Origin of the sequence: Micromonospora sp. RTP1Z1 (assembly GCF_033804685.1) — a bacterium.
Classification (GTDB): domain Bacteria; phylum Actinomycetota; class Actinomycetes; order Mycobacteriales; family Micromonosporaceae; genus Micromonospora.
Genome location: NZ_JAPFQV010000028.1, coordinates 1 through 57,671 on the forward strand (window position 1 = coordinate 1; position 57,671 = coordinate 57,671).

The 57,671-nt window shown below is 72.4% G+C and carries 42 protein-coding genes and 2 pseudogenes (1 of these 44 running past the window's edge); 25 read left to right on the forward strand and 19 right to left on the reverse strand.

The window, feature by feature from the left end:
• Positions 1-7 precede the first annotated feature (7 nt).
• The 3 genes from SLP03_RS15870 to SLP03_RS15880 all read left to right on the forward strand — a co-directional run bounded on the left by SLP03_RS15870 (position 8) and on the right by SLP03_RS15880 (position 1,257).
• The gene (locus SLP03_RS15870) at positions 8-166 is read left to right on the forward strand and encodes a transposase (protein ID WP_413644531.1); all 159 of its coding nucleotides are present in this window, start codon (positions 8-10) and stop codon (positions 164-166) included.
• 438 nt (positions 167-604) lie between these two features.
• On the forward strand, positions 605-1,039 hold the full coding sequence (locus SLP03_RS15875) for a hypothetical protein (protein WP_319461363.1): 435 nt from the start codon (positions 605-607) through the stop codon (positions 1,037-1,039).
• The gene (locus tag SLP03_RS15880; RefSeq protein ID WP_319461364.1) at positions 1,036-1,257 is read left to right on the forward strand and encodes a hypothetical protein; all 222 of its coding nucleotides are present in this window, start codon (positions 1,036-1,038) and stop codon (positions 1,255-1,257) included. Before SLP03_RS15875 ends, SLP03_RS15880 begins: the two co-directional genes overlap by 4 nt.
• Positions 1,258-1,481: 224 nt before the next feature.
• On the opposite strand, the gene SLP03_RS15885 is transcribed toward SLP03_RS15880, so the two are convergent.
• Positions 1,482-1,610, reverse strand: a complete 129-nt coding sequence (locus tag SLP03_RS15885; protein WP_319461365.1) for a hypothetical protein — start codon at positions 1,608-1,610, stop codon at positions 1,482-1,484.
• Between the two features lie 417 nt (positions 1,611-2,027).
• Between SLP03_RS15885 and SLP03_RS15890 the strand changes: the two genes are divergently transcribed.
• The 3 genes from SLP03_RS15890 to SLP03_RS15900 are packed head-to-tail and all read left to right on the forward strand — an operon-like array spanning position 2,028 to position 4,088.
• Positions 2,028-2,963: an ABC transporter ATP-binding protein gene (locus SLP03_RS15890; protein WP_319461366.1), complete on the forward strand. Its 936-nt coding sequence runs from the start codon at positions 2,028-2,030 to the stop codon at positions 2,961-2,963.
• Complete coding sequence (locus tag SLP03_RS15895) at positions 2,960-3,790, forward strand: ABC transporter permease (protein WP_319461367.1); 831 nt, start codon at positions 2,960-2,962, stop codon at positions 3,788-3,790. Before SLP03_RS15890 ends, SLP03_RS15895 begins: the two co-directional genes overlap by 4 nt.
• A 22-nt stretch (positions 3,791-3,812) precedes the next feature.
• Complete coding sequence (locus tag SLP03_RS15900) at positions 3,813-4,088, forward strand: tyrosine-type recombinase/integrase (protein WP_319461368.1); 276 nt, start codon at positions 3,813-3,815, stop codon at positions 4,086-4,088.
• A 176-nt stretch (positions 4,089-4,264) separates the two neighbouring features.
• On the opposite strand, the pseudogene SLP03_RS15905 reads toward SLP03_RS15900, so the two are convergent.
• Positions 4,265-4,480, reverse strand: a pseudogene (locus tag SLP03_RS15905) (transposase); the annotation flags it as partial.
• 258 nt (positions 4,481-4,738) lie between these two features.
• Between SLP03_RS15905 and SLP03_RS15910 the strand changes: the two are divergent.
• The 4 genes from SLP03_RS15910 to SLP03_RS15925 all read left to right on the forward strand — a co-directional run bounded on the left by SLP03_RS15910 (position 4,739) and on the right by SLP03_RS15925 (position 9,862).
• Entirely contained in the window at positions 4,739-5,692 is a 954-nt protein-coding gene (locus SLP03_RS15910; RefSeq protein ID WP_319461369.1) for a patatin-like phospholipase family protein, read from the forward strand.
• A gap of 92 nt (positions 5,693-5,784) precedes the next feature.
• The gene (locus tag SLP03_RS15915) at positions 5,785-6,969 is read left to right on the forward strand and encodes an AI-2E family transporter (RefSeq protein WP_319461370.1); all 1,185 of its coding nucleotides are present in this window, start codon (positions 5,785-5,787) and stop codon (positions 6,967-6,969) included.
• A 239-nt stretch (positions 6,970-7,208) separates the two neighbouring features.
• Positions 7,209-8,393 (forward strand): low temperature requirement protein A, encoded by a 1,185-nt coding sequence (locus SLP03_RS15920; RefSeq protein ID WP_319461371.1) that lies wholly within the window; start codon positions 7,209-7,211, stop codon positions 8,391-8,393.
• A 284-nt stretch (positions 8,394-8,677) separates the two neighbouring features.
• Positions 8,678-9,862: a low temperature requirement protein A gene (locus SLP03_RS15925; protein ID WP_319461372.1), complete on the forward strand. Its 1,185-nt coding sequence runs from the start codon at positions 8,678-8,680 to the stop codon at positions 9,860-9,862.
• Positions 9,863-9,905: 43 nt separating this feature from the next.
• On the opposite strand, the gene SLP03_RS15930 is transcribed toward SLP03_RS15925, so the two are convergent.
• A complete protein-coding gene (locus SLP03_RS15930) occupies positions 9,906-10,868 on the reverse strand; it encodes an IS30 family transposase (RefSeq protein ID WP_319461373.1) in 963 nt (320 codons plus the stop codon).
• Positions 10,869-11,144: 276 nt separating this feature from the next.
• Here SLP03_RS15930 and SLP03_RS15935 point away from each other — a divergent pair, with 276 nt between their 5' ends.
• Positions 11,145-12,308, forward strand: a complete 1,164-nt coding sequence (locus SLP03_RS15935) for an FUSC family protein (protein ID WP_319461374.1) — start codon at positions 11,145-11,147, stop codon at positions 12,306-12,308.
• A 39-nt stretch (positions 12,309-12,347) separates the two neighbouring features.
• Here SLP03_RS15935 and SLP03_RS15940 read toward each other — a convergent pair whose 3' ends face one another.
• Positions 12,348-12,995, reverse strand: coding sequence for a TetR/AcrR family transcriptional regulator (locus tag SLP03_RS15940; protein ID WP_319461375.1), 648 nt, complete (start codon positions 12,993-12,995; stop codon positions 12,348-12,350).
• A 142-nt stretch (positions 12,996-13,137) separates the two neighbouring features.
• Between SLP03_RS15940 and SLP03_RS15945 the strand changes: the two genes are divergently transcribed.
• The 6 genes from SLP03_RS15945 to SLP03_RS15970 all read left to right on the forward strand — a co-directional run bounded on the left by SLP03_RS15945 (position 13,138) and on the right by SLP03_RS15970 (position 19,922).
• Positions 13,138-14,271 carry a VOC family protein gene (locus SLP03_RS15945; protein WP_319461376.1) on the forward strand — a complete coding sequence of 378 codons (1,134 nt, stop codon included), beginning with the start codon at positions 13,138-13,140 and terminating at the stop codon, positions 14,269-14,271.
• Complete coding sequence (locus tag SLP03_RS15950; RefSeq protein WP_319461377.1) at positions 14,268-15,206, forward strand: fumarylacetoacetate hydrolase family protein; 939 nt, start codon at positions 14,268-14,270, stop codon at positions 15,204-15,206. The genes SLP03_RS15945 and SLP03_RS15950 overlap by 4 nt, the downstream gene beginning before the upstream one ends.
• The gene (locus SLP03_RS15955) at positions 15,203-17,086 is read left to right on the forward strand and encodes an acyl-CoA synthetase (RefSeq protein ID WP_319461378.1); all 1,884 of its coding nucleotides are present in this window, start codon (positions 15,203-15,205) and stop codon (positions 17,084-17,086) included. The genes SLP03_RS15950 and SLP03_RS15955 overlap by 4 nt, the downstream gene beginning before the upstream one ends.
• Positions 17,083-17,439 carry a DoxX family protein gene (locus tag SLP03_RS15960; RefSeq protein ID WP_319461379.1) on the forward strand — a complete coding sequence of 119 codons (357 nt, stop codon included), beginning with the start codon at positions 17,083-17,085 and terminating at the stop codon, positions 17,437-17,439. Before SLP03_RS15955 ends, SLP03_RS15960 begins: the two co-directional genes overlap by 4 nt.
• Complete coding sequence (locus SLP03_RS15965) at positions 17,436-18,917, forward strand: bifunctional 3-(3-hydroxy-phenyl)propionate/3-hydroxycinnamic acid hydroxylase (RefSeq protein WP_319461380.1); 1,482 nt, start codon at positions 17,436-17,438, stop codon at positions 18,915-18,917. Before SLP03_RS15960 ends, SLP03_RS15965 begins: the two co-directional genes overlap by 4 nt.
• 750 nt (positions 18,918-19,667) lie before the next feature.
• Complete coding sequence (locus tag SLP03_RS15970) at positions 19,668-19,922, forward strand: hypothetical protein (RefSeq protein ID WP_319461381.1); 255 nt, start codon at positions 19,668-19,670, stop codon at positions 19,920-19,922.
• Between the two features lie 125 nt (positions 19,923-20,047).
• Here the strand turns inward: SLP03_RS15970 and SLP03_RS15975 are convergent, their stop codons facing one another.
• From SLP03_RS15975 to SLP03_RS15995, 5 genes are all read right to left on the reverse strand, one after another.
• Positions 20,048-20,743, reverse strand: coding sequence for a hypothetical protein (locus SLP03_RS15975; protein WP_319461382.1), 696 nt, complete (start codon positions 20,741-20,743; stop codon positions 20,048-20,050).
• 115 nt (positions 20,744-20,858) lie between these two features.
• Entirely contained in the window at positions 20,859-22,679 is a 1,821-nt protein-coding gene (locus SLP03_RS15980; RefSeq protein ID WP_319461383.1) for a hypothetical protein, read from the reverse strand.
• The gene (locus SLP03_RS15985) at positions 22,676-28,819 is read right to left on the reverse strand and encodes a hypothetical protein (RefSeq protein WP_319461384.1); all 6,144 of its coding nucleotides are present in this window, start codon (positions 28,817-28,819) and stop codon (positions 22,676-22,678) included. Before SLP03_RS15985 ends, SLP03_RS15980 begins: the two co-directional genes overlap by 4 nt.
• Positions 28,819-31,968, reverse strand: coding sequence for a hypothetical protein (locus SLP03_RS15990; RefSeq protein WP_319461385.1), 3,150 nt, complete (start codon positions 31,966-31,968; stop codon positions 28,819-28,821). Before SLP03_RS15990 ends, SLP03_RS15985 begins: the two co-directional genes overlap by 1 nt.
• 29 nt (positions 31,969-31,997) lie before the next feature.
• Positions 31,998-40,688 carry a DUF6603 domain-containing protein gene (locus SLP03_RS15995; protein WP_319461386.1) on the reverse strand — a complete coding sequence of 2,897 codons (8,691 nt, stop codon included), beginning with the start codon at positions 40,686-40,688 and terminating at the stop codon, positions 31,998-32,000.
• A 191-nt stretch (positions 40,689-40,879) separates the two neighbouring features.
• Here SLP03_RS15995 and SLP03_RS16000 point away from each other — a divergent pair, with 191 nt between their 5' ends.
• The gene (locus tag SLP03_RS16000; protein ID WP_319461387.1) at positions 40,880-44,095 is read left to right on the forward strand and encodes a hypothetical protein; all 3,216 of its coding nucleotides are present in this window, start codon (positions 40,880-40,882) and stop codon (positions 44,093-44,095) included.
• Positions 44,092-46,215, forward strand: a complete 2,124-nt coding sequence (locus SLP03_RS16005) for a hypothetical protein (protein WP_319461388.1) — start codon at positions 44,092-44,094, stop codon at positions 46,213-46,215. The genes SLP03_RS16000 and SLP03_RS16005 overlap by 4 nt, the downstream gene beginning before the upstream one ends.
• 106 nt (positions 46,216-46,321) lie before the next feature.
• On the opposite strand, the pseudogene SLP03_RS31650 reads toward SLP03_RS16005, so the two are convergent.
• Positions 46,322-47,652, reverse strand: a pseudogene (locus tag SLP03_RS31650) (TOTE conflict system archaeo-eukaryotic primase domain-containing protein).
• Here SLP03_RS31650 and SLP03_RS16020 point away from each other — a divergent pair.
• The 3 genes from SLP03_RS16020 to SLP03_RS16030 are packed head-to-tail and all read left to right on the forward strand — an operon-like array spanning position 47,542 to position 50,310.
• The gene (locus SLP03_RS16020) at positions 47,542-47,853 is read left to right on the forward strand and encodes a hypothetical protein (protein ID WP_319461391.1); all 312 of its coding nucleotides are present in this window, start codon (positions 47,542-47,544) and stop codon (positions 47,851-47,853) included. The pseudogene SLP03_RS31650 and the gene SLP03_RS16020 sit on opposite strands and share 111 nt — an antisense overlap.
• Before the next feature lie 5 nt (positions 47,854-47,858).
• Positions 47,859-49,010, forward strand: coding sequence for a hypothetical protein (locus SLP03_RS16025; protein ID WP_319461392.1), 1,152 nt, complete (start codon positions 47,859-47,861; stop codon positions 49,008-49,010).
• Entirely contained in the window at positions 49,003-50,310 is a 1,308-nt protein-coding gene (locus tag SLP03_RS16030) for a hypothetical protein (RefSeq protein ID WP_319461393.1), read from the forward strand. Before SLP03_RS16025 ends, SLP03_RS16030 begins: the two co-directional genes overlap by 8 nt.
• Before the next feature lie 311 nt (positions 50,311-50,621).
• On the opposite strand, the gene SLP03_RS16035 is transcribed toward SLP03_RS16030, so the two are convergent.
• The 9 genes from SLP03_RS16035 to SLP03_RS16075 all read right to left on the reverse strand — a co-directional run bounded on the left by SLP03_RS16035 (position 50,622) and on the right by SLP03_RS16075 (position 54,897).
• Positions 50,622-51,176 (reverse strand): hypothetical protein, encoded by a 555-nt coding sequence (locus tag SLP03_RS16035; RefSeq protein ID WP_413644530.1) that lies wholly within the window; start codon positions 51,174-51,176, stop codon positions 50,622-50,624.
• The gene (locus SLP03_RS16040; RefSeq protein ID WP_319461395.1) at positions 51,169-51,522 is read right to left on the reverse strand and encodes a hypothetical protein; all 354 of its coding nucleotides are present in this window, start codon (positions 51,520-51,522) and stop codon (positions 51,169-51,171) included. The genes SLP03_RS16035 and SLP03_RS16040 overlap by 8 nt, the downstream gene beginning before the upstream one ends.
• A 148-nt stretch (positions 51,523-51,670) precedes the next feature.
• Positions 51,671-51,967, reverse strand: a complete 297-nt coding sequence (locus SLP03_RS16045) for a hypothetical protein (protein WP_319461396.1) — start codon at positions 51,965-51,967, stop codon at positions 51,671-51,673.
• Between the two features lie 91 nt (positions 51,968-52,058).
• A complete protein-coding gene (locus SLP03_RS16050) occupies positions 52,059-52,514 on the reverse strand; it encodes a hypothetical protein (RefSeq protein ID WP_319461397.1) in 456 nt (151 codons plus the stop codon).
• Positions 52,511-52,954, reverse strand: coding sequence for a hypothetical protein (locus SLP03_RS16055; protein ID WP_319461398.1), 444 nt, complete (start codon positions 52,952-52,954; stop codon positions 52,511-52,513). Before SLP03_RS16055 ends, SLP03_RS16050 begins: the two co-directional genes overlap by 4 nt.
• Positions 52,955-53,215: 261 nt before the next feature.
• A complete protein-coding gene (locus SLP03_RS16060) occupies positions 53,216-53,815 on the reverse strand; it encodes a hypothetical protein (protein WP_319461399.1) in 600 nt (199 codons plus the stop codon).
• A gap of 7 nt (positions 53,816-53,822) precedes the next feature.
• Complete coding sequence (locus tag SLP03_RS16065) at positions 53,823-54,053, reverse strand: hypothetical protein (RefSeq protein ID WP_319461400.1); 231 nt, start codon at positions 54,051-54,053, stop codon at positions 53,823-53,825.
• 55 nt (positions 54,054-54,108) lie between these two features.
• Positions 54,109-54,576: a hypothetical protein gene (locus SLP03_RS16070; protein WP_319461401.1), complete on the reverse strand. Its 468-nt coding sequence runs from the start codon at positions 54,574-54,576 to the stop codon at positions 54,109-54,111.
• 48 nt (positions 54,577-54,624) lie between these two features.
• Entirely contained in the window at positions 54,625-54,897 is a 273-nt protein-coding gene (locus tag SLP03_RS16075; RefSeq protein WP_319461402.1) for a hypothetical protein, read from the reverse strand.
• 248 nt (positions 54,898-55,145) lie between these two features.
• Here SLP03_RS16075 and SLP03_RS16080 point away from each other — a divergent pair, with 248 nt between their 5' ends.
• From SLP03_RS16080 to SLP03_RS16090, 3 genes are all read left to right on the forward strand, one after another.
• Positions 55,146-56,093 carry a hypothetical protein gene (locus SLP03_RS16080; protein WP_319461403.1) on the forward strand — a complete coding sequence of 316 codons (948 nt, stop codon included), beginning with the start codon at positions 55,146-55,148 and terminating at the stop codon, positions 56,091-56,093.
• Positions 56,094-56,255: 162 nt separating this feature from the next.
• Entirely contained in the window at positions 56,256-57,233 is a 978-nt protein-coding gene (locus SLP03_RS16085; protein WP_319461404.1) for a transcriptional regulator, read from the forward strand.
• 54 nt (positions 57,234-57,287) lie between these two features.
• Positions 57,288-57,671 carry the 5' portion of a transposase gene (locus SLP03_RS16090; protein WP_319461405.1) on the forward strand. It continues 156 nt past the right edge of the window, so the window shows 384 of its 540 coding nt (coding positions 1-384); its start codon is at positions 57,288-57,290; the stop codon falls past the right edge of the window.

The window sequence follows — 57,671 nt, forward strand, 5'->3', positions numbered from 1 at the left end:
GGCGTTCATCCGCACCGGAATCACCAACGCCGGATCCGAAGGCACCAACCGAGTCATCAAAACCGTCGCCCGCAACGCCTACGGCTTCCGCAACCCCATCAACCAACGCCTACGAACACGCTGCGCAACCACCCGGAAAAGCCGCGGACACCTCAACCCCCACTAACTTCGCTGAGCCCGATGAGTCCGACCGGGTGCCGCCCGGCAGAATGCACCCCGCAGAAGTTCAGGAACGCGTGCTTGAAGCGCCCGACCGTGGCGATTGTCGACAGCCCCAGCGAGGTGATGACACTGGCAGCAGGTCATGGAAGACGGTCGCTGTTGTTGTAGCATCCGCGATCATGACCGTGGAGCGACTCATACGCGACCTGGTGGTGCGTCTGGAACGGTGACCGCACCGACGAGCTGGGGCGGTCCTTCGCTGACAAGTTCGATCACGGCGGGCGGGCCGACCTGTCGCAGACCTGCAGGCATCGGATGACGCCAATGCGGCAACCTGGGCCGACAGCCATTGCCAGATCGTGTCGCTCGTCAGCGACGGCCGGCAGGTGGCGTTGCGCTGGCGGGCTACCGCACGGCAGGTCGGGCCGGATACGGCTTCGGCATGCATGGTCTCCTCGGCGATCTTGCAGCGCGAGAAGTCAACCAAACCAACTCCACCAAACCCAGGGCACATCACTTCCCGCAGGAATACGCCCTCGCCAACCAGGTCGCACATCCCAGCAACGTGTACCTGCGGGAGGACGCCCTCACCGACCCGCTCGACACCTGGCTGGCCTCCGCCTTCACACCCCACCGCATCGCACAGACCATCACCGCGATGGCCGATGCCCAGCCACTGGACCAACCGCCCGCGCTCGCCACGGCGGCTCAGGCGATCATCACCGAGTGCGACGCCGAGCTAGAGCGCTACCGCGCCGCCCTCGACGCCGGAGCGGACCCCGCGGTGGTGACCGACTGGATCTCTCAAACCCAGGCGAACGCGCTCGCGCTGAAGCCGATCTCCACGCGCAGTCGGGCAACAGCCCGCGCCGGATGAGCCGATCCGAGATCAATGACCTGGTACAGGCGCTCGGTGACATCGCTACCGTGCTCCGCGACGCCGACCCCGCCGACAAGGCCGAGGTCTACCGGCAACTCGGCCTCCGGCTCACCTACCAGCCGGAAACGCAAACGGTGCGCGCTGAAGTGGATCTCAGCGCGCACCGTGGGGTAATGGTTCGTGTCCGAGGGGCGACGTCGACCACAAATCCATGATCGTCGTTCATGACGAACTACAACTGGCACCCGGATAACGGCTGCAGTCGACTCCTGATGCCGCCGTCGCCGTCTACCGACTGTGGCGCGACGGCGGCTTCACCGTCGGACGGCCTGCGCTGGCTCCTCCATCGGCCGGGTGACTCGCAGGGTCACCCACCCTGCCGGCATGCCAGCGTGGACCGCGGGGCAGGAGGCGAGAACCTCACGACCCGCAGTAGGTGTCAGGGCTTGAGGATCAGCCGAATCGGGCTGCCTTCCTTCTTCACAAGCCGTTCGACGCCCCGGGGCGCCTCGGACAGCGGCAGCACATCGCTGATCGACCCGGAGAGGTCGAGGCGGTGGTGGCCCACCAGGGAGACGAGCTGCTCGACGTGCTCGTTCTCCGAGCAGCCACTCGCGGTCTGCGTGGCCGGTCAGCCCCATGACGTTGTCGCAGGGCTCGTCACCGAGGATCCCCGGGTGGACCAGGGTTCCGTGGGCCGGGGGAACGCGCGGCGCCCACACCTGGCCGGGGGTCAGCTCCTCGTACTTCCGGGCGCAGCCGACGCACATCCGCGACGTGCCGCTGCTGCTGCCCATCTCGATGACCTGCCAGAACCCGTCGTCGCAGCAGCCGACCGCGCACAGGAAGCCGAGGCGGAAGATCTTGGCTAAGCAACCTCTCAGGTTGGGGACCGTAGAGTCCGGGGCGGATGCACCAGGCGGTGCGCCTTTCTGCAGGTCAGCGCCGTACGTCGCGCGACCCGAAAATCCGAGAGGATGCCCCTATGATCGAGGCTGTCGGCCTCACGAAGAGATACGGCGACCGGCTGGCGGTGGATCAGCTCTCGTTCACCGTGCGGCCCGGGCAGGTGACCGGGTTCCTCGGTCCCAACGGAGCCGGTAAGTCCACGACGATGCGGATGATCCTCGGTCTGGACGCCCCGAGCGCCGGCCGGGTGACCGTGAACGGGCAGCCGTTCGGCCGACTGGACAACCCGATGCGGGAGGTCGGCGCCCTGTTGGACGCCAAGGCCATCCACGGCGGGCGCAGCGCGTACAACCACCTGCTCTGCCTGGCGCAGAGCAACAACCTGCCGAAACGTCGCGTCGACGAGGTCCTGGAGCTGGTCGGCCTCACCGAGGTGGCCCGGAAGCGGGCCAGGGGGTTCTCGCTCGGGATGGGACAGCGGCTCGGCATCGCGAGCGCGCTGCTCGGTGACCCGAAGATCCTGATCTTCGACGAGCCGGTCAACGGGCTGGACCCCGAAGGCATCCTCTGGATCAGGAACCTGATGAAGATGCTGGCCGCCGAGGGCCGGACCGTCTTCGTCTCCAGCCACCTCATGTCGGAGATGGAAAGCACCGCCGACCACCTGCTGGTCATCGGTCGCGGTCGCATGATCGCGGACTGCACGGTCCAGGAGTTCATCGACCAGAACTCCGAGCTGGCGGTCCGGGTGCGGACCCCGGACGCCACGCGGCTGGCCGAACTGGTCGTGGGCGCAGGCGGGAAGCCCGCCACGGACGGCGAGGGACGCCTGCTGGTCACCGAACTGGCCCTGGACCGGATCGGCGACCTCGCCTTCGACAACGGCGTACGACTGCACGAACTGTCGCCACTGCAGGCGTCGCTGGAGCAGGCATTCATGGAACTCACCCGGGACAGCGTGGAGTACCACGCCGCCGTCCGGGGTGCCGACAAGGAGGAGAACCGAGCATGACCGCGCTGACGCTGCCCGTGGCACTGCCGCCCGCGACCCGCAAGGCCGGGCTCGGCGGGGCGTTGCGCTCCGAGTGGACCAAGATCCGCACCGTCCGCTCCACGATCTGGTCGCTGGTGGCCATGGCCGGGATCTCCATCGGCCTGATGTCGCTGATCGCCTGGGCGACCATGCACCGGTGGGGACGGTTTGAGCCCCGCGAGCAGGCCGACCTGCTCCGCCACCCGCTGGAGATCATCCTGGCCCGGCCGGTGTTCGTCAGTCAGCTGGTGGTCGCCGTGCTCGGGGTCATGGTGATCTCCGCCGAATACACCACGGGCATGATCCGGTCCACCCTGCAGGCACAGCCGCGACGGCTGACGGTGCTGACCGCGAAGATCGCGGTGTTCGCGATCCTCATGCTCGTCGTCGGCGAACTGCTCAGCTTCGCCGCTTTCTTCATCGGCCGTCAGCTCATCGCCGCGCACATCCCGGTCCACCTCGGCGACCCGGGCGTCACCCGGTCGGTGATCGGCGCCGGACTCTACCTCGCCGTGCTCGGCCTGTTCTCCCTGGCCTTCGGCGCGATCCTGCGGCACACCGCGGGCGCCATCACCGCGGTGCTCGGGCTGGTCCTGATCGTGTCGAACCTGACCGGGCTGCTGCCGGACAGCTGGGGTCATCACATCAACGCGTGGATGCCGACCAACGCGGGTCAGCTCATCCTGCAGGCGCAGCGGGCCCCGGACGACCTGCTGGGCCCGTGGCAGGGCCTTGGCGTTTTCGCTGGCTGGACAGCGCTGCTGCTCATCGTGGCGGCCGTCCTGTTCCGCACGCGTGACGCATAGCTGAGCGTGGCCCGGCTGGCGGGTGGCCTACTGGCCGCTCCGCCAGCCGGCGCCGAGGAAGTCCACGCACGGCGGGATGGCCAGATCGGGCCTTGACCCGTGCGAGTGGACCCCACGCGAGCTGCGGCACAGCTTTGTGTCCCTGCTGTCGGACAGCGGCGTGAGCATCGAGCAGATTGCCGACCTCTGCGGCCACTCCGGCACGACCGTCACCGAGAGCGTCTACCGGCACCAACTCCGGCCGGTGCTCCTCAGCGGCGCGGTCGCCATGGACCGGATCTTCGACGCTGAGGCGTAGTGGAGATCGCAGGTAGGGGCCGGTGCAGTTGAGTGCAGTTCAGCCCGGTTGGGCGCAGTTGCGGGCCATTGAGCGCATGCCACTTCTTCCATCCCGCTCCCCCGAGCCTGATCTACCTGCCGCTGCGATCCGCGCGGCCAGCCTCTTGGACCGGGGATGAGTGTCTGTTGGACCTGGTGCTTCTCATAACCCAGGTGCTCGGTCATCTCCTCTTTCAACGCGGTCTCCAGGACCGTCTTGGTCAACTGCCTGAGCAGCCCATCCGGCCCCGTCAAAGACAGGCCCTGTTCCTTGGCCAACCGGACCAGCTCGGCGGCGGCCTTCGCCTCCGCCGACTGATCGGCCTTGGCCTTGGTCTTCCTCGCGGTCACATCGTTCAGTGTCGCGGTCATCACGGCACCCTCCTCACCAGGCACAACGCCTGGCGGGTCAGGCCGGAAACACCGTTAGATCCACAGTCCCTGGGCTCACCTCGAGACTGATCTGTCGTGGAAGTCCCGAGGTCGGGTATCGGTCCTCCGTTTCGTGATTGAGTGTCAGCAGCGACGGGTGTGTCTTTGAGCCTGCCCGACCTGCCAAGCAGCTGCGGCTCGACCTCCTCGACATCGAAGCGTCGCCCAACCTGGGTCGGAGCAGTGGACGGTGGTGACGTGCGGATCGCGGTGGCACTCGGCGCAGGCGGGGCGCGCGGCTATGCGCACATCGGGGTGATCCAGGTCCTTGAGGAGCGTGGGTTCGACATCGTTGGGATCGCTGGCTCTTCCATGGGTGCCCTCGTCGGGGGGCTGTACGCAGCGGGCAAGCTCGACACCTACGCCGACTGGGTACGCACCATCGGCCAACGCGACGTGCTGCGCCTGCTCGATCCGAAGGTCGGCGCGCCCGGCGCGATCCGGGCCGAGAAGCTCATGGCCCGGGTCAGGGAGCTACTCGACGGCGTACGCATCGAACAGCTGCCAGTGCCCTTCACGGCGGTAGCGACCGACCTGTGGGCCGGCCGAGCCGTGTGGTTTCAGCACGGTCCGGTGGACATCGCGGCGCGCGCCTCCATCGCACTGCCACCCGCCATCACGCCGGTCATGATCAACGGCCGACTCCTCGCCGACGGTGGCCTGATGGAGCCGCTACCGATGGCGCCGACCACCTTCATGCCGGCCGACGCGGTCGTCGCCGTGTCCCTCAGGGCAGACCGCGCCGACTCCCACCCTGAGGCAGCTGTCCGGGAATCGGCCGACCCGCCAGGACAAGGGTGGCGGGACCACCCGCGGGGCCCCGCCGGATTCGTCGACCGGGTGATCTCCCGCGGCGGCGCATCTGGTGACGGCAGCCCAGCGGCGGACGCCTCCGCGGAAACCATCACCACCGACGACGGGCCACTTGGCCAACTCCCCGCCGACCTGCGCGTATCCGACGTCATGAGCCTGTCATTGGAGGCCGTACGGGATCTTCTAATCCGCTACCGGTTGGCCGGCTACCCGCCGGACCTGCTGATCGAGATACCGACGAACGCCGTCCGGACGTACGACTTCCACAGGGCGACCGACATGATCGAAGTCGGCCGACGGGCAGCGCTCGATGCCCTCGCGTCGAGCCCGTTCGCCTGACGGCGCCCCCAGACATCGAGACTACTTCCGCCGGGTTTCTCCTTTTTCCTAGCGGGTAGCCGCGCCCGGTGAGCGACGCCGACGATCGGTCTATGGCCCGCCGGACGCTGATCGTCATCGGTCTGGTCCTCGCCACCCTGGTCGGGCTGGCGTTGGTGTGGGAGACCCGGCGGGTGCTGATGTGGGTGGTGGTCGCCGCGTTCTTCGCGGTGGCCCTGAATCCGCTGGTGGATCGGGTGCAGCGACGGCTCGTTCGGCGTCGGGCGGCGGCCACGCTGGTCGTGTTCGTGGCCAGCTTCGTGGCGCTCGCCGCGCTCGGCGTGCTCATCGTGGTGCCCCTGCTGGACGAGCTGGCCCGGTTCATCGACCGGGCGCCGGACCTGTTGCGCGAGGCTCGGGCCGGGCGAGGACCGGTCGGCGAACTGCTGGAGCGGTTCCACCTGCGGCAGTACGCCGAGGCCCACGCCGACCAGTTCCAGCGCTTCGGCGGCAAGCTCGGCCGGTCGACGGTCGGGCTGGTCCGCGGGACGGTTCAGGGCGTCGCCGGAGTGCTGACGGTGGTGGTGCTGGCGTACCTGATGGTGGTGCAGGGGCCGCGGATCACCGCCGGGACGCTGGCCCTGGCCGGCGGCGCCCGGGCCGAGCGGCTGCGCCGCATCGGCCGGGAGTCGGCGCGCACCATCACCGGCTACCTGAGCGGAAACCTCCTGATCAGCCTCATCTGTGGCCTGGCGACCTTCGTGGTGCTCGCGGTCACCGGCGTGCCGTTCGCCGCCGTGATCGCCCTGTTGGTCGCCATCGCCGACCTGATCCCGCTGGTGGGGGCGACCCTCGGCGCCATCGTCGCGGGCGGCGCGGGCTTCCTGCACTCGCCCACCGCCGGGGTCGTCGTGCTGGTCTTCTTCGTGGTCTACCAGCAGGTCGAGAACCACCTGCTGCAGCCGGTCATCATGTCCCACGCGGTCCAGCTCAACCCGCTGACAGTGCTGGTCAGCGTGCTGCTCGCCGCGGAGCTGGGCGGCCTCCTGGGAGCCCTGCTGGCCATCCCGGCCGCCGGCATCGCGCGAATTTTGCTGCGTGAGTTCGTGCCCGCCGACAGGCAGGCCGGCTCCGTGCCAGCCGAGGCCGGCCCCGCAGACCGCACGGGGGGACCTGCACCGTCTGAGCGGCCTCGGTCAGGGTGGCCCGGACCAGCCGGCGGGCGACCACCCGGAGGACGACGCGACGGCTGGCAGCCGGCACCTGGCGACCGGGACCGGCCACCGGCCGGCGAATAACGGGGCTGACCGGCGGCGTGCCGCCACCTCAAGCGCGCCCGCCCGGTCCAGGTGGAGCGCCCCGCTTGAGGTTTGACCCGGACCGAGCGGGCGCGGTCTGGTGGCCTCCGGGTGGGTGGGCAGGAAGGGGCGGCCCCGGGCAGTAGTCGTTGTGCGGCGGCCATGTCGGCAACGTTCGAGGCCAACGGCATGGTCCGACTACGGTTAAGACGGGCATAAACGGCAGAAGCGGGCGACCGATGACGGCGGGTAAGTTGGGGGTACTGCTGCGAAGACCTGAGCAGGGGCGGCCGGCATTCCTGGAACTGTTCTTCGACCTGGTGTTCGTCCTCGCATTCGTCCGGCTCTCGCAGGAGCTGCTGGAGCATCTGAGCTGGACTGGCGCGTTCCAGACACTGGTGTTGCTGCTCCCTGTGTTGGCGGTTTGGGTCTCTACGGCGAGGTTGCTGGACGCGTTCGACCCGCAGCATCCGCTGGTACAGCTGCTGACCATGCCCATCATGTTCGGCACCCTCGTGATGGCGGCTGCGACGCCTGAGGCGTTCGGCCGCAAGGGCTTGGTCTTCGCAGGTGCGTACCTCACCGTCCGGCTTGGTGGCCTGGCTGTCGCCATCTTCTTTTTGCGTGGCCACGAGGCACAGCCCAGCGCGGTGCGGCTACTGTTCTGGGTCGGCATGGCTACGGTGCCATGGATCGCGGGTGGGCTCCTGGCCGGCTGGGTGCGTGGAGCGTTGTGGATAACGGCGGCGGTCATGGAGTACGCGGGGATCGCAATCGGCTTCCCCACGCCGCGACTGGGCCGCAGCGGCGAGCGTCGACTCGAGGTCGTGGTCTCCGAGGAGCACACGGCCGAGCGGTACCAGCAGTTCTTCATCATCGCGCTCGGCGAGCCGATCCTGGTGACCGGACTGACATTCGGAAGCGGCGAGTTCGGGGCTGACCGCAGCGCCGGGGCCCTACTGGCGTTCGCCACCACGGCACTGCTGTGGCGCATCTACATCCACCGCGCCGGAGAACTGCTGGCCGGCGCCATGACAATGGCCCCCAACCCACGCCGCCTTGCTGTCCTGACGATCTACTCCCACGTGATCATGATCGCCGGCATCGTCACCATCGCCGTCGGCGATGAACTCCTCATCACCCACCCGCTCGGACACCCGGACCCGGCCTGGATCGCCGTCATCCTCGCCGGACCCGCCCTGTTCCTCGCCGGACGAGCCACCTTCGAGTACGCGGTGTTCGGCCGCGTGTCCGCCCCCCGCGTGATCGGCGCACTCGCCCTGGTCGCCCTCACCCCAGCAATGAAGCCGGCACCGCCGCTCGCGGTAGCCACCACCGCCGCCCTCATCCTGGCCGGCGTCGCCGTAGCCGACATGCTCCGCACTCGAAGACTTCCATCCGAGCGGCCGTCACCACCCGGCTAGTGCTTTGACCAGAAATGCCGCGCCGACGCAGCGTCGCGTGCGCGGCCCTGCCGTACGTCTGCCCGGACCGGTCGTGGAGGTCGATGATCTCCGACAGCAGCCCGCGGTCTTCGACCTCCTACGGCCCCGGGGTCGGCCTCTCGATACAGCCGCACCGCACGCCGGCGCAACTTAGGGCCACACAGCAGTCGTTGCGGGCAGCGCCTACGTCAGCAACGTTCAAGGCCCTACGGCATGGTACGACTACGGTTAAGACGGGCAGAAACGGCAGAAACGGGCGGCCGATGACGACGGGCGGGGCGAGCAAGCTGCTACGAAGGCCCGGGCAGGGGCGGGCGGGATTCCTGGAACTGTTCTTGGACCTGGTGTTCGTCCTGGCGTTCTTCCGGCTCTCGCAGGAGCTGCTTAAGCATCCGAGCTGGACTGGCGCGTTCCAGACACTGGTGTTGCTGTTCGCCGTGTTGTTTGTCTGGATCGCTGCCACGAGGTTTACGGACACGTTCGACCCGCGACATCCGCTGATCCAGCTGGTGGTCATGTCGATCATGTTCGGCACGCTCGTGCTGGCGGCTGCGGCGCCCGAGGCGTTCGGCCGGCGGGGCCTGGTCTTCGCAGGTGTGTACGTCGTCGTCCGGCTTGGTATCTTCGCTGTCGCGATCCTTCTGTTGCGGGGCCACGAGGGGCAGCGCAACGCGGTGCGGCTACTGGTCTGGGTCGGCGTGTCTGCGGTGCTCTGGATCGCGGGGGCTTTCCTGTCCGGCTGGGTGCGGGGAGCGCTGTGGATGACGGCGGCGGCCGTGGAGTTCGTGGGGATCGCAATCGGCTTCCCCACGCCGCGGCTGGGCCGCAGCGGCGAGCGCCGACTCGAGGTCGTGGTCTCCGAAGAACACGTGGCCGAGCGGTTCCGGCAGTTCTTCATCATCGCGCTCGGCGAGCCGATCCTGGTGACCGGACTGGCATTCGCAAACGGCGCGTTCGGCGCTGCCCGCAGCGCAGCGACCCTCCTCGCGTTCGCCACCACGGCACTGCTGTGGCGCATCTACATCCACCGCGCCGGAGCACTGATAGCCGGCGCCATCACAGCGGCCCCCAAACGACTCCGCGTTGCTGTCCTGACGGTCTACTCCCACGTGATCATGATCGCCGGCATCGTCACCATCGCCGTCGGCGACGAACTCGTCATCACCCACCCGCTCGGACACCCGGACCCGGCCTGGATCGCCGTCATCCTCGCCGGACCCGCCCTGTTCCTCGCCGGACGAGCCACCTTCGAGTACGCGGTGTTCGGCCGCGTGTCCCCAACCCGCCTGATCGGCGCACTCGCCCTGGTCGCCCTCACCCCAGCAATGCGGCCGGCACCGCCGCTCGCGGTAGCCACCACCGCCGCCCTCATCCTGGCCGGCGTCGCCGTAGCCGACGCGGCCCGTACCCGACGATTCCCATCCGAGCAGCCGTCACCACCCGGTTGAACGATCGCGAGCGGGCAGAGATCCAGCGGTCAACTGGGCGAGTTCAGTCGGTGGAAGCATTTGCCTCGACGAGTTCGGTGAATATCTCGGAGGGCTTCTTCCAATCGTGGATCTTACGCGGTCGGTCGTTGATCTCGGAAGCCACCATCGCCAGATATTTGGGGTCGGAGGTGATCGGGACGCCCTTGGGGAAGTACTCCCGCAGGATCCGGTTGGCGTTCTCGTTGCTGCCGCGTTGCCAGGGTGAGTGCGGGCGGGCGAAGTACACCGGCAGTCCGGCGGCGGTGATCCTCGCGTGGCCGGCCATCTCGGACCCGCAGTCCCAGGTCAACGACCGGGCCAGCTGCGGCGGTAGCGTCCCGGCGGCGGCGATGATCGCGTCGCCGACGGTCAACGCGTCCCGGCCGGTCAGCGGGACCAGGACCACGAACCGCGAGGTGCGCTCGACCAGCGTCGCCACCGCCGTCTTCCCGCCCTTGCCGATGACCAGGTCGCCTTCCCAGTGCCCGGGGACCTGCCGGCCCTCGACCTCGGCGGGGCGTTCGTCCAGGTAGCGCGGCTCACGGATCCGCGGCGCCGGCGCCGGACGGGCACCGCCACGCCGGGCCGTGCGGCCGGTACGCAGCCGGATCAACTCCCGCGCCAGAGTGGACACCGGCTGGGCGTACACCCACTGGTAGATCGCCTCGTGAGACACCCGGTAAGCCTGATCGTCGGGGTAGTCGAACGCCAGCCGACCCGCGATCGACGCCGGTGACCAGCCCAGCCGCAGCCGCTCGCGTACCACCTCCCGCAGGCCCGGCGCCCGCTCGACCGCCCACGTCTTCGGCCTGCACCGGGCGACCGCCGCCGCCGCGTCGGCCGCCGCGGCCCGGTACCCGGCCCGGCCACCGTGCCGGGCGACCTCCCGCGACACCACCGACGGATCCCGGCTGATCAGCACCCCGATCTGCTTGTACTCCAGGCCTTCGGCCAAGCCACGGGATATCTCTTCACGGTCAGCCAAGGCCAATATTGCGCGCACGGCGGAACATCCTGTCCCACCGAACCATCAAGATCAAATGCTACGACCGGCTGAACCTGCCCTGTCCTGGTGCTGCCGCAACGGCTCGCGGCCGGCATCGTGGGTGGTCTGAGCGGGGTCGCAACGCCCGTAAGCTGCCCGGCTTCGCCGAGCGGGTAGCCATGGGAGCGGGGGCAACCGAATCGCCTCGACAGGAAGCTCGACAGGGAGGAGAACGGATCGCCGGGTTTGTGAGGGCCGGGCGGGGTAACCCCCGCCATGGCTGCTGAGCGGGGAGACCTGCTTCGCCCCAACGCCGCTGCCGGACACGCCAAGGACCTGGCGGCGAAGGCCCGGCGTCACGGTGGCGAAGCAGGCCGGCTGAGGCTGCGCCTGTTCACGATCATTCTGTTCGTAGCAGCTCAATGTGGGCTTGCCGCCACGTTGTCCTGGGGGCTGGCGCACGACGTCCTGGGTCGCCCCGCACCGATCTTCGCGCCCAGCGCGGCCGTCGGCACGATCGTCGCCGCCCTCGGGCAGCGCGCCTTACGTACCGTCGAGATGATGCTCGGCGTCGGGCTGGGCCTGCTCGTCAGTGATCTTCTCATCCGCTCCCTCGGGTTCGGGCCCTGGCAGATCGGCCTGGTGGTAATGCTGGCCATCGCCGTCGCCCTGTTGATGACCGGGCGCAGCGGTGCGCTGGTCGCTCAGGCGGGCAGTACCGCTGTGCTGATCGCCACGTTCTCCCACGTGCAGCAGGGCCTCGAATGGGCGCGGATCATCGACGCGGGAGTGGGCGGCGCCATCGGGCTGGCGGTAGTGGCGTTGCTGATACCGATCAACCCGATGCGCATTCTCGAGCGGGCTGTCGCACCGGTCGCCGCGACCCTCCACACGCAGCTTCGAGAGGTTGCACACGCACTCGCCCGGCGTGACCCGGACCGCGCGACACGGGCGCTGGACCAGTTGAGCGGAATGGAACCCGACCTCGCCCGGCTGCACGAGGCCCTGGCTGGCGCCGAGGAGGTAACGACGATCGCGCCGCTACGCTGGCAACGCCGAATCGATGTCAAGCACTACCGGCGCGGCATCCAGCACATCGATCGGGTGACCCTCGGGTGCCGGGCGCTGGCCCGCTGGGCCGCGACCACGTTGCAATACGACGAGCCGGTCCCGGAGGAACTCCCCGGCGCCGTGGATAGGCTCGCCGAGGCGATCCAGTTGCTGAGGCGGGAGGCGCGGGAGGGTGGGCCGTTCGACCAGACCCGCAACGCGGTGTTGGACGGGGCGCGCCTGGCCGGCCAGGCGTACCACAGGGGCCTCAAGCCCTTCTCGGACGCCGTGGTGATCCAGCTACGCACCATGGCGAGTGACCTGCTCCGGGCGACCGGGTATGAGCCGGAGACGGCCAACCGGATGGTGCGCGAGGCGGCCACTGCCTAGGATCGGCCGGCGGCCCGCTCGGGCGGATGGACAATGGTCTTACGGGCGGACACCGTCGAGCGCGGGTAAGGGCCGCAGGCAGATCTCGTGCGCATCGTCGGGCGGTAGACCGAGCGTGCGCAGCAGGTCCTCGGTGACCCGGTCGGTTGCAGCGGCGTCGTCGCGCTCGGGGTGGTCGTGCAGCAGTTGCCCGAGAACCAGCGCGGCGCCGGCAATAATCACCATCGCCAACTCGGGGTCGCGAACGCTGAACCGCCCGGCACGGACGCCGTCTTCGATGTCGCGCAGGGCTCGCGGCGCGAGTCCCTTGTCGGAACCGGCCAGGGCCAGGCCGTTGCTGAGCAGGACCTTGCTCAGCTCGGGACTCCGGCGATGGAGGCGTCCGGTCAGCCGGAAGCTCTGCGCGAAGACGTGGGCCGGGTCGTCCAGGCCCACGGTCAGCTCGTCGAGCAGGGCGCCGTAGCGCTCGAGGGCGTCCTCCACCGCGGCCTGGTAGAGCTGCTCCCTGCTGTCGAAGTGGTTGTAGAACGACCCCATCCCCACGTCCGCGGCCTGGGTGAGCTCGAGGATCGGGACGTTCTGCTTGCCAGCCGCGATGAAGGTCTGGGCCGCGCGAACGAGCGCCGATCGGGTGTGCGCCTTCCGCCGTTCCAGGCGGTTAGGGGCGTGCCGGGTCTGTTGCGCCATGCCTACTTGTTCACCTCTCCCAGGTCGGTCTGCGCCCACTTTAATCCTGGCGGGCTTCAGAGTTGACGGAATCGTCAGCCGGTCTTGACTGACGCTACTCTCGTAAGTGACGATTTCGTCATCACCTGGAAAGGAGCGTGACATGATCGACCGGCACGACCCACACACCGGCCTGCACAGCGAGCAGGGTGCGTTGCCGGGCGAGCACCCCGGGCGGGCGCGCAACCCGATCGTCAAGGTGCACGACCTGGCCTGGCTGGAGTTCCAGAAGCCGGATCTGGAGCGGGCCGAGGTCTTCGCCCGGGCCTTCGGCTTCACGACCTCGCTGCGTACGCAGGACGAGCTGCACCTGCGGGGCGCCGACCCCGGATCCCCCTGCGTGCTCATCCGCCGGGGCCCCCGGTCCCGGTTCATCGGCCCCGCGTTCATGGCCGCCGAGCCGAACGACGTGCTGCGGCTCGCGGACGCGACCGGACGGACCATGGCCAGCCTGCCGGAGAGCCTGGGCGGGGTGACGGTGGACCTGGTCGACCCGAGCGGGGCGCGGGTACGCGTGGTCGCGGACACGCACGAGCTCCCCGCGCTGCCCACGCAGCAGCCCCTGACGTTCAACGTCGGGCACGACGTGGCGCGGGTGAACGCCACCCAGCGGCCGCCGCGGGAGCCGGCCAAGGTGCAGCGGCTCGGCCACGTCGTGCTGCAGACGACGAGGTACCTGGAGACGCTCAACTGGTATCTCGAGCACCTGGGTCTGATCGTCAGCGACTTCCTCTACCACCAGGGGCAGCGCGAGCGCGGCCCGACCATGAGCTTCATTCGCTGCGACCGCGGCAGCACGGCCACCGACCACCACACGCTCGCCATGACGCTCGGCCCGGCCAACCGGTACGTGCACTCGGCCTACCAGGTCTCCGACCTCGACTCGCTCGCCGCCGGCGGGGAGTACCTGCTCGACGGGGGCTACCAGCGGTCCTGGGGGATCGGCCGGCACATCCAGGGCAGCCAGATCTTCGACTACTGGCGTGACCCGGACGACTTCCTGGTCGAGCACTTCACCGATGGCGACCTGTTCGACTGCACGCTCGAGCCGGGCTGGGCACCGATGAGCGCCTCGGGGCTCGCCCAGTGGGGTCCGCCCGCCACCAAGGATTTTCTCGGCATGAGACCCGGCCGGGAATCGCTTCGCGAGCTGCGCGCGGTCATCAGCGCGCTGCGCGAGGAAAACGAATTCGACCTCCACCGCCTCCGCGGCCTGATGAAAGCGTTCACTTCATGACCACCTCCGTCCTGCGCACCGCCGACGCCTGGTGGGTGCTCACCCCCACCGGCGCCGCCAAGGTGCACACCAGCGCCACCACCACCGCCGAGCTGCTGGCCGACCGGCCGGCGATCGTCGCGGCCGCGACGAGCAGCGACACCGTTCCGGTGGATGACCTTGCGCTGGTCTCCCCGGTGACGGCGCCCTGCCGCGTCGTCGCCCAGATGACGAACTTCGCCTCGCACGTCAAGGACAGCGGCGGAGATCCCGCAACCGTCCCCTTGACCTTCTTCCGCAAGACCTCGGGCTCGATCAGTGGGCCGTTCGCCGACGTGGTCCGCCCCGCCCACGTGCGGCTGCTCGACTACGAGGTGGAGATCGGCCTGGTCTTCGGCCGCGAGATGCCGGTCGGCACGACCGTCACCGACGACAACCTCGCCGACTACGTCGCGGGCCTGGTGGTCACCAACGACATCTCGGCACGCGACGTGCAGCTGCCCAAGACCCAGTTCTACGAGGGCAAGTCCTACCCGACCTTCACCCCGGTCGGCCCCGCGCTGGTGCTGCTCGACGCCGAAGAGCTCAAGCGGTTCATCGACCTCCGGCTGAAGCTGTGGGTCAACGGCGAGCTCCGGCAGGACATGACCGTCGCCGACATGATCTACCGCCCGGCCCAGGCGCTGCAGGCGCTGACCCGCTTCCAGCGGGTCGACCCCGGCGACCTGCTGCTGACGGGCACGCCCGTCGGGACGGCCCTGAGCGCGCCGCCGAAGCCGGTCGAGATCATCGCCTCGCTGCTGCCGCCCGCGGTGAAGTGGAAGATGTTCTTCAAGGGCCAGGCCCGGAACCCCAAGTACCTCAAGGACGGCGACGTCGTCGAGGCCACCATCGCCACCGACGACGGCGCGATCGACCTGGGCCGGCAGCGCACGGTCGTGAGGTACGCCCAATGACCGACGACCGGCTGTGGCCGGACTACGCCACGCCCACCGACCTCGCCGCGATCGAGGCCGTGCCGCTCGAGGCGCGGGGCCTGCCCGAATCGACCTACGCGCTGCTCGCGCGGGCGGCGACGCACTGGCCGGACCGCACGGCCATCACCGTCCTGCCCGACGCCGCTGGCTGGCGCGAGCCGCTGCGCCGCACCTTCGCCGAACTCCTGGCGGATGTCCACCGGTACGCGAACCTGCTCCACGACCTCGGCGTCCGGCGGGGTGACGCGGTCGCCCTGATGTCACCCAACTGCGCCGAGCTGATCACCGCGACGCTGGCCGCGCAGCTCGCCGGGATCGCGGCGCCCCTGGGCGGCGGACTGTCCCGGCCGCACCTCGCCGAGCTCCTCCGGCGCTCCGGTGCCCGCGTGCTGGTCACGGCCGGGCCCGAACTCGCGCCGGACACGTGGGACACCGCGCAGGCGCTCGCCCGGGGCGGCCTGCTCGACGCGATCCTCGTGCTCCGGCCCACCGGGGCGGCGGACGCGCCCCAGCCGCTGCCGGCCATCGACGGTGTACGCGTCGGCTACCTCGGCGAACTCGCGGCGCCCATGAATCCGGCCACCTTCGACGGTGCCCTACCCCGGCCCTCCGACCTGGCCGCGATGTTCCACACCGGCGGCACGACCGGCGCGCCGAAGCTGGCCGCGCACACGCACGCCAGCGAGGTCGCCGACGCGTGGATGCTGGCCGCCAGCTCCCTGTTCGACGAGGAGACCGTGGTCTTCGCGGCCCTCCCGCTGTTCCACGTCAACGCACTCGTGGTCACCCTGCTCGCGCCGCTGTTCAAGGGGCAGGCTGTGGTGTGGGCCGGTCCGCTCGGCTACCGCGACCCCGCGCTGTTCGGCGCGTTCTGGAAGATCGTCGAGCACTACCGGATCGCCGCCATGAGCGCGGTGCCCACCGTGTACGCCGTACTGGCGCAGGTCCCGATCGACGCCGACATCAGCAGCCTGCGGTTTCCGATGGTGGGGGCCTCGCCCCTGCCCGCCGCGGTCCGGGACAACTTCCAGGCCCACACCGGGATAACCCTGGTCGAGGGCTACGGGCTTACCGAGGCGACGTGCGCGAGCGCGCGTACCTTCCCCGACGCGTCGCGGCCGGGCTCGGTCGGGCAGCGCCTGCCCTACCAGCGGGTGCGGGTCGTCGCCACGGACGGCACGTGGGAAGACCGACCCGTCGGCGAGACGGGCGTGCTGGCCATCAGCGGCCCGACGGTCTTCCCCGGCTACGTCATCGACCGGGACGAGAACGGCCACGTCCTGGACGGCCTTGGCAAGGTGGTCGACGGCTGGCTGGACACCGGCGACCTCGCCCGCCTCGACGAGGACGGCTTCGTCTACCTCGCCGGCCGGGCCAAGGACCTCATCATCCGCGGCGGACACAACATCGACCCCGCGATCATCGAGGACACTCTGCTGGCCCACCCGCACGTCACCGCGGCCAGCGCGGTCGGGCGCCCCGACGTCCACGCCGGCGAGGTACCCGTCGCCTACGTCACCCTGGCGCCCGGCGCCACCGTGACGGAGGACGACCTGCGCGACTGGGCAAGCAACCGAGTGCCCGACCGCACCGCCGCGCCCAAGACCGTGACGATCCTCGACGAACTGCCCGTCACCGCCGTCGGCAAGCTCTACAAACTCGCCCTGCGCAAGGACGCCGCCCGCGCGGAACTCCGTGCCGCGCTCGACCAGATCCCCGGAGTACAGGACATCGAAGCCGCGATCGAGGGCAGCTCCATCGTGGCCACGGTAACGATTCATCCCTCTGCCCACGAGGAGGCCGTCAAGACGATCCTGGGCCGGTATGCCATCGAATGGCGATTGGTGGTCATGTCATGACGCTCGCTGCGTCCATCCTCGCGGTGCTGCTCGCGCTGGTCTTCCTCGCCCTGGGCACGGCCAAGATCCGAGCTTTGCAACCGATGCGGGAGCTGGCCGTGGAGGCCGGTTTCTCCGTCGCCGCCTATCGCCGGATCGGCCTGCTCGAGGTCGCCGCGGCGATCGGACTGTTCATCGGCCTGTTCCAGCCGCTGATCGGCGTTCTCGCCGGGGCTGGGCTGCTGCTCCTACTCGGCGGAGCCGTCGTCGCACACCTGCGTAAGGGAGACGGCCCGCGAAAGTATGCCCCGGCTGTCGTCTGCGGGCTCCTGGTCGCCACCTACCTCGTTCTTCAGCTGCTGGCGGCGCGATGACAGTGGTTCCGGTGGTGATCGTCGGCGCCGGCCCCACCGGGCTCACCGCCGCGACGCTGCTCGCCCAGTACGGCGTCGAGTGCCTGGTTCTCGAGCGGTGGGATTCGTTCTATCCCCAGCCCCGGGCCGTCGCCCTCGACGACGAGGTCCACCGCATCCTGGCGCGCCTCGGGCTGCGGGACGAGTTCGCCGCCATCTCCAGGCCCCACCGGGGTCTGCGTCTCCTCGACCGAAACATGCGGGTGCTCGCCGAGTTCCAACGCGACATGGCGGAGGGCCGGCACGGCTACCCCCCGGGGAGCATGTTCGACCAGCCGGAACTGGAGGCGATCCTCCGTCAGAATCTCAAGCAGTACGACACCGTCACCCTTCGCGGCAACACCGAGGTCACCGCGCTGACCCAGGACGCCGGCGGCGTACGGATCGACGTTACCGACACGGCCACGGGCGAGCACGATGTCGTCCGCGCGGCGTACGTCCTCGGTTGCGACGGCGCCAACAGCCTGACCAGGGCCTCGATCGGCGCCACCATGCACGACCTCGGGTTCACGCAACGCTGGCTCGTCATCGATGTGGTCACCGAGGTCGACCTCGGCCAGTGGGAAGGGGTGCACCAGCTCTCCGACCCGGCCCGCGCCGGCACGTACATGCGGATCGGGAAGACCCGCTACCGGTGGGAGTTCCAGCTGACGCCGGGTGAAACCGCGGACGACTTCCGCGACATGGCCCAGCTGCATCCGTTGATCGCGCGGTGGACCGGGAACATCCCCGTCGCGGAGCTGGAGATCATCCGTGCGGCGGAGTACACCTTCCGCGCGCAGGTCGCCGACCGCTGGCGCGACCGGCGGGTGTTCCTGCTCGGCGACGCCGCCCACCTCACCCCACCGTTCATCGGTCAGGGCATGTGTGCCGGGCTGCGCGACGGGATGAACCTCGCCTGGAAACTCGCCGGCGTGCTCGACGGGACCCTGCCCGAGACCGTGCTCGACACCTACGAGATCGAACGCAAGCACCACGCCCGCGCCATGATCAAGCTGGCGAAGATGATCGGCACCGCGATGACGGCCGGCGGCAGAGTCGGCGACGTCATCCGCCGCGCGGTGGCGCCGCGGCTGCACCTCGTACCCGGCCTCAAGGAACTGGCCACCGACAGCCAGACACCCCCGCTGCACCGGTCCGACCTGGTGAAACGGCCACGCCTGCGCCGCACCCTCGCGGGCCGACTGTGCCCGAACGCGACCGTCGACGGCGATCGCCGATTCGACGACGTGGCCGCCGGCCGATTCGCGATCGTCACATCTCACGAGCCGTCCCCCACCCAACGAGCCGACATCGAACGGCGTGGAGCAGTTCTCATCACTGCGAAACCCGGCAGCGAGCTACACCAATGGCTGAGGACAGGTGGGGCGCGCGTGGCGATCGTCCGTCCCGACGGCACCGTCCTCAGTGCCGGCCGCCAGCCGCCCGCCTGTCACTGACTCACACCGCCGTATCCGCCGCTCGCATTCCGTGATGGTCGGGTGGGCCATGGTGACGGCGAAGCGTTCCAGCCGGGTCCAGCCGCTTCGCTGTCCGCGGACGCGCGGGGCAGTTGATTGAGCGCGATAAGCGTGGTGGTGGCCGTTTCTACGGCGGTGCTCGGTTCGGCGCCGGCGGGTTGGGTGTCGGCGAGGGCGAGCGCGCGGAGCAGGGCCGCGCCGCGTCGGGTGGGCCGTTGGGTGCGTCCGTCGGGCGGCGAGGAACTCCACCACGCGGCTGACGATGCCCCGGCTGTCGGTCCGCCAGCATCACGGGCGGGATGACCGGAGCCACAGAACGCTCAGCCACGACAACCGCCCCGATCGAAACAGGTTCGGTCGAGGGTGTCGCTGAGCTGAGATTGGCGTGGTCAAGCGCGCTTGACCACCAGTACGTAAAAGACAGCATGAATGCTGCAATTTGGTGTCCGAGGGGCGAGGTGAACCCCAACTACATGATCAGATTAAATGCTGACCTCTCGTTGCCCTAGGGCACGCTGCCAAGGCGTCGCAGATCTCGTGTACGTCGGCGGCCGGCCCTCAGGGACCGCAAGGGCCACAGGGTCCGCAGGGCCCGTCCGGCGGCGACGGCGTGGTGCGGCCGGATGGTTCGACGCGGCCGGGCGCAGCACGCCCGACCCGTACATCTCGCTCAACCTGACCGCGACACCGCGCGCCGGTGCGCCCGGGGTATACGACCTGGCCTCGCCGATGATGCTGGCCGGGGCGCGCTACGTGGTCCGCGGCTCGGTGGTCTCCGCCGCCGGGGAGCCGCCGGCCTCGCTGGAGGTCCTGTACGCGCCGGACCAGTTGGCCGTGCGCACCGCGACCCTTGACGGTGTGCCCGTGGCCCGCTCGTTCATGGTGGTGGTCACGCAGATCCAGGTGCCGTCAGGACCCAAGGCGTTCCCGATCCCGAGCGACCCCGGGCTTCTGCCGCAGCAGCCGCCCATCGAGACCATGTGACCGGGCGACGGGCCGGTCGTCGGCGATAACCGCGCCGGACCCGGGTGGGACTTGGCGCGTGGCGACGGCGAAGAGGACTGGCGGGTTGGTGCCCGAGGCGGGAAGCCGTGCCGGGCACGACGTCGTCAAGCCTTTGGAAGGCTGGCATCGCGGCAGCGCCGGCAGGGCGCGCCGCCGGGACCGGCGTGCGCGGCGTCGAGGTCGACATGGGCGATGACGGGACCGGTGAGGCTCGCCCGGTGCGGCCGGTAGCCGCGGTCGTAGTATGGCAACAGCAGGTCCACGGCCGCGCGGAGCAGCCCGGCACGGACGAGATCCGCGACGCGGTCCGACTCGGCAGATCCCAGCCGGTCCCGGATCCGGTCCACCGCACGCAGCCAGAGGTCGGTGGGTGCGCGCCCGTACGCGGCCACCAGCGCCGCCGCCCGCGCGGCCACCGGGCGCACCACCTCGACCTGCGGGGCGGCGCGCTGCACCGCCAGCAGCAGCGGCGGCACGCTGAGCGATCCGATGTGGACACCCTTGTATTCGCTCCACACGGGACAGTCCGAGTCCAGGCGCACCAGGCGCTGGTGCACGGCGGCGCCGAACGCCCGGTTCGCCGGCTGGCCGCGGTGGGGTGGGATCAGGGTGCCGAATGCGGACCCGCGATGCCCGGCCAGGTCCTCCACGTCGAGCACCTGCTCGCCTGCGTCGGCCAGTCGGTGCAGCAGGTCGCTCTTGCCGCTGCCGGTCGTACCGACCAGCAGCACCATCCGGACCGGCCGCTCGCCGAGGTCCGGCGCTGGTGCCCCTCGCGCGGATCGGGAGAGGTAGGCCACGAATCCACGCGACGTTCCACGCCGTACCGCACGAGAGGACTCCCCCAGGGTCACCATCTCGGATTTCCACTCGGTTAAAGAGCGAGCCTGCGTACGCAGCAAAGGTGTCGACAGTCTACTCCGCAGCGCGCGGTTTGAGGAGGTCGAAGTAGAGGCCACTGTTGCCCTCGCCGCGCCCGCTGGCGCGGTCGCGGGCGTGCCACACCACGCTGCGGCCGTCCACCCAGCGGGCCCGGCGCAGCCGTCCGCGGACGACCCGCCCGGCGCGGGACACCTCCTCCTCGTTGACGTAGTACGCGGCGAGTTGCGTGTCGTCGTCGGTGATGTGTTCCCGCAGGATCGAGGTGATCGGCCGGACCCGGACCCGGTTCGGTGGCAGGTCAGGGGTGAAGCGCGGCATCGACGCGCGTTGCAGCACCACCGACCGGTTGCTGTGCGGGCCGTGCACGGGCAGGAACGGGATCCAGTTCTCCGGCACGGTGGTGCCCAGCCGGTAGCGCCACCGGGCGTCGGACGTCGACGTGTCCGGCCCGCCCGGTGCTTCGGAGGTGGCCGGGGCGAGCGCGGCGGTCATCTGCCGGGCGACGTTGGCGCCATCGCGGCCACCGCCGAGGCCGTCGGGGATGCGGGTTTCGACCGCCCACACCGCGTTGCTCGCCTCGTCGCGGACGAACACGACCTCCTCCAGCACCGGCCCGTCCAGCGGCCGCACCGACGACGGCGGCGCCCAAAGGTGCTGCTCCAGCGGGCCGGGGCCGCGTTCCCGGCCCGGGGAGACGCTGAACAGGTCCCAGCCGGCCCAGTCGGTGCCGCTACCGCCGGTGGCCGCCCGGACCAGGGTGCGGTGCCCGAACACGTCGGTGACGACGATGCCCTCGATCTCCACGAGGGTGCCGAGGTCCTGCACGTCCCCGATCAGCATCCAGTCGTTGCTGTAGAGCAGCGCGAACTCGGTGGCCACCAGCTTGGTCAGGTCGCCGGCGTCGGCGCGGAGCCGGTTGAGGCTGACCGCGGCGTCCTCCAGCTGCCACCAGCGGGGGCTGGGCATGCCGGCGAACTGCGCGGGTGCCGGCATGGTGACGGCGACCGTGCTGGTGCCGCCCGGCGTGCCCTGGGTGCGGGCGGCCAGGTCCAGGTCGTGCCAGGACACGCCGCCGGTCGCGCCGGTCGCGCCGCGCATGTGGACCTGCCCGCCGTCGGGGCGGCCTACGGTCGCGTCGAACCGGTAGCCGAGCGCGGCCCCGTCCCACGCGTCCGCGGCGGTGCCGGGGTCCAGGAAGAGTTCCCGCACCCAGGCGGCGTGGGCGTGGACGGTGGCCAGGGTCGCGGTCTGGCCGCCCGCCGGCACGGCGGCGCGCAGGCCGGCGGGCAGGTCGGTCCAGGCGGCGCTGGCGGGCATCGCCCGGGCCGCAGCAACGCCGTCGACGCCGCGCCCGGCCAGTGCCTGGGCCACCCGGCCGCCCACCCCGGCGCAGCGTTGCCGAGCCTGGGCCACCGCGTCGCCCGCGCCGCCGCCCGGGTCGAGCGGGTACGCGGCGGCCAGTGCCCGCCCCGCGGCGGCGACGTCGCCGGTGACGCCCGCCTGCTGCCAGCGGCGGGCCAGGTCGGCCAGCAGGCAGCTGCCGGCGCGGGCCCGCACCGCGCGGGGCAGCGCCAGCGCCAGCGCCTCGACCTGGGCGTCCAGCGGCAGGCCCGGCTCGTATGGGCGGGCCGTGCCGTCGACGGACAGCTCGGTGAGCGCGCCGACCGTGCGGGCCAGCGACGCGGACACCGCCGAGCCGGTGTCGTCGCCCTGGAACTCGCCGAACTGCCACTGCCGGGTGAGCATCCACAGCGGATCCGCGGTGCGCGCCTGCAGAACCCGGTCGAGTTCGACCTGCCGGGTGCGCAGCTCGAGGCGGCTCCACACCCGGACCGGTTCGCATCCAGCGATCATGGTTTCTCCGCAGGCTGCATCAGGGCGAAGTCGAGGACGACGCGGTGGTCGACCAGGCCCCCGCCGGGGCCGTAGGGGGCGATATCGCCGATCAGGGCTGGCAGCAGCTGGCCGTACACGTCATCGCGCAGGTGTTCCGGCTCGACCGCCCGGTTCTTGGCCAGCTCCAGCGTGTCGTGCAGGGTCTGCACCAGGTCCTCCAGCCGCCAGGCGCCGCGCCGGGCCGGCGGCACGGCCAGCAGCAGGCTCTGCGGCGCCCGCGCGTCCGGCTGGTCGTAGTGCAGGGCCACCGCCGTCGTGGTCGACCCGGCGGGGATCATCTCCAGCCACCCGTCGAGCAGGATCGCCAGGGCCGGGGTGCCGCCGGTGGGCCGGTCGGCGGGGCGCAGCAGGACCAGGCTGATCCGGTCGCCGTCCGGTGCCGGGCCGCCGCCCGCGTCGGCGGCCCAGGACGCCCCGGCCCACACCTCCCCGGCCCGGGCGGGCAGTTGCACGACCGCCGTGTCCAGGGGCTGCCCGGTGAACGGCTGCTCGGCGAACGCGTCGGCCAGCGCCAGCGTCGTGGACAGGGCCTGCGCACCGTCGCGGACGGTGGCGGCTCCGGCCAGCCACCGCTCGACGGCGAGCGGGTCGGCGCGGACGGGCGGGGCGGCCAGCCCGGCGGCGATCTCGTCCTCGTTCGAGATGGTCAGGTGCGGCATCGCCGGGAAGCCGGAGCCGAACACCACCTGCAGCACCTCGCCCCACGCGCGGGCGGCGGCCGTCGAGCCGGCCGCGGTGGCCTGCGCGGCGGTCACCTTCGGCACCGCGGCCGCCAGCCGGCGGGCGACGTCCAGGTAGGCCGCCTCGACCGTGTCGAGCAGTTCCCGGCCGACCTGGTCGCGGGTGGTCCAGCGGGTCACCGGGGTGATCTTGACGCCGTAGCCGGCGGCGTCGAGCACTGCCCGGCGGGCGTCGTCGCGGCGGGCCCACCAGTCGCGCAGCCGGGCCATCGGCGGCGCCGGGCCGTCGGCGGGCGGTGCTGCGGTGGCGCCGCGGTAGGTGTCGCGGTGAGCGGCGAGGTAGGCGAGCGGGTCGCCGGCGAGCACGGCCGGGTCCGTGCCGTCGGCGCCGTCGCTGATCAGGGCGGCGAGCCGCAGCCCGAGCGCGATCAGCGAGTCGACGGCGTCGGTGGCGCGCAGCGCGAGTTCGTCGGCGTCCACGCCCCCGGCGCCGGCGGCGGCCGCGGCGGTCTCGGCGAGCAGGTAGTCGCTGGGCTCCGCGGCCCGCCAGCCGGTGGCGAGCGTGGTCACCGCCTCCAGCAGGGCGGCGGTCTCCGGCAGGCTGCGCACGTCGGCGGGCCAGTCCGGGCGGCGGTCCAGGCTGATCGACAGGGCGGGCGCCGGTTCGCCGTCGCGGACGTCGATCGGGCGCAGCGTGTCGACCAGCCGCGCCGACAGCTCGGTCAGGGCAGCCTCGAAGCCCTCGTGCATCGCGGCGAGCAGGTCCAGCGGCTGCACCTGGAGGGAGCGCAGGCTCACGTCGGCGACGTGGTCGCCGGCCTCGTCCACGACCGCGACGCGGGTCATCCCGGCCGGGCCGAGCAGCTCGCCGAGCCACCGGTTGAGGGTCGGTTCGGCGGCCGCCCGCGCCGTCATCGCGGCATCGGTCCAGCCGGCGGGCAGGGCGGCCCTGCGGGCGGCGTCGCGGGCCCCCGCGTCCGGGACGGTCTGCGGCGACAGGCCCCGCGCGTCGACGCGGGCCAGGTGCAGCAGCAGCCGGTGGGTCACCCGCAGCCCTTCGGCCGGGGTGTCGACCACCTCCGGGCGGGCCGGGGCGCGGGCCTGCCCGAACGCGGACAGCGCGGCCGCCGCGCGGGGGTGGTTGCCCTGCACGATCTGGTGCACGCCCTCGACGGTGACCAGGTCACCGACGGCGTCGATGGTGTCGGCGAGCCGGTCGATGGCCTCCAGCACCGGGTCCAGGCGGGTGGGGTCGGTGCGTGGCGGCAGCAGCACGGTGCCGTCCGCGGCGACGACCCCGAACGGGTACAGGGCGTATCCGCCGCCGCGCAGGGCGTCCAGCAGCCGTCCGGTGGTGGCGCCGCCGTGCAGGCGTACCCAGTCGCGGACGGCGGTGAGCAGGCGCAGCCCGTCGACGACCAGCCGCTCGGCGGTCGGCACGGCGGCGGCGGCCGGGTCGACGGGCACGACGGACGGGAACGCCGAGCGCAGCGGCGCGATCAGCGCGTCGAGCTCGACCCCGTCGAACTCGCCGGCCTCGTGCAGGTCCCGTTCCAGCTGGTAGCCGAGCAGGCTGCCCACGTCGTTGCCGGCGGTGATGCCGTCCAGCACGGCCAGCGCGGTGCGGACCCGCCGCGACGACAGGTTCACCGACATGCGGGCGCGGGCCTCGCCGGCCGGGTCCTCGCCCTGCGCGACGTAGCCGGCGCGGAGCACGGCGGCGGTCACGGCGTGGGTGACCGACGGGGCGTGCACGAAGCCTTCGTTGCCGGCCTGCAGGTAGGCCGGGCCGCCGCCGGCCAGCGCGGCGGGCACGCCGGTCGCCCGCTGCCGCGGCTTCGGGGCCAGGGCCTCCACCCATCCGAACGCGCCCAGGTGCACCCCGGTCGGGTGGGCGACGCGCATCGCCGCGAGCCGCTCGTCGGCCAGGCCGAGGATCCACGCGTCCAGGCGGTGGGAGCACACGTCGAGGTGTTCACGGGTCAGCTGGTCCAGCCGGTCCGTGGGAAGCTCGCCGAGGCGTTGCACGGCGGCGGCGTGGTCGCGGGCGGCCGCCATCAGATCCGTGTGGCGGGCCGAGCCGGCGAATCCGGTGAACAGCGGGTTGTCGCCGCGGTGGGCCACGTACTCGTGCAGGCGGTGTTCGGGGCCGCCCCGGGTCAGGTACGCGTACAGGGAGCCGGGCGCGGCGGGGAACCGCAGCCCCAGCAGCCCGTTGAGCCGGGACAGGCGGGCGAGCAGGTAGCTCCACCGCGACACCCGGATATCACCGGCCAGGGTGGTGATCCGGAACAGGTCGCCGGATCCGATCCGAGCCCGCAGCTCGGCGGTGGCCATGCCTTCCCGGGCGGCGATGCGCAGGGCGGTGTCGCGGGCCTGCACGAGCAGGGCGTGGCGCAGCAGCAGGATCAGCAGCGGCGCCGGTGTGCCGTCGACGGCCTGCCGGGCGAGGTCTTCCGGGGTGGCGGCGAGCATCCCCGCGATCGCGGGGATGCCGGCGTCGGGGGCGACCGGGCCGTGCAGGGGGACGTCGGTGTCCAGGTAGCGCACCTCGTAGCCGCGGGAGGAGCTGATCCGCTCGTACGTGTCCACGAACGCCGCCGCTACGGCGCCCTTGTCGAGCAGCGGCCCGCCGCCCAGGCCGAACGCGTCGCGCAGCACCGGCGCGAACCGTTCCATCAGGGCGTACGCCCCGGCGGCGTCCTGCGGGTCGGGGGTCTTGCCGGGCAGGCCGACGTGCAGGGTGGACCAGCCGAACCCGCCGCCCTTGCGGCCGGCGTTGACGGAGAACCGCTGGGCGTACCCGACGGCGGTGCTGTCCAGCCCGAGCAGCTCGATCACCTGCTGCTGCGGGTTGGCGGCCGGGGTGCCGTCGGCATGGTGGACGTGGGCCTGCCGGTGCCGCGTCCAGTCCGCGTTCATGATCGCCAGGGTGTCGCGCAGCAGCACCCGGAACCGTTGCTGGGCCTGCTCGTCGGTGAGGCCGGGCCCGGCGGGCAGGGTGTCACCGCCGTCCGGGGTCCACCGGCTGAACGCGCTGGTCGCCAGCACCCCGTAGGGCTGGTGGCTGACGCGCAGGCTGGGCAGGGTGCCGCGGGCCAGCACGTGGGCGGTGCCGAACGCGCGCAGCAGGTCCTGCCCGTCGAGCCCGATCAGCTCGCCGAGCAGTTCCTCGGCGGCATAGCCGAGGGTGGCCGGCCACAGCGCGGTGGTGGCGGTCAGCGCGTCGGCGATGTCGGTGCCGTCGGCGTGCTCGACGTGCGCGAACACGTCGGCCGGGAGGCCGAGGGCGCGGGCGAGCAGCCACCCGTCCGGTGCCGGCTCGCTGGCGGGCGTCGGGTCGGCGATCAGGGGTGGGCCCTGCTCGATGGCGAAGGTGGCGTCCGGGTCGGTGCTGCTGGAGAACACCGACTCGGCCGCGTCGGTGCTGTTGGTGGGGGATCCGACGGGCAGCAGGGACAGCCCGGCGCCGGTGTAGTGGTGGTCCTCGACGGCGTCGGCGAGCCGGCCGGCGTTCGCGGTGGGGTCAGGGGTGGCCAGGCCAAGCGCGTACACGCGGTCGAAGCCGGTAGCCGCCTCGTGCGCGGTGATCGGCACCGTGATGGCCATGCCGTTGGCCTCGGCGTCGGCGTAGTCGACCAGCCAGCGCATCGTCCGGTCGGGGTGCGCGTCGCCGGGGTCTAGGCCCAGCGCCAGGTCGCCGGGGACGGGGTTGCCGCAGACGGCGTGGGAGACCCGGTCGCCGGTGACGGTGACGACCAGGAACCGGGTGGGCATCAGCCCCGCCCTGGGTGGCTGCGTCCAGGTCCCGGACTTGGCCGGCGGCGGCTGCCCCGCGGGCGCCGTCACCGCCGCCGGGGTCGGGGCGGGGTCGGGCGGCAGGGCGGCGGTGTGTGCGGCGAGAGCGTCCACGGTGGCGGGCAGGTCGGTGAAGTGGTCGGGCTGGCCGAGCCCGGCCAGCCGCAGCGACGCCGAGGCGGCGGCGTCCCGGATGCGGGCGGCCACCGCGGGCGGCAGCGCCGTGAGGGCCCGTACGGCGGTGGCCGCGTCGGCGACCGCGCGGGCGAGGCTGTCGGGGCGGCGGCCCTCCCGGGAGGCGACCTCCTCGATGCGCCGGTCGAGGACCCGCAGCGCGCGCAGCGCCTCGCTCACCTCGGGCGGTGGCGGGGTGTGGTCGTCGGGCCGGGTCTGCCGGGCCACCCACGCGGCCCGGCGGGGCCCGTGCTTGGCCACCAGCGCCCGCCACGCGGCCCGGTACGCGGTGTCGTCGCCGCCACCCGCGGTCCCGGCGGCCCAGTAGGCGGCGCCGGCGGCGCGTTCCGCGGCGGTCAGGTCCCGCTCGTGGGTCAGGACGGACACGTCGTCGGGGAAGATCCGTACTCGCAGCACGTCGACGGTGCGGGTCGCGGCGGCCGGTGCGGCGAGGGTGGCGGGTCCGGTGCCGGCGCCGGTGGGGAGCCGGTCGAGGGTGTCGGCCAGCCGCGCGGCCTCGTCGTGCAGCATCTGGGCCCGTTCGGTGACCGGCCGCACCTGCGGGCCGGTCTGGTCGAGCAGGGCCCGCACCGGGCCGGTGGCGGTGTCCACCGCCGCCCGCAGCCGCTGGGCGCGCCCGCGCAGGTCGGCAGCCTCGTCCGGGGGAACACCGGGCAGGTCGGCGGCGAGGAGGGCGGCGTCGCGCACGGCGGCCAGCAGGGGGTCGGCGGCGGCGAGGAGGGCCTCGTACCGCTGGAGGTGGTCCTGCCCGGGCAGGTCGAGGGCGGTGGCGGCCCGGGTGGCGTCCTCCAGGGTGTCGCGGAGCCGGTCGGGGCCGGGCGGCCGCTGCACCCCGCCGGCGGCGGCGAGGACGGGTTTGGCGGCGGCGGCGAGCCGGTCGAGGCGGGCGGTGAGCCGGTCGCGGTGGTACGCGGAGCGTACGCCGGCCAGGGCGGTGCGGGCCTTGCCGAGCAGGTCGGTGATGCGGCCTGCGGCGACCCGGATGCGTTCCCGCTGGGCGGCGTCCGGGGGTGCGGGGGGCAGGTCTCTGATCGCCGCGGCGGCGGTGGCCCGGGCCGCGTCGGCCCGGTCCAGCAGCTTGTCGACGCCGGTGATCAGCGGGTCCTCGGTGTCGCGTTTGTACTGGGTGCGGGCGGGCCCGCCGGTGGGCAGCCGGGTGGCCAGGTTGCTGGCGGCCAGGGCGGCCAGCGCGTCGGCCACGGCGGTGAGGGCGACGGTGAACTGCTCGGCCGGGGTGAGGCCGGCGGAGCTGGGCACCCGGATCTGGTCGAAGCGGGTCTCCAGCCGGACCGGCACGAGCAGGACGGGTACGGCGTCGTCGAGGCGGGCGGCGGTGGCCGCGACGGCGGCGACCCGGGCCGGGTTGTCGGCCGGGAAGCCGGGTCCGAGGGTGTCGCCGGTCAGGGCGGGGATGTCGACGGCCATCACGACCCCGCCGGGAGCAGGTCGTCGGCGTGCCGGGCGTACATGACTGGGCTGCGCATGAGGATCGCGGCCATGTCGGCGCTGGTGGTGCCCCACAGCGCCGGGTCGGGCTGCTGCGGGGCCAGGCCGCTGTTGGCGGCGATGTCGAGGTAGGTGTCGGCGCCGGTCAGGTCCGGCCAGGACAGGTCGTCCCAGGTGCGCAGCCCGGCCGGGTGTCGGTCGGTGTCCAGCCCGAAGCGGGGCTGCCCGGGTCGTTCCTGCAGTACGAAGAACCAGCCGGGGTCGGCTGGCAGCGGGTCGCTGGTACCGGTTGGGATGTGGCCGCGGGCCTGCTGCTGGGTGAGGTCGAAGCCGTACAGGGCGACGTCGGGGTCGAGGGTGGCGTGGAACACCGGCCGGCGGGCCGCCGCGGCGGCGTCCGGCAGCCGCCGCCCGTCGGCGGGCGCGCCGTTCCACACCGCGGGCAGCGCGTAGACCAGGGTGTTCGGGTAGAGCCGCAGCAGGGCGCTGCGGACGACAAGCACGACCGGGGTGCCGCTGCTGATGCCGTTGCCGCCGAGCGCCGCGGTCCAGTCGGTGATCTGCTGGATGTCGGGGGCGCCGGGGTCGGCGGCGTCGGCCCGGTCCCAGAACACCCGGGCGCAGCTGCCGCGCTGGTCGGTCGGGTATTCCCGCCAGAGCAGTTCGCGGCCCAGTTCGGTGTTCAGCCCGGCGAGGAAGGATTCGATGAACCGCTGGTTGGGTTCCATCACGGTCAGTGTCTCCGCGGGCAGGTCGCCCAGGTTGGGCAGCACGTGGTCGGCGGCGAGCGCGGCGAGCGCGTCGACCATCGGGTCGGGGAAGGTGGGGTAGGCCTGCACCGGGCGCAGCCGGCGGACGCGGGTGGCGGCCTGGGCGGTCAGCCGCGCGGCCAGGCCGGGTAGCTGGTCGCCGACGCGGACCGACACCGCGGCGGCGGGGTCCAGCGCGGCGAGGACGGCGCCGGCCAGGGCCTGCGGGCCGCCCAGCGGCGGTGGTGGGGCGGGTGCGGCGGACAGCCGCTCGGCGAGGTCCTTGCCGAGCTGCCCGACGTCGTCCTCGGTGGCCTGCGCATCGTCGGTGTCGGTCATCCGGGCCGCGGTGCCGCCGGCCGGGACGACGTCGGGAACGGCGGTGACGGCCCGGTAGGACTTGCCGGCGAGGCCGGCGCCGAACGCGGCGGTGAACGCGGCGGCGGTGATGGTCACCTTCGCGCCCGGACCGTCGGCCTCGACCTTCTGGGTCTGCCCGATGAGGGTGGTGACCGCCGTGGTGGTGGCGGTCGCGGCGGGGTGCTGCGCCGACCAAGCGGTGAGCGCGGTGCGCAGCGCCGCCTGGAAGTCCGCCTGCGGCGGCACGGTCAGCACGCCGCCGCTGGTGAGGCGGGCGGCGAGGTCGGCGGCGGCCAGGGTGAGATAGACCCGTTTGGGGTCGGTGGCGTGCTGTTTCAGGCCGGCGGCGGCGGTGGCGGCCAGGGCGGTGACGGCGGCCAGCGGCACCGCTGCGGCCGGCGCGGGCAGCGGGCGGGCGGCGGAGACGGCGTGGGCCGGGTCGGCGTCCATGCCGGCGATCAGCCCGGTGCGCAGCGATCCCACCTGGCGGGTGCCGGTGGCGGCGCGCACGAACGGGCGGCCGGGGCGGGTCACCCGGCGGAACGCGAGATCCTGCACGGCCGAGGGGACCCGGCTGCCGACGACCGCCGCGTGCACGGTCCCGGCCGCGTCGGCGTCGGCCGCGACGGTGGTCGTGGTGCCGGGGAGTCCGCGGTGGGCGGCGGCGGTGAACAGCAGCGCCCCGTCGGCGTCCAGACCCGCCAGGTGCTTGGCGTACACGGACTGGCCGGCGGCGGTGGCCAGTTCGGCCTCGCGCAGCCGCTGGTTCGCGTCGCGCAGCGCACCGACCTGCTGCCAGGCCCGGGCGACCAGCTCCTCCTGCCGGTCCCGGACCACCTGGGCGCCCAGCCCGGCGGCGGCCCGGTTGCGCAGGTCCAGGTTGAGTTCGCGCACCCATCCGGCCTCGTCGCCGTCCGCGACGTCGGCGACCCGCACGACCCCGGCGTGCAGTCGACCGTAGGCGGGCGGGGCGACGATCGGGTCCAGCGGCACCTCGGTGGCCGGGTCGAGCAGGTCGCTGCCCAGGTCGACAAGATGCTCCAGCGCGTCGACCAGGTCGGTGCCAGGGCCGTCAGGGTAGGCGGCGCGGGTGAAATTCGGGGGCCGCAGCGCCCCTTCCAGCTCCGGCGGCGAGGCGATCGGCACCTCGTCCAGGCCGTAGCCGGGCAGGTGCACATCGACGGCCCGCTTGCCGAGGTGCTCGGCGGCGGGCCGGCCGGTCAGCCCGCGGGCGAGGGTTTCGAAGCTGACGTCGGCGCCGACGGTGAACCGCCACGAGTAATACACCGGCAGCCGCCGGTCGGCCTGCCCTGCACCCCAGGACGCCTGCTGGGTGGGCACCCCGGCGGGGTCCAGGCCCAGCCCGGCCAGCCGCCCGGTCTCGAACGCCGGCACCAGGAAGCCGCTGTAGGTCACCCCGGCGACCAGCCGGCGCGGGCTCAGCAGCCGGGACAGGGCGGTGTCCGGGTCGGTGTCGGCACGCGGCCCGACCTTCCCGGCGTCGGGTTCGGCGCCGGCGACCTGGGCGTGTGCCCACGCCCAGCCGTCGAGCACCGGCGGCAGCGGCATACCGTCGGCGACGGTCAGCACCGGCAGCCGCCCGGCCGGCGCGGTGAGGCGGAACTCGCCGTCGGCCACCACGAGCAGCGCCAGCCACGGCCGCAGCCGGGTCACCGCCACCCCGCCGACGGTGGCCTGCGCGGCCTTCGCCGGGGTGACCCGCCAGGGCAGGTCCTCGTCGTAGAACTCGACGAACGCGAGCTCACCCGGCGCGGCGCCGGTGGCCCCGTCCGGTGGGTGGACCCGCAGCACGCTTTCCCGGCGCAGCCCGGCGACGTCGCCCGGCCCGACCAGTTCGACGCTGCGGGTCACCGCCGGCAGCACCCGCGCCGTCCCGCCGCCGACCGGCACGTACGACAGGGCCAGCGCGACCGGCAGCACGGCCCGGCCGGTGGCGGTGGCGGTCGGGTCGTCGTCGGTGGTGATGTCGGTCGCGGCGCCGCGACGGAACCACGGCACGAACGTGTACGCGCCGGCCGGCCTGGACGTCAGGCGCTCACCTCCTGCACTGCGGGCAGCTGCGCCGCGGGCACGATCTGCGTCTGACCGCCGAGGGCGGCGCGGCGGGCCTGCGCGTCGGACAACGCCAGCAGGGTGCCGTCGGGGTAGACCGGCAGCCCGTGCGGGTCGCTGCCGGTAGGGGCCACGGGCTGCCCGGCGGCGTCCAGCGGCCGCAGGTCGGTGCCGGCGGTGACGGCGTACCGGTCCCGCGGCGCGGCGACGTCCAGCACGCTGCCCGCCTGCCGTTCCTGCCGGAGCCGGGCCGCGGCGGGGCTACGGCCGGCGGCGCCATGGCGGGCCTGCCGGACCAGCTCCGCCGCGTCGAGGGTGCGCGACACGAGCACCGGCGCCCCGCCCGCGCCGGCCCCGCCGCCCGCCGCGGTGGGTGCGGGCACCTCGTCGACGACGATGACGTCGAAGCGGGCCGGGCGGACGACCGCGTAGGTGGTGCTCAGCCCGGTGCCGGAGGTGACCTGCACCCCGGCGGCCCGCTGCTCGAACGCGGGCGAGCGCAGCTTGTCCTCATCGGACAGTGCCGTGAACGCGGCGGGGCTGAACGGCTCGGTCACCGTACGGGTGTCCGCCGTGCCGGTGCCGGTGCCGATGCGCAGCGGGCCGATGTCCACCCGGCTCAGGTCGCTGGGGTGGCTGGTGCCGAACATCGTGATCGTCGTGTTCAGCGGCAGCACCCGCTGGCTGACCGTCAGCGACCCGCCCGCGTCGATCACCGTCGCCGGGATCGGCAGCAGCGTCACCGCGGAGGTGGCGGTGACGGCCAGCCGACCCTCCCAGTTCTCCGTGCGGGCGAACTCGGCCAGGATCTTCGGCAGCAGCGCGATGTCGTGGGCCGCGTCTTCGAGGGCCTCCCCGAAGTGGGCCTCGAACTCCACGCTGACGGAGAAGAACAGGATGGAGAACGACGCGGTGCCGTGCGCGGTCCACGGCGCCGGCCCGCGCAAGGTGAAGTCCAGGGTCAGGCAGAGCAGCACCGACCCGGCGGCCTTGACCGCCAGGTGCGCCCAGGCGTGCGCGTCGAACCGGAACGGGGAGAACTGGAACAGCACGTCGAAGCCGAAGTCGCCCTCGATGGAGAAGCCGGACACCGCGAACGCGAAGTCCAGCCGGGCGCCCATCTGCACCGTGTTGGCGGTGACCGCGAGGTAGGTGCCCAAGGTGAGCCGCGGGTTGTCCTTCATCAGGCTGATGCTGATCCGGCGCATCACCGGCAGCTTCAGGTACGGGGCGGGGGTGTAGCTGGGGTGGAAGCCGCCCACGGACAGAACGAAGTCGGGCTGCTTCGACCACGACAGGCGTACCGCGATGTCGCCCTCGAACGTGAATTTGTAGTCCCCGGCGCCCAGGAACGAGTCGTAGATGGCGACGTCGAAGGTGAGTAGCTGCGCGGCGACGTCGACGGTGCCCAGGAACGCGGCCTTGAGGTCCAGCACCGGCTCGTCGGCGGTGGGCAGCGCCGCCCGGACGGCGCCCAGGATCGCGACCTTGACCTGGGCACCGAGCTCCAGGATGATGCCCAGCTTGATCGTGATCAGCGGTGGGGTGCTCCAGGTGATCATCGCCATCGGGCCGATGAGGAACTGGCCGGGGGCGACCGGGAACACGGTCTCCAGGTCGTGCACGATGGCGGTGGCCCGGTGCACCACGTCGGTGGGGAACAGGATGCTGTCCGCGGTGCCGGCGCGCAGCCCGAGGCGCAGCCGGTCCAGGTCGACGCTGCGGTTGAGGCCGAGCAGCCCGCCCGCCCCGGCGAAGAAGAACCCGTAGCCCAGGGTGATCGGGACGGGGAACACGATCGAGATGATGAACAGCAGCGAGAAGCCGGGCGTGCCGTCCGGGTTGCGGGTGGTGATCAGCCCGACCGCGGACAGTTCGAACTTCTGCAGCACGGCGATCTCGATGGCGCCGATGTAGCGGCCGTGTTCGGCGTCGACCAGCAGGAACCCGCCCAGCCGCAGCGTCGGTGTGTCGATGGACAGACCGACCATGTCCGGGGGCCGGAACCGCAGCTGGGCGCCGGTGGAGCCGAACGTCGCGGCGATGCCGACCCGCTGCACCACGCCGTGCACCGGGCCGAGGTCGGCGCCGCCGCTGAGAGCCAGCTCGATGCTGGGCGGGCCGCCGCCGGTCTGCAGGGCGAGCATCAGCTCGGTGATCCGGATGACCGCGAGGTCCAGGTCGAGCGGGATGGTCAGCTCGATGCGGCCGGGTTCGGGCCCGATCGACCCTTCGATGCGCAGGGTGCCGTCCCGGTAGATGACCGCCAGGTCGAACGGTGCGGCCAGTTCCGGCGGCAGGATCTTCGCCACGAAGCTGTCGCCGTCCTGCCCGGCGACGTTCACGCTGGCCTGCTCGATCTGCAGGGCGGCGCCCAGTCCGGCCACGGCCAGTTTCGCCGCGCCCGCCTCGACGAACGTGGCGTCGAGGAACATCAGGCCGCCGGCCGAGCCGATGACGACGACGCCGTCGACCAGCGGCGTGTCGTCGGTGCGGGCCAGGCCGATGCCGACCCCGACCATGCGCAGGGCGACGGCCAGGCGCAGCGGGAGCGGCCCGGCCGGGTCGGGTTCCACCAGCCAGGCGGTCACGCCCCGGTTCGGGTCGGTGGCCAGCCAGTCGGCGTCGCCGAATCGCAGCCGCACGGTCAGGTCGCCGGCCTCGATGTCGGCGTGCCCGCGCAGCCGCACCCCGGTGCGGGACCCGCCGGTGACCGGCTCGGACATCAGCATCAGGTGCAGGTCGGGGGTGATGGTGATGGGGATGCCGGTGGCGGCCGCCTGCAGGGCCTTGAGGACGGCGCCGCCGATGTCGGGCAGGGTGCGGGTGATGCGTAGTGACCCGGACGCGGTCTCGACCAGCCCGGAGGCGGTGAGGATGGTCTCGGTGGTCGGCCCGTCGGTCCACAGCGGACGCTTGAGCAGCGGGGTCGTCGACGCCCCGGGCGCCTGCCCGTCGATGGCCCGCAGCAGCACCTCACCGGCGATCGGTATCCCCCACTGTTCGACCAGCATCAGCGGCGCCTCGTCGCTGGCGGTGGCCTTCAGCGCCGGCGCGAACGCGATCGCGAGGTCGTCGCCGGTGCCCACGCCGAGCGGCAGCAGGCGCACGGCGAAGGTGACCGTGCCGTGGGCGGTGTCGATGTCCACGTCGACGTCCAGTGCGGGCTGGACCACCGCGAGCACCCCGTCGACGGCGAGGTGCACCAGAACCCGGCAGTTCAGCCGTGGAGACAGCCCCAGCATCGCGCTGTCCAGCGTCACCGGTCCGAGCCGCAGCCCGGACGCGCCCAGGGCCAGGACCGGCTCGCCGGTGGTGCCCCAGCCCAGCTGTACCGACAACGGGCCCGCCCCGGTCGGGGTGATCGACCAGACGACGGTGCCGCCGTCGGCGACGGCCGTGCCGATCGGGAACGGCAGCAGCGGCGGCGCCCCGAACAGGTTCACCAGCCGGGCGACGAGGGTGGCCAGGTACGCCGGGTCGGTGGCCTGCTGCTGCCACCAGCCGGGGGTGAGCATCGCGGACAGGCGGGCGGCGCGCTGCGGCTCCTCGAAGCCTTGCGCGTCGTCGCCGTAGATGTCCAGGGCGGTGGCCACGTCCAGGACGGCCGCCAGCAGCCCGGTCGGGGCGCCGCCACCGGCCGGGCGCAGCTCGTCGACCAGTTGCTGCAGCAGGTGCGGCAGCAGCCGGGTCGCCGCCTGCGCCAGCGCGCCCAGGCCACTGAACTGGGGAAGCAGGTCGATGCGGGTGCCCGGGTCGGCGCCGGCGTGCGGGGTCACGGACAGCGCGAGCCCGGCCGCGTCGGCGCCCGCGGCCAGGGTGATCGCGCCCCAGTCGCCGGGCAGCGTGACCTCGACGGTGACGCTGCCCTCCGGGGCGACCCGGATGGGCTGCCCGGCGGGTGCCCGCAGGGCCAGGCCGAGGGTCACCTGCAGGCTGGTGCCGTCGAGTGGGACGGTGCCGGTCAGCCGCAGCACCGTCGTGCCGGTCGGGTCGTTCTGCCCGGGCCGGGCGCGCAGGGTCAGCCCGCCGGGCAGGGTGAGGCCGTTGCCGGCGCCGTCGGCGCCGCCGGTGGCGCCGAGCAGGGCGCTGACCACGCCGAGCAGGCCGTCTAGGGCGGCCGCGTCGAAGCCGGCCCCGTCGGTGCGGCCCAACGCGCCGCGCAGCCACGGGCCGGGCGCGGCGAGCAGCCGGGACAGCGGCACCGCCCGGGCGGCCGGCCCGAGCGACGGCTGCACCGCGATCGCCAGCGCGGCCGAGGCGAGCGCGCCGGGCAGGGCGGCGACGACGGCGGCGGCCAGGTCGGCGGGCGGCGGGGCGGGCAGCTCGGTCAGGTCGGGCAGCCACGGCGGCATCGCCACCACCAGCGACGGCGGTGCGCCGCCGCCGGACCAGGTGACGCGCAGCGGCCCGAACGCCGCGCCGACCCGGACAGTCGCGTCGAAGCCGGGCAGACCCAGGGCGGCGTCGACGTCCAGGCGCGGCTGCCAGTCCTCGCCGGCGCCGGCCGGGGCGGGCGCGGTACGCAGGTGCAGCCGCCACGGCGCCGGGGTGAGCAGCACCTGCAGCGTCTCGCCCAGCACCGGCAGTTGCCAGCCGCCGGGCACCTCGGCGACCCGAGTGGCGCCGATCGCCGGCAGCACCAGCTGCAGCAGGTCGGGCAGCCGCTGGGCGAGGGCGGGGCCGGGCGCCTGGTCGAGGGCGAGCAGCAGGTCGAGCAGGTTGTCGATCGGGCGGCGTCCGGCGCCCAGGGTGCCCGCCTGCAGGTCCCGCACGGTGGTGGCGAACCGGGCCAGCGGCACGGTCGCCTCGCTGGCTCCGGGCGGCCCGGCCTCGTATCCGGCCGCCGACACGGTGACGTCCACCCCGCCGGTCGCGGCGCGGTCGACCACGACGTCCACCTCGGCGGCGCGGATCCGCAGTACCGCCCGCGGCCCAGCGCCGGTGTCGCGGGCGCCGGGGTCGCCGGCCAGCCAGGCGCCGTCGCGGCCGATCCAGGCCCCGACCCGCAGCCGTTGCGCCGGGCGTGCGGGTTCCGGGCCGGGCGCGATGCGGATCCGGGTCGCGTCCAGCCGGACCTGCCCGTCGAGGGTGAGGTCCCCGCCGCCGGTGCGGGTGCAGGCGGCCACCCGCACGCCCAGGCCGATGTGGGTGGCCGGCGGCGCCGTCGTTCCGGCCGCGGTGGTGGTGGGGACGGTGTCGGCGGCGGCCGCGGCGAGCCGTGTGATGAGCCCGGCGCTTAGCCGGGCGCCGATCGCGAGGCCGGGGACCGGCTCGGCCCCGGCGGCGGGCGGCCCGGTGAACGCGTCGGGGTGGTAGGCGCCGGCGGGGGGTAGCACACCGCGGCGGGCGGGGCCGCCGTCGAGCCGGGCGACGATCATGTCCAGGGCGGCCGTGTCCGGCCCGGCCGGGTCGGTCAGCAGCCGGGCGAGGCGGGCGGCGTCGGCGACGTCGGTGTCGGTCAGCGGGAGCAGGGTGCTGCCGCCGTGCGGGGCGCCGAGGCTGACCACTCCGCGCACCGTCGCCGGGGTGCGGGCGGCCACCACGCGGGCGAGGACACCGCCGGGGCCGTGCCCGACCAGGCACACCGACGCCGCGCCGGTGGCAGCGCGCACCCGGGTGATCGCGGCCTGCACCTGCCCGGCCAGCGCGTCGAGGTCCCGCAGGCTCCCGTCGGTGTCGGTGTCGTCCAGGGTGAGCCGGTAGGCGGCCGCGGCGATGCCCAGGTCGAGGTCGGCGTCGGGGTGGTGGCCGGGGTCGACGCTGGCGAGCAGCGCCGACCAGTCGGCGGTGCTGGTCACGGTGGACAGCAGCAGGACGGGGCAGCCGGGGCCGGCACCCCACCCGGTCAGCCGCGCGGCGACCTGGGCGATCGTGGCCGGGTCGGCGGGCAGCGCGTCGTGCGGGCAGGTCGCCGGCGTGCCCACGGTCCAGGAGGCGGGCACCGCGGTGGCGGCGGCGTACGGCACAAGCCCGTCCCCGTCGGCGAGCCAGCCCGCCAGCCGGTCCAGGGCGGGCCCGGCCGTCGCGGTGTCCCGGCCGCGCAGCGCCGCCGCGGCCGGGGTGTCGCCCGTGCCCGTGGCCGCGGCGAGCCGGGCCAGCAGGGTCTGCCCGTCGCCGGCGGCGCGCAGCGACCCGGCGCCCGTGCCGCCGGGCGGGGGCGGGTCGAGCCAGAGCAGCAGCTCGGCGTCCGGGGGCCCGTCGAGGGTCTCGCCGGTGCCGAACAGGGGCATCGCCCACGGGTCGTCGTCAGTGCCCGCGCCGGTCACCGTCAATGCGGGGGCGGGCTCGGCGTCCGGGGTGGTGGGTGCGGCGTCGGCCAGCAGCACACCGATCCAGCGCAGCGCGGCCGGCGCGTACGGGCCGTCGGCGCCGCCGCCGGTGAGCAGCCGCCGCAGGTGCGCGGTGAGGCCGGGCAGCGGATCGCGGAGCAGGGCCGCCAGGTCGGCGGTGGTGGCCGGGATGAGCCGCGGCCAGTCGGCGGGCAGCCCGGCCAGGTCGGCGTGCAGGCCCAGCACGCCGCCGATGACATGCGCGGTGGAGTCCGGGCCCCACAGCCGCAGCGCGTGCCCGAGGAGCAGGCTCAGCAGGTCGGGCAGCACCTCCTCGTCCAGGCCGAACCCGGTGGAGGCGCCCAGGTCGGGTGCGGTCAGGTCGAGTCCGGGCGGGGGCAGGCGCAGGGTCAGCGGGCCGACCTGCCGCGGCGCCGGCCCGTCGTCGACGAGGACCAGGTCGCGCAGCTCGATCCCGGCCGACAGGGGGCTGCCGGGCAGCCAGTCCAGGCGGGCGGCAATGCCCTGTGCGGCGAGGCTGAGCCCGCCGTCGCCGCCGAGCTCCGGCAGCGCGCCGAGCAGCACCTCGACGTGCTGCGCGCCGACGAACCGCACGGCCGTCAGCGCGGCCGACGCCAAGTCGAATCCGACGACCTCGCACGCCCAGGACGCGGTCCACGCCCCGATGTCGGCGGCGGCGCGCAGCCCGATCCGCAGCCGGTGCGCGCCCGCCGGGGTGGTGTCGTCGGCCGCGTCCCAGGCCACCAGTTGCAGAGCCAGGCCGGGGGCGTCGTCGGTGGGCGGGACGTCCACAATGGTGGCCCGCCACGGGTCGGCCAGGGTGCCGTGGCCCCCGCCGGCGCCGGCGGGCACGGTCAGCCCGAGCAGGCCGGCCAGTTCGGCGAACAGCGGCCCCCACCCGGTGGCGGAGTCGTCGAGGGCGGCCAGGTGCCTGCGGCCGACCGCCGCGAGGGGTTCGCCGGAGAACAGGTCCGCGCCGAGCCGGTGCGTCCAGCCGGGCGCGGTGGCCGGGTCGGCCAGGCCCAGCAGCGCCAGCGCGTGCCGGCCGGTGCCGTTCAGCCCGACCGCCTGCTCTAGCGCGGTCACCACGGTGTCGGCGACGGCCTCCACCACCGCGTCGGCGCTGGACAGGTCGACGGTGCGGGTGGTGCCGGCGATGGTGACCGCGCGTAGCCCGAGGAGCGGGCTCAGCCGGGCACCGTCCCAGGTGGCGCCGCCCTCGACGTGTCCGTCGAGGACACCGACGGCGACCTTCAGCCGAGCGGCGGGCAGCACCGTGGTGGGTGCCGTCCCGGCCAGCGGGAACGCGGCGAGCATCGCTTGCGCGTCCAGCCGGGCGTCGCGGCCGGCCACGGCCAGCGGCACGCCGAGCTCGACGCCGACCTGCAGGGCGGGGGCGGCGCCGGCGGTGACGCCCAGCAGCAGGCCGATGTCGATGCCGTCGCCGAGGTCGACCAGGGTGGCCCGCAGCGGGTCGGTGTCTGTGCCGGCGCCGCTGACCTGCGGCGGGGCGGGGTGCCCGGCCGGGTCCACCAGCGGCAGCGCGCCGATGAGCCCGGCCGCGTGGGTGAACCAGGCGACGAGCGACGCGGGCCGGGTGGCGATTGAGGCCGCCCAGGTGCGGGCCTGCCCGGGGTCGCGGGCGAGGTCGGCCAGCGGCAGCGGGGTCAGCTGCGGGTCGCCCAGGCCGAACAGGCCCGGTAGGTGCTCCACGACCCGCCGTACCCGGGGGTCGGGGTCGAATTCGCGGTCCAGGAACGCCAGCAGGAGCGCCTGCACCGCCTGCACGGTCTGCGCGTCGGCGCGGGTCGGGTCGAGTTCGGTGACCCGCAGGGTGCCGTCCGGGTCGGCCTGCTCCAGCCGCACCCGCACCGCCGCGCCGGTGGCGTCGACGGTGACGGCCACCCCGACGGCCGACGGGATGCTGTCGGCGCCGAGGTCGACGCGCAGGGCGACCCGCAGCGGCCCGGCGGGTGACCCGGCCACCGCGGTCATCTGGCCGCCGACGACGTCGACCAGCGGCAGGGTGAGGGTGAGATCCACCCCCGGCGGTCCGGTCCACGGGCCGGCGGCGCGGGCGGCCACCCCGAACACCGTGTCGGTGACGGTCAGGTAGACGTTCCCGTAGGTGTTCGCGGGCAGCATCGGATGCCAGCGGCTGCCGTCGGCCTCCCACGGGCCCGGCGTGGGCGGCAGCGCGTCGTCGAGCAGTTGCACGACCGCGGCGCGCTGGGCCGGGTCGGACAGGGTCTTGCGCAGCGCGTCCAGCGGGTGGTCGAACCAGGTGGGGTCGACGCCGCCGTCCGGGCCGAGGATCCCGACGGCGCGTAGCGCCGAGACGAGCCGCTGGTCGACGCCGATCGCAAGCCCCACCGCGGCCTCCCGGCTGCCCGGCTGGAAGATTCCCCGATCCTGGCAAGGGCCCGGTGGGCAGGTCAACGACCGTTCGACCGATTTCGCGCATCATCGGTGTTGGATATCCGACCCCGATCGGATGCTTGTGGACGGACGCCGGCATCGCCCACGATGGAGCCACTATCGGCTCGGGGACCAGGAGAGACCTCGTGACCGCGCAACCTGGCCTGCTCGCCCAGCTCCTCGGTGCCCTCGGGGTTGTCGACGACACCCCGACGCCGCCGCGCGCCGAGCCCACCCAGCCGGTGCTGGATGTGCCGACGACGCTGGGCCTGCTCGAGGTGTGGCTGTCCCCGCTGGTGGCGGGCGCCCCGGAGCTGTCCGCGGCGCTGGACATCGTGCACGCGGAGCAGGCCGACCCGGCGCCCACCGACCCGGCGCCCGAGGTGTTCGAGATCGCCGCCCGGATGGCGCGGATCGACGCGGCGTTCGACGCGGTGGTGGCGGCCGGTCCGGTTATCGCCCAGCTGGTGTCTCTTCAGGACCCCGCCCACTACCTGCCGGACGTGCGTGACCCGATCCTCACCGAGGTCCGCCGCGTCCGGCGGATGTACTCGGCGGTGATCGTCACCGAGCTGCGCTCGGTGCTGCGCGGAACCACCACGCGGGCCATGGATCGGGCGGACGCGGCGATGGCCGCGCTGCCCGGCCTCATCCGCGACCAGTATCTCGGCCCGCGGGGTATCGCCGGGCAGATCGTGCAGGCCGAGCGGGCCTGGTCGCAGCTGCGGGAGTTGCGCGGCGAGCTGGGCCTGCCGGCGGGAAGCAGCACCGCCGACCGGTACGCCGCCACGGACGGGAACGACCCGGCGACCGGCGGGTGGACGCTGCGCGACGACCTCGACGAGGCGTTGGGTCGGGCCCGGTCCATGCGCGACATGCACGACCCGGGCACCGCCGGCGAGGTCACCGCCCTGGTCCGGCAGCTGCAGGCGTTGACGGGCGCCCTGGGCGCCCTCACCCTTCGAGATCAGCTCGCCACGGGCGTGGACCAACTGATCGCGTACCCCGACCTGAAAGCCCGCGTCCGCGGATACGTGACCGAACTCGACGCCATCATCACCACTGTGGGCAACGCGCTCGGTGACGCCCAGTCCGGCGACCCGAAGCGGGTCGCCCAGGCGGCCGCCGCGCAGGTCGCCGGCGTCGCCGCGCTGTCCGAGATGTTGGCCCGCCCGGCGGTCGCCGCGGACGGCGACACGCTGGTCAGCACCCTCGGCTGGCAGAACGCGGTCAAGGTGGCGCTGCTGGCCACGGTGGTGGTCGCCGCCGCGTCCCTGACCGCCGGCGCGGCCGGCGCGGCCGTCGCCGCGCTCGCCGGCGAGGCGACCGTGCTCGGCGTCGGCGTCGCGGGTGTCGGCGCGTTCGTAGCCGAGACCGTCTGGTTCACCGTCGTGGTGCGCGCCGGCAACGAGGCGTTGCTGGGGCCGACGTCGATCGCCGAGTCGTCCTTCGCCGAGGAGCTGCTGTGGAACGCGGCGATGATGGGCGGCCTCAAGGCGGTGGAGGGCGGCTTCGCCCGGGTGTTCGTGCAGGTGGTCAAGGCCGACACGGCCGCGGTCCGGATCGGCTTCGTCGTCGCCCGGACGGCCGTGGCGCAAGTGTCGCTGCTGGCCTTCGCGGAACTGCAGAGCCTGATCAAGCGGGGCCGGCTGCTGTCGCTGTCCGAACTCGGGCACGCGGCGTTGCAGAACATCGTCATGACCGTCGCGCTCGGCGCCGGGCGGCTGCTGGCCACCAGCTTCGCCGAGCGGCTCATCGGCGTAACGGACATCGACCCGGTGCGGCTGCAACTGCTGGACGCGCGCCGCGCGAACCTGCAGTCCACCTTCGGCAAGGTCGCGGACGGTACCGCCACCGCCGCCGAGCGTGAGCAGTACCTGCGGGACGCGCACGCGCTGTGGACCGACTTCCTGGCCCTGGTCGACACGCTGCCCGAGGGCGACCCGCGGGTGCCGCAGCTGATCGAACCGTTCGCGCGGGCCCGCTTCGAGCTGGAGTTGCGCCTGGCGATGATCGGGATGGCCAGCCCGGCCGTCGCCGGACTGTCGCCGCTGGCCCGCCCGGTCCGGCCCGGTGTGGTCACCCTGGCCGAGGAGGCACGCGCGCGGCTCGACGACTTCTACGCCGACCGCGGCGGCCAGGTCGACACAACCGCGCTGCCCGGGGTGCTGGTGGGCACCCTGCCTGGCGGGCACCGGGCCGTCTACCTCACCCTCGCCCTGCCCGAGCGCGCCCCGACCGCCGCGGAGCTCGCGATCGGCCGCGTCCCGGGGCTGGAGGAGGCGGCCTTCGACGACGTCGCCGCCGCCGGGCTGCTGCGCCTGACGTCGGCCGGGTTCAGCGCCGAGACCATCGACACAATCCTCGCGGCGGCCGGCCCGCGGCAGGTGGACTTCCTGCGGCTGCTCACCCACCCGCAGCTCGCCGCCGCGCAGACCCTGCGTTCGGCCGGCGGACCGGGCCTGTCCGCGCTCGCCAGCAGCGCCGGCACCCTCGACTTCGCCCGCGCGTACGGCCCCGACCTGGCCCGGCTGCTGGTTCGCCGGTTCGGCTCCGGCACGGAGCTGGTACGCGCACAGGAACGCGCGGCCGCCCTGCTCGAGGCCGCCGCCCCCGCCGACCGCCCCCAGTTCGCGCAGGAGCTCGCCGGGCTGAGCACCCTCCAACTGCGGCTGCGGCTGGGCACCGCGGTGCGCAAGCCGCGCCCGTCGGTCAGCAAGGATTCGCTCGGCATCGACCGCGGCAGCGTCCAGTGGCGGACCCTGCGGGAGGAGGTCGGCCGCACCTACGCCGGACTGCCGGCCGCCCAGCTCGACCTGCGCGCCGACCTCGACCAGGTGCTCGCCGTGGCGCACGCCAAACGCTTCGAGAAGATCACCGCGCACGACACCCGGCTGGCCATGCTCGACCGCTTCGACCAGCTGTGCCTCGACGGCGGCCTGAGCATCGGGTCCCGCAACGGGCGGCGCGGCCTGCTCGCCGAGGTGCTGTTCCTCCCCGGCCGCGGCAAACGGGTGATCTTCTTCAAGACGGACGAGATCAAGATTCCCGTGGCGGGCAGCACCGTGCCCGACGACTGGTACCTGGTCGACGGGGTGCGGGAGGCGCTCGAGCTCAAGTCCGATCTGGTGCACCTGATGACTCTCGCGGATCTGCGGGCGCTGGCCCGCGGCTACCTGGTCGACGCCCACGGGGACGCGGAGAACCTGCCCAAGGGCTCCCGCTACGGGCTGTGGTTCATCCGTGATCCGGGGCGGGCCGGCCGGCAGGCGATGATGGCCCAGCTGTCGGCCTCCGGCAGCCCCATCACCCGGGTCCGCTTCGGCGCCCAGGCCTGGGAGCCGGTGGTGGCGGCGCCGTGATCATCGTGGACGCGGCCCGCGAGCTCGGGCAGATCGTGCAGTGGGTGGTCGCCGTCGTCGCCGGACCCTCCTCGGACCGGTACGGAGGTTTCGACCTGCGGGAGGGCGACCACGACCCGGCCGGGGCCGCACCCGGCCGCTACGGCGGCGCCGACCGGCCGGGCCTCGCACCGGCACCGACCCACATCCGCGACCTGCACGCCGACCTGCGCACGCTGGGATTCCTCGGCGCGCCGGCCGGCGCCACCGTCTTCGACCGGCGCACCCGCTGGGCCGTGCAGGAATTCCAGCGGTACGCGGCGCTGCACGGCGCCGCCGTCGAACGCGCCGACGAGGTCACCACCACCGCCGCGATCACCGCCGCCGCCCTGCAGATCCCGGCCAGCGGCGGCGAGGGCCTGCCCGCCGCGGCGCCGGTCCCGATCCGCCTCGGCGCCGAGGTGCTCACCGTGACCGCCGGCGCCGGAACCCCAGTGCTCACCGTCCTGCGCGGGCAGGCCGGCACCGCGGCCACCCCGCACGACGCGGGCACCACGGTCGCCCCCGAACGGTGGTCGGACCGGCTGCGCCCGGAACCCGCCTGGTTCTACGAGCGGTACCCGGCGGAGGCCACCGGCGTGGTCGACGCGTGGACCCGGTTCGTGCTCGACCGGTGGATCGCCGAACAGTGGCGCTGCCCGATCGTCGTCGAGGCGTGGGACATGGCCGCCGGGGCCCCCGACCACCTGCGCGTCGCCGCGGGCGCCGGGCGCGGCCCGCTGGCGGACAACCTGTGGCTGCACACCGACCTGCCGGTCGGGGCGCCGCGCATGTTCGTGCGTGACCTCACCCCGGCCACCTGGCCGCGGCCGACCCGGCCGCCAGTGTCCCCGGCCCACCCGGAACTGGACCCGGTCGGCGAGTGGACCGCCGCGCTCGGCTTCACCGGGCCTCTCGCACTGCCGGAGCGGCACACCTGGCACCCCGAGGGAGAGATGCTCCCCGAGAATCTGCTGCCGGCCACCGGCCCGGCCGGTCCCACGCTCGGCGACCTGGTGACCGTCCGCGACGACAACGGGCGGGCCCCGGCGGAGCGCGACACGGCGGGCCGCCGCCTGTCCACCTACAAGGTGGTCCGCGCGGTCGCCGAAGTGGAGGCGATCGGGTTCTTCGACGGCGTGAACGCGTGGGACAACGCGTTCATCTCGCTGGGCCCGTGCCACTGGACGGCCGGGCCGATCGCCGTACCTCCCGCACCGCAGCCGCCGCCGGGCACGTGGGGCGTCCGCGACGGCGAGCTGTGGGGTTTCCTGTCCTACCTGAAGGCCGCCGACGCGGACGCGTTCACCGAGGCCGTCGGCCGGTTCGGCGTCGACCCGGAGACGCCGTGGGGCGCCGACGGCGGCGCGTTGTTCCTGCCCGAACGCAAGTACGTGTCCCGCCCGACGACACCGACCGTGGGCCGGGCACCACAGCGGATCCCGCAGATCGCCGGTGAGTTCGACGTGTTCCGGTCCTGGCACTGGTTCTACCGGTTCGTCATGGCCGCCCGCACCGTCGACGGGTTCCGCCGCCGCATGTGGCACATGGCCCGCATCCGCATCCGCGACCTGCTGGCCACCCCGTGGGACGCACCAGGCGCCGTGCCGACCGTCGCCAACGTCCCGGATCCGGCCGTGCCCGGCGGAAGCCGCCGGGCACGTATCGGCGACGTCCTGACCTCCGAACGCACCGTGGCATTCCTCTACCGCTGGCACATCCTCAGCCCCGGCGGCATGGTGGCGGGCGGGCACGCCGGGGCGTCGCTGCGCGCCATCCGTACCGCGGCGGCGGCCGCCGGTGTGCCCAACTTCGCCGGTGACCCGACCACCTGGGGTGATGCGCACGAGGCCGCGCTGGCGGCGCAGTTCCTCGCCCGGGCCCCGGTGGATTTCCCGCCGAACCCGGCCGGCGACCCCAGCAGCATGGTCGTCACGCTGGGAATGGTGGACCACTGGCCGGGCTGGGCCGCCGCCGGCGCCGCCAACCCGCGCCGGTTCACCCTGCCGGTGGCCGCCATGCCGGCCGGCGAGCGGACGCTGCTGACCACCCGCGGGTCGTTCCGCTTCGACGCCGACGACCTTCCCCCTCCCCCGCCTTGAGCCGCCAATCCCAAGGCTTCGGCATCTATCCCCGACCAGGGATAGCGACTCTGGGTGGGTCTGGTTTTGCGGGGTCCGTCAGGCGGTTCAGCGAACGGGCTTCGGGTCAGGCCCCGACGGATTGGAGCCGGTCGGCGGTAGCGTGTGCCGTGCCATCGAGGGTGAGGTCGTAGCCGCGGATGAATCGTGGGGTGTCCCAGGTGGACTTGCGTAGTCGTTGCAGTTCGTAGAATTTCGGGTTGGCCATGGCGGCGGCGTGCTTGAACGTCGCCAGCGCGGCCGGGGTGAGCTGCGCGGCGTCGAGGCTCAGCCGGGCACCGGCTTCCGCGTGTACCACCGGTGGCAGAGCGGGATTCACCAGGGTCGCGTCGGACCGGCTCATCGTGGCGACGTCGGCGCCGGTGGTGGCAAGCTTGGCCTGCCGGGCGATGCGTTCCGCGTCGCCGGGGCTGAGCTGGTCCAGTGTCGAGAGGAACGCCCACTGGTCCTCGTACGGCTCGAGCGTGCCGAGATCGAGGAACGTGGTTAGCCCGTCCTTGCGGGGCCGGCCCTGCAGCGGCGCGGCGACGAGGTTGCCGAAGCCGCCCTCGGGTAGGACGTCCTGGTTGGGGAACAGCCGGTCGTACGACCGCAGGTCCATCGACCCGCGCAGCACCATCGCCTCGTGCAGCAGTGCGGTGCCGACGGCACGGGCCATCGCCGCCGGGACCAGGCCGGCGAAGAAGATCCACACGTGGGCGCCGCGACGGAGATCTCCAATGCCGCCGGCACAGCGCTGGCTCGCGCCGCCTTAACGTAGGCCAGGGCATCGAGCATCGCCGTCGGGCCGTCGAAGTCGGCCACGACGAAGTGGCATGTGTTGCCGGGCAGCAGCGGGTACAGCCCCATGAACACGTCGCCGACGAGATGAGCGGCGATGACCTCAAGCGTCCGGGGCAGTTATGCGGCGCCGCGCCGGTCCATGCCCTTACGCCAGCCGCCGGCGACGGCGGGCGTCCACCCGGCAGCGCCGGTGCGGGTGTTCTCCCAGCGCACCGCGTACACGTCGACGCGGGCCCGGAACCGGTCGGCGAATAGCGCCAGCTTGTCCGCCACCGGTGAGGCCATCGTGACCAACCCCGGCGCAGCGACCGGCGCGGACAGTTGCTCCGGCGCAGGATCCGTGTCCTGACCGCGCAGTTCGAGCAGCCGTGACAGCCGGGCGTTCTCCGCCCGTAACCGTTGCACCTCGCGGCGAAGACCCTCGAAGTCGTCTACCGAACCCACCGAACCATCCTCGGGTATCGGGCTTCGAGCACCCCGGGACGGGTCCGCTATCCTGCGCCGATGGCATCGAAGCGGAATGCGGCGCTCGAGGCGATGATCGAAGAGGCCACCGTCGACGCGTACGGCGACGACGAACAGCTCACTGGCCTGTTCACCATGCTCGAAGAGCATCTGGCGGTGCCGTTCACCACCACCGTCCTCGGCATGGAGGTGACCGTGCGGAAAGTCGACCTCACCGCCGACGGCATCGTCGCGGTCTGCGCCCGGGGCCGCCACCGGCAGAAGATCGACCTGCTCGAACTGCCGCTGCCCACACCTGCACCGGACGGCGCCGACTGGATCGACGCCTACCGGCACTGGGCGGGGCGGTAGCCACGGTGAGCGAGTACCAGTACTACGAGTTCACCGCCGTCGACCGGCCGCTCACCACCCGCGAACAGGCCGAACTGCGTTCGCTGTCCACCCGGGCCGACATCACCGCCACCAGCTTCGTCAACACCTACCAGTGGGGCGACTTCAAGGGTGACCTGCGCAAGCTGATGGAGCGGTACTTCGACGCGCACCTGTACCTGGCGAACTGGGGCACCCGCCAGCTCATGTTGCGGTTGCCGAAGCACGTGCTCGACCCCGCCACCGTCGCCGACTACTGCGTGGGTGACAGTGCGTCCGCCTGGACCGCCGGCAGGCACGTCATCGTCTGCCTCCACCGGGAGGACGAGGACGGCACCGACGAGTGGGACCTCGACGGGCGCGGCCTGCTCGCCTCGATCATCCCGGCCCGGGCCGGCCTCGCCGCCGGCGACCTACGCCTGCTCTACCTGGGCTGGCTGCGCTGCGTGCAGTCGCTGGAACTCGCCGACGACGAGCCCGAGCCGCCCGTCCCGGCCGGGATGGGCACGCTCGACGCCCCGCTCACCGCGGCCGCCGAGTTCCTGTGCATCGACCCCGACCTGCTCGCAGCCGCGGCGGCCGGTTCGGCGCAGCCCGCGGCCGACGAGCCGACCGCCGCGCAACTACGCACGTGGGTCGTCCGGCTGCCAGCCCGGGAGAAGGACACCATCCTGACCGGCCTGATCACGGGCGTCGACAGCCACCTGCGCAGCCAACTGCTGCATCGGTACCGCGACGAGCAGACCACGGACGCGTCCACCACGGCAGCCTCACGCACCGCCGGGGAACTGCTCGTCGCCGCCGCAGACCTCCGCGCCGAGCGGGAGCGCCGAGACGCCGAGCAGCGCGAACGCGACCGGATCCGCCGGGAACGGTCCGCGGTGGCCGCCCGCCAGCGGCACCTCGACGCGCTGGCCGTCGACCAGCCGGGCGCCTGGCAGCAGGTGAACGAGCTCATCGACACGAAGAAGCCGCGCGAGTACGACACGGCCGTACAGCTCCTCGTCGACCTGCGCGACCTCGGCGAACGCGACGGCGGCACCGCACCGTTCCGGCAGCGGCTGGCCGAGCTTCGGACGGTGCACGCGCGTAAGCCCAGTCTGCTCGAACGCCTCGAACTGGCAGGTCTCGATGTCTGAGACAGTCCGGCCGACCGCTGCGCAGGCCCAGACCAACCTTCACGCCGTGCTGCACCTCGTGGCGCCCGGTCGACTGCGGTGCGGCGAAACGACCCGCAGGCCGGCCGCCGCGACCGTCGCCGCGGTCGCCGAGGTGCTCGACGGCGGTGACTTCTACCCCGGTGAGCCGATCGCGGCGTTCGCATGGCCGCTGCTCGTGCAGGCCGGTGGGCTGGCCGAGCTCGCTGGCGGCCGGCTCCAACTCACCGACCGCGGACGAACCGCACTGGCCAAGCCGGTCGCCGCGACGATCCGGCAGCTCTGGCGATCCTGGGTCACCACCACCGTGCTCGACGAGTTCAACCGGATCGACCAGGTCAAAGGCCAGCGCGCCGCGAACGTCCTCACCTCGGTCAAGACCCGTCGCAAGGCCGTCGCCACCGCCCTCGCCGGCTGCCCACTCGACGAGTGGACCGCCACCGACGACCTGTTCGCCACCATGCGCCGCAACCGGGAGACCTCCCCGACCGTCGCCCGCAGCGAGCGTGCACTGTGGAAGTTGTACCTTGTCGACCCCCAGTACGGCAGCCTCGGCTACAGCGGATTCGCGGACTGGCCGATCCTCGAAGGCCGGTACACCCTCGCCGTGCTGTTCGAATATGCCGCGACCCTGGGCCTCATCGACATCGACTACACCGACCCGGCCGGCGCCCGCACCGACTACCACGACAACTGGGGCGCCGACGACCTCGACTACCTCAGCCGCTATGACGGCCTGCGCGCCATCCGACTCAACCCGCTCGGCGCCTACGCACTCGGGCTGACCGGCAGCTACCTGCCACCGGCCAGCACTGCGGTGCCGGAACGGACCCTGAAGGTCCTGCCAACCCTGGACATCGTCGCCGTCGGCGACCCCACGGCCGCCGACCGGCTCGTCCTCGACGCCCACGCCGAGCACACCACTGACCGGATCTGGACCGTGCGTGCCGACACGCTGCTCGCCGCAGTCGAAACCGGCCGGCCGCTCGGCCAGTTCGTCACCTTCCTCGCCGACCGGGCAACACACGACCTGCCGGCTGCGATGACCGTCCTCGTCGACGACGTGACCACCCGCGCCGCCAGAGTCCGCGACCGCGGCCTCGTCCGCCTCGTCGAATGCGCCGACGTACCCCTCGCGACCCTGATCGCCCGCGACCCGAAACTGCGCACCCTGTGCACCCTCGTCGGCGACCGCCACCTCACCGTTCCCGTCGAACACGAAACACAGTTCCGCCGCGCACTGCGCGCCCTCGGATACACCACCACCCCGGCAGGAGGATGAGCCAGACCGCGACAGCTCAACAACCACTTCCTCGCAGGGCAGACCGCGTCGGCTGGGGACTCGAGCATGCCGATTCAGAGGTCCGCATCGGAGTTCAGATCGCGGGCGATCTTCGCGCCCGTGAACGGATCGAACAGACCTCGCCCGTCGTGCGATACGACCATCAGGATGTCGGTGCCGCTCGCCGGATCTGCTGCGGAGCCGACGCCAGCAGTCCGCCCACAGATATAGGTGTATGGCGTAGACAGCGCAGGCCATGTAGCAGGTGCAGGCATGACCAAGGCACCGGGGAACCGGTCGCGTAGCTGCTGCTAATACTCACTTATTGGGTAATGCTTCGTGACCGGCTCGTCGTCGGTGGGTGGCGAGGATCGGGTGAAGCCGTCGAAGGAAATCTGTTCGACGCATGCCGCGCGTACGGTGGCGGTCAGTTCCTCGACGGTTGGCCCCCAACCGCCTTCCCAGGCATCGTCCGCGCCGTATAGCTGGCCAAGAGGCAGGTCGATGACGCTGTTGCTGTAGTCGGTCCGGATGACGATCTCTTCGACCATCTGGGCGACCCAGCGTTCACCGGCCCGGCCGGCCAGGCACAGTTCGGCCAAGTGCCGGAAGGCATCGGTCGCGGCGGCCAGGTCGGTGGTCGGCAGGGCGATGCCGATCTCGGCCAGCGCGGCCGGTAGGAGGTCGCGAACGGCATGTGGGTCACGGCCGTCGAGTCCGGCCAGTTCTCGCAGGGTCTGGCTGTCGTGGCCGTTGACCAGCCAGGCGGCGGCGTACCACGGAACTGTCTCCACGGGCAGAGTGTCGAGCACCAGCCACGCCGCCACCGTGGCCGGCGTGGGTGCGCTCTGCGGTAGTTCAGTCATCGGCGGCCACCACCAGGGTCAGAAGGTTCGTTGCCCGGTCGATGAGGACGAGTTCGTGGAACTCGTTGTGGACGCCACCCCAGTCGTGGAACGCGGCCTTACCCAGGTCCCGCAGCCGGTAGACGGCAGTGGCCGCCCGCAACGGTGCGTACAGTTCACGCTCAAGCTCGACCTGAGTCTCATCCTGGAGTTCCGCGTCCTGCTCGGCCCAGGTCCGCAGGTGGGACTCGGAGGTGGTCGCCTCGCAGGGACCGAAGGAGGCGGCGGTGATCCGGTCCCGCCGGTAGGGTCCGTGCCGAGTGGGGTCGGTGCCCGGCTCGCCGCCGGCGTAGTCGTCGCCGTACATCTCGTGGGCGATCAGCAGCCCGAGGATGGCGCGCTCGTCGTGCTCCTCGGCGGGCAGCCGGAACCGCTTGAGGTGTATCTACTGGTAGGTGCCGTTGGCGAAGTCGACGAATACGTCCCCGACAGGTCGAGGTGGCGGGCGGTCACGGCTAACTCCGTTCGTCGTCTTCACATGCCGTCTCGAGGTGCCGGGCCAGCGTCAGCAGGCCCTGGGTGCGGTCATTGATGGTCAGGGTGTCGGGGCCGTCGAAGGGCAATGCAGCGCGCTTCCAGACCGGCGATGCGGAGAGAAGCCCGTGGTCCTTCCCGGTGAGGTGCCCGTCTGCTTTCATGCAGGTGGTGACGAGCCGGTACTGGTCTGCGATCGGTGCCCGCTGCCGACGTCCACGCCCGTTGACGAACGCGACGAGATGATCGAACCGCAGCTTTTGGCGGCCGAAGTACATGCCGGGTCGCCGTCGTATCAGGCGGAGCAATTCGCGGTGGACCATGGTTCTGCCTTGGTCTCGACGGTATGGGGGCGGCACAGCGCTGCGGCTACTGCTCGGTGGCGGCGATCTCGGTGCATAGGGCCTCCAGTGCCACGTCGTACTGATCGCGGTCGAACAGGAACGGCCCGAGCTCGGAGTAGTCCCGGGACCGGCGATGTGGTTGTTCGAAAGCGTCCCATACCACCAGGTTCCCGGTCGGCGAGATCCGGGCCATCAGCGGCCAGCAGCCCACCTCGCCACACTCGCAGCCCAGCACCACCGTCTTCGAGCCCAGGCCCGGGTTCTCCTTGCCCAGGAAGTGCTCATCGAGCGGCCCGTACCGGTAGTACGCGGGAATCAGACCGCCGTAGGCGCCGCCGGCCGGTCGCATGCCAGCGGCGAGCTCGAACCGGTCGATCACCTCGAGCAGCGGCTGGCCGTCGATGGCGGGCACGACGGCGTCGATCCGCCGATCGGCAAGCCAGCGGACGGTGAACGCGATGAGGTGCAGCCCCGCGGTCACGACGCGCCTGTCATCGGGCCGGACCCGGCGACGGCGGCGGGTTCGAGGCGGATGTCGTGCCAGCTAACCCAGCAGTCGGACTGCTCGGTGGCGATCTCGGCCCCACAGCCCGCGCAGACCAGGTTCGGGCCGTCGCAGCCGTCGAGCCGGCAGCAGCCGTTCAGCCGCCGCCGGTCCGGATGAAGGCGAAGCTCGCGGACATCCCCGGGATGGACGAGGATCGTCCCGACCGGTCCGGCCGACACCAGGACCCGAGGGTTCTCGACAGTCGGCCCGAACGGGGGCCCGAAGGGGTCGGGGTCGCGCGCGAAGTTACCCGGCGCGATGCGCGGCGGAGCCTCGCCTTCGCCGTCGTGCTCCGGTGCCCGCTCGGGGAACGGGACTTCGGTTACGTCGGGGGTCACCGCCGCCCCACAGTTCCCACAGGTGAACACCGTCATGATCCAAGGATCGCAGGTCGGGTCCCCGGCGTCGTCTCCAATAGATTGCCCGGGTAGACATCTATGCTGGTTTTGTCGTCGGTTCATGGTCCCGGTGGAGTGGGGTCGGCTTCCGCTGGTGGCATGGCATGTACAGGCTCACCGATGGTTGCAGTTCACCGCGAATCTGGGCCAGGCGACCAACACGGTGGACGGTAAGCAGCTTCTGCAGGACCGCACGCTCGAGATCTGTGAGCGGGCGCGGCTGCGATACGCCGGTGGTCACGATACGCGCCCGTCGAGGCCGACCCTGTCGTCGGAATGTTCGATGATGCGGACGGCGACCCAGTCGACGTCCTCGAGGCTGGTGTCGCGGTTGGCCATCGCGGCCACAGCACGCACCTGATCGAGGGTGTCGAGGAGCCCGAGCTGGTTGATGATGATCCCGAGGTTGTCTTGGGCGTCGCGTTGCAGACTATTGCAAAGCCACGAGTGCAGCCGGCCGGACTCGAACCCGACGACCTCGAAGCCCAATCCAACTCCGGTCGGAGCCGCGACCGGATGGGTGAGGCGGCGCCACAGCGGGTGGAAATCCGCAGCACCCCAACCACCGAATGTCTCGAGGAGCACCTCAGTCTCGGGTGCGGCCAGGTTCATCGACAGGGCATGCGTTCCCGTCCCACGACTGGCGGCGAGCGCGCTCGCCAGGTTAAGATGCCACGGCGCGGTCAGCGGATCGTCGTCCGCTGACACGAAGTCGGTCAAGCAGTCGCTGACGGTCGCGACGCTCGGCGGCAGCAGAGCCGTCCAAGGAGCTTCAGGCGGCAGCCAGCGGGGTGCGGCCACGAAGCCGGCCAGCATGAAGCCGGCGTCGGAGATCATCCGGGCATCATCGCCCATAACCTGCTGGCCGAGCAGCGGGATTCCCTGCGCCGGGTCGTTGGACGCGACCGGGTCTTGCCTTGATTGCCGCCCAGGCATCGCCGATGCAGCCTTCCTCGAATGTCCAGTGGCCGTCGGCCTCGCCGGCGGTCACCAGCGCCTTGACCGCGTGCATGTCCGCCCGCGGCGGCACATCCAGCGCCACCATCTCGAACTGCTCGACGCCCTCGCTGACCACGCCACCGGCCGTCGGTCCCCTGGGCGGGCCTGCTGGCCGTGGGCATTCGAAACCGTCAGTAGTCGGTGAACTGGTTCACCCAGGCGGGCAATAGCTCGGCCGGGAGGAACGCCTGGAGGTCACCGACAGTCTGGGTCGCCGTGCCCCGCACCTCGTACCGGCTCCCGACGCTAATCGGGGTGCGGTCGTACAGCAGGCCCTGGAGCAGCTCCAAGGTGATGGCATCCACCCGGCCGTGGAGCCGGGCCGTGTGCATCAAGGCAAGCAGGCTCTGCCGGCGGGTCTCCGGATTCAGCGAGCGCAACCCCCGGGCAACCCTGGGCAGGACCTTGTCCGTGTCGGGGTTGTTGTAGACCAGAGCGATCAGCGCGACGCCGACGTGCTCTTCCCTGCGGTCGAAGGCCGCGTCGACATCCCCGGGCTCCCGACAACGGTTGAGGTTGCCGCCCCGCTCCCAGTCAAGGTCGACGGGCTCGACGTCGTCGCCCGCCGGTGCCGAGTCGCCCGCTGCCGCATAGATCACCCGTCGAGTGTCGGCCGATCGGCACGTCACTGCCAACCAGCACCTGGGTCAGGGGTTGAGGTCAGCCCACTGCGCCTGCGTCAGCAGGCCCCCATGTTCCAGCCGGTGGGTGATCTCGGTCTTCGTGGCCGCGTCCAGCGTCTCGGGCAGGTCCTCGAACGAGGCGGGCAGGACATCCAGCAGGGAAAAGATCTGCTGGCCGTCTCGCATCGTCAACAACAGCATGCACCGCCAGTGCGGCGAAAACTCAGGCTGATGCGCGGCTCGGTGCACCAGCACCGGCCGCAGATAGTGCACCGCTTCGGGATCGGCGAATTCCACCCGTGGAACACCTGAGCTCACGCGCGATTTTCCCATGCGAGACAAGCCAGCCCAACACGCCGACGCCCGCCCGCTTCACCGCAGAGCTCCCATCAGACCAATGAGCTGCCATGGGCTTCCCGGGCAGGCAACCCAAGTTGGCAACCCGGTCATGTCCGGCTGAGCGGCATCACGAAACCACGGACGACTTGCGAAGTCATCGACTTCGCGGGCCGTACACGCCAGCGAGCGCGGCTACTATCCGGCGCGTGACCCAGGATTTGTTACAGGCAGCGGCATCCGGCGACTACGGCGCGCTAGGCCGGCTCGAGAAGATCGCCGCCGCAGACCCCGAGGCATTGACCGGGCACCTGCATCAGATGCTGGACCTGGGCCTGCTCTGGCCACCATCGCTCTACCGGGCCGCCGCTGACGACGTGGTGCACCGCGTCATCGACCAGATCGACAGTGGCCAGCCGCCAGCGCACCTCAACCACCTGCTCCTCATCCTGGCTCACACGCGTGATCCACTCGCCGAGGCCTCGCTCCGACGGTGGCAGCTGACGCCTCCGCCCGGCATGGAGCAGCTACATGTCGGTCCGCTGACGTACGCGGAGCAGGGCGGCTGGACACTGCTGCCCGACGGCACCCGCCGCGAACTCTGCGCACCCATCGCATACCAACTCGTCATGAAGGCCACCTCGAATGCAGCGGAAGGCCCTACCTGCCCGTGGTGCGACTCGCCACTGTGGACGATCATCGATCTCACGACAGACGAGCCCGCGGCCGCCGAAGTGCTCGCCCATGCCGGCTGGCAGGGGCGGCTGCGGATCACCACCTGTTTCCTATGCGCCTGCCACACGACCCTGTACAGCAAGGTCACGCCTGACGGCGACTCGACCTGGGCACCGCACAACGCGCCGCCAAGCTACCTGCAGCGCTCGACCGAAGACCCGCCGCCCCTGATGGCCACCATCGGCGAGCGGCGCGCCACCCGGTACCAGGCCAGCGCATGGGACAGAGGCGGCTCCACGCTCGGCGGCCACCCGCAGTGGATCCAGGACGCCGAACACGCCGACTGCGCCACCTGCGGACAGCCGATGGATTACATCGGGCTCGTCGGCGGCGCAGACCTCGACGATCTCGGCGAGGGTGCCTACTACCTCCAACTCCACGCGCCATGCGGCGTCGCCGCGGTGTGCTACCAGCAGAGCTGAACCTCGCCGAATCCGCCACCGGCAGGTGTGGAACCCGCAACCCTGCCCTTCCCGAAAACCTCATCCGCCTAGGTGGAGCCGCTGTAAGCGGATCTTGACGGCGGCCGCAGGAGCCGGGTCCTCTCCCGAATGCCTCTCCCACCCCCGGCGTGATGATCGGCTGTGCTGCTTCGACTGGCCTACCTCGGTGTGACGAACGCGTTCGCGCTACTGCGACTGCTTCCGATGAGCGACCGGGACAAGGACGTAGAGATCCTGGCGCTGCGCCACCAGATCACGGTCCTGGAGCGACAGCTGGGCAAGATCCGGCCGCGGTTCTCCCCCAGCGACCGAGCGTTCCTGGCGGCCCTGCTGCACCGGCTCCCGCTCGACGTGCTCCATCGGTTCAGGCTGCTGGTGCGCCCAGACACGGTGCTGCGCTGGCACCGCGACCTCCTCGCGCGCCGCCACGCCGCCAAGTCCTGGCCAAAACGGCCGGGCCAGCCGCGTACCGTCCGCTCCATCCGCCTCCTGGTGCTGCGCCTGGCGCGGGAAAATCCCACCTGGGGTTACCGTCGCATCCATGGCGAACTGCTCGTCCTCGGGATCAAGGTCGCCGCCTCCACCGTGTGGGAGATCCTCAACGATGCCGGGATCGACCCGGCGCCCGAGCGCACCTCCACCACGTGGGCCGACTTCCTCCGCTGCCAAGCCGACGCCCTGCTCGCCTGCGACTTCTTCGAGACAACCACGCTGACCGGCGCCCGCATGTACGTGCTCGCAGTCATCGAGCACACCAGCCGCCGGATCCGCATCCTCGGCGCCACCGCCCACCCGACCGCCTCTTGGGTAGCCCAAGCCGCGAAGAACCTGGTGATGGACCTGGAGGACGCCGACCGCCGGGCACGGTTCCTGATCCGAGACCGCGACGGAAAGTTCCCCTCCCTGTTCGATACCGTGCTCAACGACGCGGGGATCGAGGTAGTGCTCAGCGGCGTCCGGATGCCGAGAATGAACGCGCTCATGGAGCAGCACGTGATGACCGATGTCGTGATCGCCAAGGTCGATATCGGCCAGGTGGCGAAGCGTGGACCGGCGCGAGACAGGGTCGACGATCAGACTGTCGCCCAGGTGGTGGAGCAGGCTCGCGGCTGGAGGTGACCCGGATGTGAAGGGCTCGCAGCCCATCGGTGATCATCTGAGTGTCGAGTTCGGATGGTCACAAGTGAAGAGCTGCGAGCATGGTCAACGATACGACCCGGCCAGCGTGGGCGTCGGGGCCGCGGCAGCGATCCCGAGTGGCGGATCCGTAACCGGCTGACGCGATCAGCGGCCCGCATGAGCGGCAAGCACGTCGACCGCCTGGTCGACACTCTCGAGGCCCTGCCTGCCAAGATCGGCGCCCCGATCCTCACCGCATGGAACGCCAAAGAAGACCTGCTCGACCTGCTCGCGACCGCCCGCACCCACCCCAACCGGGAACACCTCCACCGGCTGCTACGCCGCTTCTACACTCGCTGCGCCGCCTCTGATCTGCCCGAACTCCATCGGCTCGCCACCACGATCGAGACCTGGTGGCCGCAGATCCTCGCGTTCCTG

What these genes read in the sequence shown, in the direction of transcription:
- SLP03_RS15920 (WP_319461371.1), top strand. Translation starts at nt 7,209, where the DNA reads ATGACGGCGGGTAAGTTGGGGGTACTGCTGCGAAGACCTGAGCAGGGG.
- SLP03_RS16030 (WP_319461393.1), top strand. Translation starts at nt 49,003, where the DNA reads ATGTCTGAGACAGTCCGGCCGACCGCTGCGCAGGCCCAGACCAACCTT.
- SLP03_RS15890 (WP_319461366.1), top strand. Translation starts at nt 2,028, where the DNA reads ATGATCGAGGCTGTCGGCCTCACGAAGAGATACGGCGACCGGCTGGCG.
- SLP03_RS15970 (WP_319461381.1), top strand. Translation starts at nt 19,668, where the DNA reads ATGATGCTGGCCGGGGCGCGCTACGTGGTCCGCGGCTCGGTGGTCTCC.
- SLP03_RS15915 (WP_319461370.1), top strand. Translation starts at nt 5,785, where the DNA reads ATGGCCCGCCGGACGCTGATCGTCATCGGTCTGGTCCTCGCCACCCTG.
- SLP03_RS15935 (WP_319461374.1), top strand. Translation starts at nt 11,145, where the DNA reads ATGGCTGCTGAGCGGGGAGACCTGCTTCGCCCCAACGCCGCTGCCGGA.
- SLP03_RS15895 (WP_319461367.1), top strand. Translation starts at nt 2,960, where the DNA reads ATGACCGCGCTGACGCTGCCCGTGGCACTGCCGCCCGCGACCCGCAAG.
- SLP03_RS16055 (WP_319461398.1), bottom strand. Translation starts at nt 52,954, where the DNA reads ATGACGGTGTTCACCTGTGGGAACTGTGGGGCGGCGGTGACCCCCGAC.
- SLP03_RS16020 (WP_319461391.1), top strand. Translation starts at nt 47,542, where the DNA reads ATGGCATCGAAGCGGAATGCGGCGCTCGAGGCGATGATCGAAGAGGCC.
- SLP03_RS15880 (WP_319461364.1), top strand. Translation starts at nt 1,036, where the DNA reads ATGAGCCGATCCGAGATCAATGACCTGGTACAGGCGCTCGGTGACATC.
- SLP03_RS16045 (WP_319461396.1), bottom strand. Translation starts at nt 51,967, where the DNA reads ATGTACTTCGGCCGCCAAAAGCTGCGGTTCGATCATCTCGTCGCGTTC.
- SLP03_RS16035 (WP_413644530.1), bottom strand. Translation starts at nt 51,176, where the DNA reads ATGACTGAACTACCGCAGAGCGCACCCACGCCGGCCACGGTGGCGGCG.
- SLP03_RS15950 (WP_319461377.1), top strand. Translation starts at nt 14,268, where the DNA reads ATGACCACCTCCGTCCTGCGCACCGCCGACGCCTGGTGGGTGCTCACC.
- SLP03_RS15985 (WP_319461384.1), bottom strand. Translation starts at nt 28,819, where the DNA reads ATGGCCGTCGACATCCCCGCCCTGACCGGCGACACCCTCGGACCCGGC.
- SLP03_RS15925 (WP_319461372.1), top strand. Translation starts at nt 8,678, where the DNA reads ATGACGACGGGCGGGGCGAGCAAGCTGCTACGAAGGCCCGGGCAGGGG.
- SLP03_RS15960 (WP_319461379.1), top strand. Translation starts at nt 17,083, where the DNA reads ATGACGCTCGCTGCGTCCATCCTCGCGGTGCTGCTCGCGCTGGTCTTC.
- SLP03_RS16060 (WP_319461399.1), bottom strand. Translation starts at nt 53,815, where the DNA reads ATGATCTCCGACGCCGGCTTCATGCTGGCCGGCTTCGTGGCCGCACCC.
- SLP03_RS16040 (WP_319461395.1), bottom strand. Translation starts at nt 51,522, where the DNA reads ATGTACGGCGACGACTACGCCGGCGGCGAGCCGGGCACCGACCCCACT.
- SLP03_RS15980 (WP_319461383.1), bottom strand. Translation starts at nt 22,679, where the DNA reads ATGATCGCTGGATGCGAACCGGTCCGGGTGTGGAGCCGCCTCGAGCTG.
- SLP03_RS15965 (WP_319461380.1), top strand. Translation starts at nt 17,436, where the DNA reads ATGACAGTGGTTCCGGTGGTGATCGTCGGCGCCGGCCCCACCGGGCTC.
- SLP03_RS15940 (WP_319461375.1), bottom strand. Translation starts at nt 12,995, where the DNA reads ATGGCGCAACAGACCCGGCACGCCCCTAACCGCCTGGAACGGCGGAAG.
- SLP03_RS15955 (WP_319461378.1), top strand. Translation starts at nt 15,203, where the DNA reads ATGACCGACGACCGGCTGTGGCCGGACTACGCCACGCCCACCGACCTC.
- SLP03_RS15945 (WP_319461376.1), top strand. Translation starts at nt 13,138, where the DNA reads ATGATCGACCGGCACGACCCACACACCGGCCTGCACAGCGAGCAGGGT.
- SLP03_RS15875 (WP_319461363.1), top strand. Translation starts at nt 605, where the DNA reads ATGCATGGTCTCCTCGGCGATCTTGCAGCGCGAGAAGTCAACCAAACC.